The following is a 54,739-nucleotide window of genomic DNA, read 5'->3' as shown; positions in this document are numbered from 1 at the left end:
TTACAGCTGCTTTCGCCGACAGTCGAATTAGCGGTGACAGGTAAACCGTTCATCATGTTGTAGCCGGCAGCGACAAGGTCATGGGTGACACGGATGGCGGGCTGCCCCGCCCCCCCACGTTTCTGACCACCAATCCAGTTGTTGCCCGACGTGCCGGTGACTTTCCGCCCCGCCTCATCTGCACGAACCGCGTCAGTATCTCCGCTGTTCACAACAGACTTGTATTCATCCATCATGGCCTGCTGCGTCCAGTTACTGCTGTCGCTGAAGTCCATCATCTTTTTCGCCATGTTCTGGCAGTTAAGCTGCGCCTTGTCGAATGACACATTGGCCTGAAGAACGCCGTTGGTGAGCATGTCGTACAGACCGGGGTTGGCCCGCTGAATGACCATCGCCGGCAGACTGGCCACCGCGCCGGTGGCCCCCTTAATCACGTCGCCCATCAGGTTTTTAAAGCCGGATGTGACGCCGTTGAGCTGGTTGCCGACGGTGGTTTTCAGGTCAAAGTTGCCGCACATCAGGTCACTGCTCCAGCCGGTATTCAGCCCCAGCTTCTGCATATTGCCGCGCGTGGCCGGCTGGGAAATGACCGAGCCGCCGCCGAGGGTGTAGAAGAGCTTGTCCGACACGGCACCATCGACGGACTTGCCGTAACCGATGGCGCTGTTGTTCACCTGCGGCAGGGACATGCCCAGGATGGTATTGTCATCATCGGCCGCGTGCGCGGCCGGGAGAACGGTCAGCAGGGAGCCGGTCAGCAGCAGGCTTACGCGAACGGCTGAAAATGAAGGTGTTTTTTTCACGGTTTTCCTCATCAGATATCTCTGCTGCCCAGAAATTTCTGCCCGCGCTTTTTGCAGCAGCTGTAGGGCTGCCAGAGCGCAAAGGCTTCGTTGTTATCGCTCGCGGCGGTATAGCTCCCGTCCGGGAATACGGCACATGACTGTGTCATGTGGGGAGCCAGCCGCTGCCATTTGTGATTGCGCGTGCCGGTGTTTTCCGTGACCTCGCCCGGTGGCCAGTACCCGTCATGGCGGTTGGCCCGGAGCACCTGATAAACATGGGGCTGCCCGGCGCGGGTGATAATGTCTGCCACACGCTGCGCCACCACGGCAGAGGCTTTGTCATCATCGGTCTGGCTGATAAACCCCGAACGGGGATAGATGTTGCCCCACATGTTTGCTGCTGCCTGACTGCCGATTTCCCGCTGGCCGGGTACAAGCGCTTCCGGATACAGGGATTCCGGTACGCCCGTGCGCCAGGCCGCCGAATCCAGCGTACTCAGGAAGTAAGGCATTAACGGGGTGGCTGCGGTATCACAGGAATAGCCCGGAATACTGCCGCCAATCAGGGAGGTGGCCGGGTGGCCAATCGCATCGGCATACTTGAAACGCACGGCGGACTTGCGCTGGCCGGGATTTTTCATGTCGGCCGGATTGGCTCCTCCGGCAGAAACACCGGAAAGCCCGCTGGTCACGGCACTCTCCAGCCCGCCGGCGGTCTGGCTGACAAACGCCATTTCCTGCCACGGGTTACCGCCCGGCGCGACATAGGTCGAAACGACTGTCTGGGGAATGAAGTGAGTGACTTTGACCGACGTGCGCACTTTGCAGCCAAAGGGGGTGCAGAACAGCCAGTAACAGATGCCACTGACACGCCAGCTGATACAGTTTTGCGACACGGCGCTGGCAATAATCTGCGCCGTGTTAAGTGCTGCAACAGCAGCTGGCGCGGTTGCCGTACCCAGTAAAGTGGCAACCGCCAGCGAGCACACCGTGGTTCTGATGCGGGAAGGTGTTGTATTCACTGACCACCTCCCCGGTTACGCAGGGATGTGGCCACGGCCACATCCGTGGTGCCGTACACCACATCGCGGTCATCAAACACCACGGCCGGCACTTTTTTAATGCCCAGTTCCCAGGCCCGGACCACCTGGCGATAGGAATCGTTTAGTTGCAGCTGTTTTTGTTGCCAGGCAGGAGACGTCATAGCCTGCCTGACCTGTGCCTCGGCCTGCTGCGGGTCTGCAGGCAATTCCCCGAACATGTCGGCCTGCAGCCGGTCAGGACCATCAAGAAGAACCACCGGCACGTCCGGCGGCAGATTTGCCGGCAGATGCTGACTGTCGGTGAAGACGACCGTGCCGGCCAGTACGGATGCCGGCAGCAGAGCCGGCAGGAAAACAAGAGAGGTCAGTTTCATGAATCGGAACTCCGTCAGACTGAATCGTCTGACAGCGTGCCCGCAACGGCTCAAAAAGGCCGCAATAAATTGATAACGCAGTTCTAATAATTTAGAGGTTAGCTACAGCTAAGTTTTAGGAAGTTAGTTAAAGTTATTATTTCAAAGCGATGATTAATTAGGAAGTGGGTGTTTTTTAGCCCGCTTTAGATTCGAAAGGAGAAAAAGTTTGGAACTATACACAGCCAACTCTCTGAATGAACTAGAGAATATACTTTCCAAGCATGGTACTGATGTCTTATTCCGTGGTCAAAATACTAGATACGGAGATCTAGGGTTGCCTTCGGTCAAAACTTCTTTTGACCGACATGGATGTATACCTAGTGAAATGCTCAAGTGGAGTCGTTACGCAAAAAATGTTCTTAGCACGACTATCGGGCATCACGTTAACGACTTTAAATTTATACAGGCACTCCTTCAACATTATGGTTGGCGCTCTTTTTATATTGATTGCTCGTCGAACGCAGCTGTTGGGGCGTGGTTCGCCAGCCATCAGTATGATCAACAGCATACATTAGAAATGAGTGAAGACTTTGCAGAGCGACCCGTCTGGTTACGAAAGCTAAAGGCGCGATATACTCATAGCGAGGGTGTGGGTTATCTTTATATCCTAGATAAGAAAGCAGCCGAACAGGTTGGTTTAGTCGATTTAGCTTCTTTAAAGTTAGAGGGTTTCCATCCCAGGATGGAGGCTCAGGCGGCATGGTTAGTGGGACCTCTACAGCAAACTGATCTCCCTCAAAATTGTTTTCTCTCTGAAATTAAATGCAGTAGTGAGATTTTGCGTAAGTACTCTTCAAAGAATGGCTTTGATACAACAAGTGACCTTTTCCCTCCTATAACGGACGATCCTATTCTAAGGATGTTACTCGGATTACCTTGGAGAGAATTAGCTGACGTAAAAGATAAATCATTCCCCATCCCTGCGTTTCATAGGGCCCTTGAATTACCAGAGTATCATGAGAGCTATGTTAAGATTGCATGGCCTCAAGCTGCATTTTTTCGGGGTGCCAAAATATCACAAACCTTTAATTCAATTGATGGCGACCCTAACGGCTGTGTCATAATTAACGTACCTGAGGAGGCTCTATATGGTGAGTCTGATGAAAACGCTACATTACACTTTTCTAGAATTGAAGATCTGATAAATATTAAAGGTTCAGTTGCATTCGAGATAGACGATCTTATCCAACACGTAAATATGGGACACTTATCTCTTTATCAAAAAGGAATTGGTGTTATATCCCGTGGTGTCAATTTATTTGAGGTAAGCGAACTTATGGTTGAACATCCAGGTATGGATATGACCCGAGTTGGGTTTGTTAGAGGATGGTTTTACCGAAAGGATGAAAATGGTTTATGGGCAAGGGAACAGCATACAATGGAGTGTGGTTGTGGGGATTCAAGAGTCCACAAAGCGCACATCTCAGCACTTCAAATCATAGAAATTTACTTGCAAGAGCAAACTAACATTGTTGGTGAGCTGAAAATATAGCCAAGTTCAGATGCGAAAAACCCCAGCAGAGCCGGGGTCTTTCAATACTTTTGCCTAATGTGCTTTCACTAGAACCCATGAAACATGGGGGAAGATTCGACACTGGCTAACGTTGTGCTTATAGATTAGCTTATGATGACGGAGTCGTCAACTAGCTTGTGAAGCATGAAAAATGCCCAGTAATAATGGCTAAAGCATCAGGAGATACTATGCCTAAAAGCATACAGGATTATACGCCAATCCTTTCCTTGCTCTCAACAGCAAGGCTAGGGGCTGTTCAAGGTACTTTCAACGTCCAGCCCGGATTAGAAACGTATGGGTTTAGCCTCTGGCTACAGAATGCAGCAGCTTCCCTGTACCCCTTAATGCAACAACTTGAATTGGTTTTGAGAAACTCAATTGATAAAGCGGCCAGGCAGCGATTCCAAGATAAGTGGTGGGATAAGATTAAATATGACACTACAAAAGATAATCACAGCAAGTTTATAAACTGCATTAGAGAGGCGGAATCCACTCTCAAAAAAAGATGGAAAGAAAAAGAAGCTGCGCGTCTAGGACTGGCTAGCTCAAACTTGGTAACCACACAACCTCCGGCATTTGATCATGATGATATTATCGCCACAACAACATTCTCAACATGGGAGTCAGTCCTGTTAGAGGCACTTCATACAGATGATAATTCTGAAAAAAATGATTATCTTTGGCCCCTTTCTCTTTCAAAAGCCTTCAGGCGATTAAATTTAATCGATAACAAACCTATTGAAGCACGCCGCAAACTAATTAACATGCTAAAAGAAATTCGTGATTATAGAAACAGACTTTTTCATCATGATTGCATCTGGATAAAATCTAAAACAGTCGACGCTCAAACGGCCATCGAGTCAATAAGGGAAAAAATTAACCTTATTGAAAAAATAATAAGAGCGATAAGCCCGATAACTTGCAACGCGTTAAACGCATGGGGAATGTTTGAAAATGCCCGACGCATATGCTCAACGTCCGAATTAGCTATATATACGAATCTCGATTATGAAACTATTAAGGACGAAGATCTAAAGGTACTAAACAAGATATTTGAGCGGACAAATGGTGGAAGATCATCTGTACCGATGTACGTAGGTGATAACTCGTGTGTTTTCTATAAAATAAGATGATAAAAAAACCGGCCCCTGCGGCCGGTATCAAAAAAGCATTAAGTAATTTTTATTATCATGCCCCTGGTGAAGGCAAGTCTGGAGTTACACTTCAAGCCCGTTAATCCACAGCATCAGATACACCAAGTCGGCCGAATCCGGCACCGTGATATACCAGCGGGGATGCGCATACTCCTCTTCCTGCGGCCAGCTTGTCTGCCCCGTCACGGTGATAAGGATGTTCACCGCCTGCTTCAGCTTTCCCTCAAGATAGATGGCCACGCTGCTGCTGAGTCCCACCCGGTGCGGGTGACACGTCATTCTGACCGGCCCGGTCAGGCGCTGCCTGAGCATCGCCCGCAGCCTAACCAGGTGCTGATGTGTCGCCGGGAGCACGCCGGGCTCCCCCTGAGGCGACAGGGTGAATAGCGCACCGCCACTGTGCTCATGAATGGCGGGTTCAGGGTACTTCAGTGTCATCATACCGTGGCAGGCTCCTGTTGTTTCTCCGTCAGACCGCGCAGACGGTCCAGATTCTGCGCGACGCGTTTTGCCGCCTCCAGTTCGCTGCAGTGAAATTCATTCATCAGCGCCCGGCGTTCGGCTTTCTCTTCTTTTTCCGTCATGCCCAGTGCCAGGAAGAGACTGGGCGGCACGGCACGAAACAGCGCTTCGATCCGTTTCGCCAGCACCACGCCTTCCGTATAACAACCCGACAGTTTACTGGCGGAAAGCAGCACCGATTCCTGCTCCGGCGTGAGCGCGCGGAAACGGCTGATATCTTTGACCTCCTCCGGGGGCATGGTCAGACAAATCCACCATTCCGCCATGTTCAGCATTTTTTCGGCAATATCCGGGTAGTCTTTAAGGTTCTGGGTGGCCAGCCACAGCCAGGCACCGAGCTTACGCCACATCTTGACCACCTTCGTCATGTAGGGCGACAGCAGCGGGTTGACCGTCACGATATGCGCCTCATCCACCGTGAAGACAATATCCCGGCCCAGGAACTGGTCACGCTCCGCGATGTTGTTGATCATGTTGGTCATCGAGACCATGGTCAGGGCCATCTGCGCCTCGTAACCCTCACGCGCCAGATGCCCCAGGTCGACCAGCGTCACGTCCGCTTCCGGCCACAGCTCCCCTTCGCGGTTGAACAGCTCCGCTTCAAAGCTCCCGGCCTGAGTGAACATGCCCAGGGATTCCGCCATTTCCGCCGCTTTCGCCTTGCGCTGAGCATTGCGGACATTGATGACGCCCTCATCGTTGTCAGAGGCAATGTCGTACAGCGCCTTCTGCAGGTCAGACGGCAGCATCTGCCGCCCTTCTTTATACGTGGCATGTGCCGCCATCAGCAGCGCCTCACGTATCATCGCCCTGTCAGCACGCTTAAGGTCAGCCTCTTCTTTCGGGTCGCCGCCGGTAATCATCATGCGCGCGGAGATTTCCATTTCACCGAGAACGTCACGCTTGTCATCCTCGCCATCGTCGTCCGTGTCGATATCAGGCAGGTCGCTCTCATCCACGGCATGGGCGGCCAGGCCTTCTTCCACCAGTTTGTGAGCATCAGCAAACGGCGGCAGACTGACGCCGCTTCCGGGTTTGACGCTGATTTTATTCACCGTCAGCCCGAGGCTGTCAAAGAAGTCGGCCAGCAGGCCGAACGAGTTGCCGGCCTCCGCAATAAACAGCCGCGGACGATGGACGGCCATCAGCTGGGAGAGCGCGGCACACAGCGTGGCCGACTTGCCCGCCCCGGTCGGGCCGAACAACAGCAGATGCGCGTTCTGGGTGCGGTCGAGCTTGTTGAGCGGATCGAATGTCAGGGTATCCCCGCCGCGGTTGAAAAAGCTGAAGCCGGGATGCCCCGTGCCGGTTTCCCGCCCGGTTACCGGCAAAAGTCCTGCCAGGTGCTGAACCCATGTCAGACGGGTATACCAGTGTTTTTTGTCGCTGTCCGGGTTAAAGCACATCGGCAGCGCCCGCAGCCAGCTGTTCAGCGGACCTTCTTCAAACTCCGGCCGTACCGGCTGCAGACCGGCCCCTAGCAATACGGTGGACAGCTCCAGCCGCTTGCGCTTCAGGCTGGTCATGTCGTCGCCGCGCAGCAGGAAGGTGATCCCCGCCCGGTACAGCTTGTGCCGGTTGCCCAGATACTCTTTGACCGTCTTCACATCCTGGCGGACGCGGCCCGACTCGGTATTCTCACCGACCGCATTTTTCGACAGCCGGTTAAACTGCTCTTCAAGCCGGTCCTGGGGCTGTACCACCACGGTCATGCACACCATGGTCCCTTCCGGAAACATATCCATCAGGGCATTAATTTTCTTTTCACCCCGGCTTTTCTCGCCGGTCAGGGTGCCCGGCTCCGGCGGTGTACGCAGTTTTTCCACCGCCACCGCGCAGTGCGGCTTGTTGTCAATCCACCACACGCCGTTTTCCGGGTCTGAAACCGGCGGCGTGAACCACAGGGTTTCGGCAAAATCATTGCTGACCGGCACGGTGCCTTCAGGTGTCTCGCGCGGGTCTGCGTAAGCAGCCTGCCGATAGAGCGTGGTTTTCTCCACCCAGTCCGGTGACGGATTGAACAGCCGCAGCAGCCAGCCATGCACCTGCAGGCCGTTCTGCCGGGTGCAGCGGATCCCCGCCCCGCCCAGGGCATTAACGACCCGGTCGCACACCTGATTGAGCATCGCCACCGGCGGCATCGGATCCCGGCTTTTACCAAGCCAGCGATAAACAACCATCCGGGTGCGGCGCTGCTGCCCGCGCCACGGCTGGCCGGTAATCAGCGAGTCAGTAAAAAGTCCCTCAGGCCGGGAGATACTGCGGATATGGCGCTCCATTTCACCCAGCCAGGCGTCGGTAAACGCCGTGCGCTGTGCATGTGGTTTGACATACCCGCGCAGCCTGTCCAGGTACGCGTCAGTGTCGTCCTCGTCCTGGCAGAAGAACTGCACGACCCAGGGATTCACGTCATGTTCATCAAAGCTGTCCTGAAGTGCATCCTCAACCGAGTCCCGGATCTGCTCCAGGCGCTCTTCGGTTCGCCCTTCGGTCGCCACCGGTGTCACATCATAAACGGCCCCCACCGACACGCCGTCATCAAGCAGGAGACACTGCTCTTCATCGAGAAATTCTGCCCAGGGCAAAAAGTCAATGATGGACGGATTGGCGTGATAAACCTTCTCCTCATCCTGGCGCGTCATTTTCCCGGGGCGCTTCAGAGGTTGCCGGCCCTTCACGGCCGCGGTCAGGGTTTCATCTGCCTGAACGGACTGGCCGTCATCAACCGGCGTCTGCCGGTCGGTGGATTTATTACGCGTAAACAGTGAAAGCATTACAGGGCCTCCGTGCGCTCGCCAGGCATGGCATACTGCGTCTGGCTGTAGAACGGGAACACAGTGCTGTAACCCGGCACCGGCGTGTTACCGTCTGCCAGATGGGGATACAGGTACATCACCATGTCGGGGTTGGGCAGCCGGGGAAACTGCTGGGTGATTTCGCTTTCCTGAGTACGGCTGTAGCTGCGGTCGGCCTGCGCGTCCGCCTGCGTTTCGCTGCCCGTCAGCGGGCGTCGCAGCGTGTCGCGGGCCGCCGCAGACTGGCGGGAAGTACTGCCGCCACCGTCCGCCCCGTTCCACAGTTCAAGCATGGTGTTATCGCCCGCTGGCAGCATTTCCTCTTTGGAGGTTGAGCAGCCGCTGAGCATTACACAGCTCAGGGCCAGAATGAAAACCGTTCTGTACATTACCGGTATCTCCTTTGTGAGGCGGCCGGATCGTAACCGCCGCAGATAAAAACGAACGCACTGACATTCAGCAGGTGCCCCAGCTCCCGTAATGTCATACGCGGGCAGTAAAGCCGGCGCGGGATTTTCGGGCTGCGCCACGAAACGGCACACTCCCGGGCACTGAGCGGCAGGGAGAACCTGCCGATATCCAGTAAAAGCTGGCCATTGCGCCAGCGCAGTAAAGGTGCGCCGGCAGGCAACAGCGCTACGGGTCGCAGCAACAGAACCGCAGAAGACGCAGGGATCACGTCAATATGCCAGCCTGCCCCGTCGCTGAACGTCCAGCACACGGATGAAAGAGGGAAAAACGTTATCTGTCCCGCCATGGCCGTGTACTCAGTCCAGTCCGCCGTTGTCACTGACGCCACCCGGCAGGGTGAAGTCGTAGCGCACCTTACGGCCCTTATCTTCATAATCAATGGCCAGCTGACGGGTGATATGCACGGCGAGACGGGCACCGGGCGGCACATAAATGGCATCAAACGTCATCCCGTAACGCTGTTTGATCCAGTCGGTGGTTTCAGACATGCCGCCGGAAATGGCTTTCCCCAGCGCCGCCTGTCCGGCGTCGCCGGTCATGGTGGCGGAAATGCCATTCACGTTGTTCTGCGTCGTGTACTGCCCCTGGCTCATCGCTTCACCCGCCGCACCGGCAGCCGACAGGCCAAAGATGGTGGGCAGGTAAGTGGAGGCGTTGGACTTACGTTCGCCGCCAATGCACGGGATCCCGTTTTCATCCGAGATCCAGCCGATACCGCCACTGGTGCCGGTATCCTGTTTAGCCTGAGCGTTATTATTTTGCCCGCCAGCGTTGTTACTGGTGTCGGGTCTGGGGAGGGTGCGCACCGTACCGTCGGAAAAAACAAAGGTGACGCTGTTAACCTGCCCGCGCACGCAGGACAGCGTCCAGTCGCCGCTGGCCGTCCCCGAAACAATCGCCCCTTCGACGTCCGGTAACTCGATGCCGTTCGCCGTCAGGTTATCCTTACCGATAAGCACCTTGAACGGATAAGGATCGGTCACGGTGCCGTTGATGGGCACCCGGCCAAGCAGTGCCGTCATGGCGCGGCTGCCGACCAGCGTGGAATTTTCCGGCAGCGTGTAAACCGGCTCGGCGCTCTCTTCCGCCCCTTTTTCATTCGTCCGTCCCTTCACTTTCTCCTCATAGGCGGCTTTCTGGCGGGTCAGCTCATTTTCCCCCAGAAAAGAGGTCGGGAACTGAGGTGAGGCTTTGCCGCTGGCCGCATCCCGCGGATCCGTCTCTTTCTGGTCCGTCGGCGCGACCCACATCATGCCGTCGCTGCCCTGAGAAGCGCTCCCCCCGGTGCTGCTGCCCATGCCGTCCAGTCCCAGCCCCAGCGGGATATCGCTGTCCGCCGTTTTTTTCTCGCTGTCAGGCTTTTTGAGTTTGTCAGTCAGCTCCTGGATTTTCGCCGTCAGGCTCAGTTGTTCGTTCTGAAGCTGAGCCTGCCGCTTGTCGTACTGCTCGCGCAGGCCATTAACGGCCTCATTCACCTGTCCTGAAACGTCCTGATTGCGCCGGCGCAACCGTTCGTTTTCTTTCACCAAATCCGCGTTCTGCTTATCCAGCGTTTTCTGGCGGTCACGCACATCGTTCAGCCGGCCGATGAGGGTGCGCAGGGTGTCCTCCGGCGTGTCGCCTTCCACCCCCAGCGCCTTCAGTTCATCCGGCGAGAGGTTTTTCAGGGAGCCGCTTTGTTTTGCCTGAGGTTGTTCTGCCGGTTCGTTTTTGCAGCTTTTGAGCCCCACGGCCAGCCCGGCAATCACCACGGCCGGCACGATAAACTTCACCAGGGCATTAGATTTAATCTGCATGGCGGGCCTCCTGTTTTACCGTGCGGGTCGCTTTACGCAGTGCAGACGGCTCAGCAATGAATGCGCTCTCCGGACGACCGGCGGTCACCACATACACCGTGGTGGTGTCTTCAGGCGTGCCGGCCGGACCGACCCAGCGGTGCTGGAAGGTGGCGGACACAAACTGTCCCTGCAGCGAGCGTGGATCCAGAACGACCTTACGGCTGCCGGTGTTCGTGAGCCTGAGTGCCACCACGCTGCGGTTTGCCACACCCCAGCCAGCCAGCGGCGTGACCGTTAATGGTTCAGAGGGATACAGCGTGCTGACACGTCGGGGCAGATGAGGATTGACCGGATGAATACCCGGGACCGCCTCGACCGTACGTGCCGGAGCATAAAGGCTTTGAGCGGCATAGCGGGTCAGCAGCACCGGGATGGGGGCGCTGTAGCGGATTTTTTTACGCTTTGCCTGGGTGCCGTCATCGCTGCCGGTGGGAGCAGATGAGCCTGATCCGGAAGCAGTCCGATCTGCACCACCTGGCTGACCGGCCGCATCGCCGGCGTGACTCAGCGTGCTGACATCACCGCTGTAGACCAGACGGACCGGCTCAGTCGGCCCTTTTTCACCGGCGGCGATATCAAACAGCAGAACCTCGCCACTTTCCACATCCTGCAGCTGCACCCGCGTCTGCGGAAAGGCGCTGTCGGCCTTCAGGTAGACGGCTCCCCCGGTGCTCTGCACCCGAAGTTTACCGTTAAGCGCCGGCGGAAAACCAACGCGGACGTTTTTGTCCACAAAGACCACCCGCTCCTGCCCCACCCTCAGGGGGATCTGCAGCGGAATACGCTCCCATTTCATCAGCTCATCTGCGCCGGCAGGACGTGATACCAGCATTGCCAGGGGCAGCAGGGCGAAGGACAGCGCCATCAGCCCGGCGCGGTAGTGGGGGTTTTTACTCATCACTGAAACACTCCTGACTTCTCCGGTTTAGGTGCAGGCGGTGCCGCCTCCAGACGCTGGGGCACACCGGCATAACAGTCCAGCGCCAGACCGAACGGGTTGCGCTCCGCATCACCTTCCCAGCGCACCACTTTCAGCGGGTAACGCACCAGGGCGCGTTTGACCGGCTCGGCATGGAAATATTCATCGGCCACCACGTCCAGGCGGGCTATCCAGTGATCGCGATCCTGTACGGTCACGCTCTGTGACTGGTAACCGCGGCCGGGCACTTCATACACCACGCGCACGCGGTCAGTGAGCTCCCCGGCGTCACCGCGTTTCTTCGCATCCGCTTTCAGGAAATCCTGACAGGATGGCGTCAGATACGGCGACAGCGCATTGATTTTGGCGGAATAGTCCACCTCGCCATTTTTCGGCCAGGCATTGAGCTGCTGAAAAATGTAAAACGCAAAGGAGTAGACCGTCGGGGGCGGCACTTCCCACCAGGGACGCGTGCTGCCGGTACGTAAATCCGGCGGGTTATGCACGGTCAGCTTGCTGGGCGCCAGCATCCAGCCGGCACAGGTGAATAAAAGGAAAAAGGCGAGCACGGCGCAGGCGATGCGCAGCGTCTGAATATGCTGGTCGCGGTCTTTTACCGCATGGCGAAAACGGCTCATGAGGGTCTCCTGTTACGTTTCACTGACCAGCCCCGGGCATCCACTATCAGTTTCGGATTGCCCATCCCCAGCCGGCGTTTTTTCGTCTCCAGTCGCTGCCAGAGCCAGTTCTCAGGCTTACCGCGCTTGAGCCTGGCCATCCAGCGGCCGCCGAACCAGACGAGCAGCAGCGGCATGACCAGCAGGCCGGTGGGAACAACAACCCAGCCGGCAAGCGGGATAAACGGCAGTGACAGGAGCAGACCCGCACCCGCGCCGGCAAGGGCTGCCAGCCCCATCTCATGGGTGGTAAACCCGCGAAACACCACGGGCTCACTGTTGAGACGGTCAGGTAAAAAACGAATGGTCTGCATCGTCGCAGGCTCCTACAACAGAATGTCGGCAGACTTGCCGAGCAGCCAGATAACGGCAACCAGCAACACCACACCCACCACCACAATGGCCCCGAATTTGGTCCAGGTGGCTTTCTCATTGCGGACTTCGGTGAAGGTGTGCAGGGCGGCAATGGCAACGTTGATAAAGGCAACGGCCGCCACGACCAGCCCCCCGATAACAATGCCGTCCTGCAGGTAGCCCTTGATTTGTCCGGACAGCCCGCTTCCGCCTCCGGACTCAGGCGCTTCAACGCTTGGCAAGTCCGCAAAGGCCGGTTTGCAGGTGAGCCAGCCCAGCAGGGCAAGCGTACCGGCGCGGGTCAGCGTACGACTGGCGAGACGGCGCAGGCGGGCAACAACAGACTCAGAATGGTGCATGGAATTCATCTCCTGACTTAACGTTCATAATCGGTTAACTGGCAAACATCCAGATACACACAAGCAACAGCAGCACGGTGCGGACGGCAAAACGCCCCAGGGCCGCGTCCCGCACTTTGGTGTTACTCCAGCCGGTCCAGACATCCGACAGCGCCCACGCGGCCCATAAAAAAAGAAATGCCAGCAGTGCCCCGATGCAGAGCAGATGAAGGATGTTCACATCAAGACTGCCGGAGCCGGCTTTAAACGCGTTCGTTTGTTCGGATGTCATGGGCATCAGGGCCGCTCCCGCCGGTAATTACCGGCCACAAAAGACGGGTCACGCGGTTGCGCGCGGGAGGGCTCCAGATAGCGGTCAATGCCGCTGCGGATGATGTTGAGATCGGATGTGGCCTGACGGTAATCAAAGAAAAAGCGGCCACGGTCAGCCGGGTCGGCCTGTGCAGCCGCCACGCGGGCCCGTTCAAGCGACGCCTGAACCTGGTCCAGCTGACGCTGAACAGACGCAAGCTCGTCTTTCTCGGATGCCTGTGCAGCAGCTGATGCCAGAAAGGTCAGCAATACCAGGCCAGTGATGCCCGGGACACGACGGTTGCGCCGCATGGCCGGACGATTTGAGTTCATACGCACCTCCAGAAGGATTAAGGGGTGCGGACAGGATGCGGAAGAGGGAGCGTCGGGTCAGCGATAAACCCTAAACAGGAATTTCAAAATTAATTGCAGGTCTGTGCCGGTGGCAGGTTTAGCTGTAAATAAAGGTTCATTGTGATATTAAGAAAACTCAACGGTAAACAGAGGGAAAATGAAAATGATGAAGACTGTTCTGAAGGCCACGTTAATCACTGCACTGATTACCGGCCCTGTTCTTGCGGCCGACGGTACTGGCAAAGTCCAACTTTCAGACCTGCATTTCGCCACAGCAGCAAATGGTTTGCAGCAAATTGAAGGCACGGGAACAAACGTGTCAGGTGGGCCTGTGAAGACTGTAATTGTCAAATTCAACTTGCTTCAGAATGGGGCAGTAATAGGAAATACGGCAGCGATGGCTGAAAATCTGGAGCCGGGTCAGCAATGGAAGCTACAGGCCCCCTACGACAGCATAACCAACAAGCCAGACAGCTTCAAAGTGACAGAATTGACGGTATTTAATAACTGACACTGACGCGCCAGTAACGGTCGTTTCATGGCTTGTCTGCTGACGGAGGCGCGCAAAACAAGTTTTGCACGCCTCCGTCCAGCCCTGATTTAAAGATACTTCTTGAACGACGCAGTGGTCACCGTTACGGCGATCCCCAGCAGAACAGCCGCCGGCAACAACAGCAGATTGGGGTAGACTGCCGTGGGCCAGGAAAGGTACAGCATGGCGGGCACCACAGCTGCCGGTTTGACCAGCTTCTTGGCATGATGATAGACAAACGAACTTTCATACCCCGCGCCGTACCGCCGCAGATCACGCCGCCCCAGCCCCTCAACCAGCGCCACCACCACGACCAGCACAAACAACGGCACGGACAGCACCAGGATGGTGACGCGTACCAGGGTGATAATGCTGATCCATACCGTGGCCAGCAGGTATTCACGCAGGTAGCCGGCAAGCCAGCCGCTCCAGCTGTTGATTTCCCGGGTGACGGCATTGTCACTGTGCATCTGGTGTGCATACTGCTGCCGGACCCAGTCCAGGAAGCCACTGTCCACAAAGGCCCACTGATAGGCGGTGCTCACCCAGCGCACAACCGTCACCGATGGTTCAGACAGCAGCAGGCTGCGGGTGAACTCTGTGGACAGCCACCCCAGCTCGGTGTTCATGACCGCTTCACTGTGCGCCGCCCCGGCTTCCGGCCAGAAGAAGGCGATGCCGATATATTCAATCAGCAGGCTCAGCAGCAGCGAGGACAGCACCACGCCCACCAGGGCCCATGGCCAGCCCCAGAGCAGATTATACAGAATGCCGTGCTTGCGTTCCGGCAGCGTCTGCTGCTGTGGGGGACGTTTTACCTCAGCCATTCGCCCCTCCTGTGACCGGCACGTTCAGGGCCGGACCGTCCCGCCACCAGGATTCGCCGCTGTGATAGCTGCGCCGCATCTCCTCCGCTATTTTCTCAATACTTTCCGGCATCAGCACATCATCAGCATCCCCGGCAGGCAGCGGCATGCGGATTTTCCACAGCTGCCCGCCCTCCAGCAGGGCAAACGCCTGCCCTTTCGGCAGCGTCACGATATCGGCCGGCTCCAGCAGCGGGACTTTTACCGTCCCGACGCGGTCCTGGGTGCTTGAGGTGAAGTCCTGGTCAGCGTTGACATCTGCCGTGTCCTGGTGCCCGGAGACCAGCGTTTTGGTGTAAATTTCCACCTGCGGCAGCTGCGTGGTCAGCAGCTCGGCGGTGCGGTTTTCCCTGACGCGCAGCATAATCAGGTTGTTAAAGTTACCCTGTACCTGGGCCGTCTTGGCCGCATTCCCGATGCGGGCCTCAATATCAGAAGACGTCTGGGTATAGGCCGTCACCTGCATGCCGGCACCGCCACCTTTGTTGATGAGAGGGATAAACTCATCGCCCATCAGCTCGTTAAACTCATCGCAGTGCAGGTTAATCAGGGACTTCCCTTCTTTTCCGCCCGGCAGGCCCGAATTGATACCGTGTTTGTAGATATGGCCGGCCACGCTCACCAGATCGGCGAACATGGAATTGCCCACCGCGCTCGCTACCATACTGTCACTGAGCGCATCGAGCCCCACATACACCACGGCTTTTTTACGGATGATTTGCTCCCAGTCAAATATGGGCCGTGAGTCATCCATATCGAGATAGTCGGGAGCCAGCAGTTCAGCGGTTTTGCCGGTGGTCAGTTTTTCCAGCAGCGGCAGCAGCGACGCCACGATTTTGTCAAAGTAAGTGCGGTCATAACGCACCGCTGACCGCAGCCCGTCGAGAATGGGATCATAGAGCTTCTTACCTTCTTCTGAACTCAGCGCAACCTCGATGGCCCAGATGCGTAAGGCATCCGGCTGTCCCTGCATGTTACGGGGCACGTCGTCCTCGCCCAAAACCTGCTGATTATTCTCAATCTGCGTCTGCAGAGCCGGCAGCTGCGCCTGGATGATTTTTTCCGCATAGCGGATATAGAGATCGGCGATATTGTTCACGTAGCGCATGATCAGCGTGTAGTCAGGGCGCTCACCCAGGGCGACCAGCGCACGGGCGATGATGTTGACGAACCGCCAGGCAAATTCGCGGAATGCCGCGCTGTTCCCCTCACCCGACAGCTGACCGGCCACGCGGGACGCCACCTCTGACACGCGACCAAAACGCCCGACGGCATTATAACGGGCTGAAATTTCAGGCCAGCCGAGATGAAAGATATACAGCTCATCCCCGCGCCCGGCCCGGTGGGCCTCTGCCCAGACGCGTTTCATCAGATCTGCGTCGCCTTTCGGATCAAAAACGATGGTGACTTCACCCCGCCGGATATCCTGTGTGACCAGCAGCTCTGCCAGCCGGGTCTTCCCGACGCGCGTGGTGCCGTACACCACCGTATGGCCAACGCGCTCTCCCAGAGCCAGGGTGACGTCTTTTTCATCGGGCTCGATGCCGTGCAGCGCCGGATTCCCGCCCACTGGCGGTAACGGCCGCACCGGGTTCAGCGGCGTATCGGCACTCAGCAGCTTACCCAGCCAGGGCAGACGGTGCTCTGTCAACATTTCGAGCTGACGCGCCACCAGGTAAAAGCGGTTTGGTTGCAGGTAACGGGCCACTTCCGGGCGCAGCGTATCCTGCAGGCGCTGGGTGTGTTTCTGGGTCCAGCGGAAACCCCGGCCTAGAAACAGGCGACGATGGCTGACGGGGATCTGTTTAGTACTCATGACATAGCGCGGCAGGCGGCGGAGATTCCGGCGGTAGCGAATAATCTTCATCCCCTGATGCGTGCGGGTGACGGCCAGCGCCGCAAACCCGGCTGCGGTGACATAGCTGACAGACGGAGCCAGAGCGACAGCCCAGGGTGCCTGCACACAGACATATGCCGCCATGCCCGATACCACGGCGGTATTCAGCTCAACGGCCGGACGCAGCAGGGCCTCAATGACGTAACGGTTACTCATCGTCTGCCTCCTTTATAATTTTACCGTCGGCCATACGGATATACGTTCCCCTCCCGGCACCGGCTTCCCTGCAGGAAAGGGAGTGGTAACGCAGGGCATCCGCCAGTAAGCGCCAGAGCACATACAGAACATTCGACAGGATGAAAAAAATGATCCATACGGCCCGCAATGACAGCAGGTAATTGTTCGCCGCGGTTTCTGTGGAGACGGCAGTGACGGTACAGGCTGCCGGCTTTGCCTCAGGCGGAGCCGCATTATCAGGCACCGGGCATTCCTCCCACATGTAATGTCCGGGCGGCGCGGTGCGCCATGCCGTTGCCTCCTTCTGCAACTGGTCGTTCAGGTCACTGACCGGATGGCCGAAAACAAGCCAGGCGAGCAGGCAGACACCGCCGAAAGCGGCAGGCACGAAAACGGCATGACGGAATAAACAGAACACAAGCCACAAAGCGTAGCGCAGGCTGTTCAGGATGATGTGCATAAAAGATTCCTCAGAGAGTCTGCCGGACGTCCTGCCCGGCGAGAATGGCCAGCAGGCGTTGCCCGCTGATGATGCGCAGGCGCGGTGACGCCATATGAAGGGTGCGGCTCATTTTTCCGGTACGGCCCGTGTGGATAAAGAGCCCCCGGCGGCCGGAGTGCAGGAGAAGTCGGTCGAAGTCCTCAACATGTGCGGGGGAAACAGCACGACTGTACCGTTTGGCCTGGATAAGCCAGTGCTCGCCGTCGATGATGACCTGACCATCAAGGCCGCCGTCACCGCTGTAGGAGGCATTACGCACTACGGTCAGCCCCTGACGTTCAAAGGCAGACAGCAACAGCTCTTCAAAGACATAGGGGCTGATTTTGCGCAGATAAGTCAGGCGCTGCCCGTCTCCCGGCAGGCTGATCAGCTTATTCAGTACCCGCCCCGCCGTTGCCCGGTATCGCCGGTGACGGCGGGTGCTGGCTTTCTCCCGCCGGCGCAGGTTCAGAAAGGCCATCACCACCAGGAAAAGGACGATCAGTATGACCGCCCCGTAAGGGTGCGCCATCAGCAGATCGTTGATATCTGGCGCGCTCATTACGGCTTAACCTGCTGCGTCAGGCCGGTATCGGTGATAAGTACCGGATAATGCGCAATCTGCAGGCGACGGGCCAGCTCGCTGCCGGAAGCCGGGGCCAGGCTGACACCGGGTGCCAGTTCGCGCAGCTCGCGCACGGTATCCATGTCTGTGACGTTGACTATCATCCCGGCCGCATGCTGTTCAGCCAGGGCACCGGCATTGGCCGTCAGCCATTCACGGGACAGAGCATCATCCCCAATCAGAAACAACGCCCCGATGCCGGGCAACTGCAGCGTCCGATCGGGAACGCTGCCCGGGCGCAACTCCGGCGTGAATACCGGGAGCATGGCGGCCTCGCCCTGCAGCACGGGTGACGGGGGTGAAGATGTGGTGTCGTTTTCCGTGCTCATACCGGGCTGTTTATTAACGGCCTCAAAATACGGCGTAGCATCCTGACCGCCCAGGTCAGCAATGACGTTCAGTTCAGCATGGCCGGTCAGGGGAAGGAGGGTAAACAGCAGTAAGGACAGCGTTTTCATCAGAGTTATCTCCCGGGTTCAGTCCAGACGAAGCCTGGATCGGGGTTGAGCTCAGCAACCGAACGGGGCGCTTCAGCTGCCGGCGCAGAAATGCGGGGTGCAGGGCTGATTTTTGCCAGATGCCCTCTCACAATGGCGCGGTAACGTGCAGCAGGCTGACCACCTGCGGGATGGTGATAACACCCGGCGGCATCCAGCCAGCTGCCGGGCTTGCGCGCCCAGCACTCACGCAGAATGGTGGCGGCGGCGTTCAGGTTGGTGTAAGGGTCAAACGCATCCCACGTCGAGGCAAAATGATGACCGTTCCAGCCCAGATTGACCTGGGCAATACCGACATCGATGCGCTTAAGCGGGTGACGCTTCATAAAGACCTGCAGCGCCTGCCAGGCCTGCAGGCGCGTCTCATAGCGGTACCCTTTGCCTGCCACATTGATGGTCCATGGCCATGGCCGTACTCCGCGGGGAAGTTTGCGCGAAGACTCGCTCAGGGAGACCGAGTAAAGCGCTTCGGGAGGCACGCCGTGCGCCATGGCCACGCGGACGTAACCCTCCGGCACCGTCTGGTCAGCATGGCCGTCAGGGACGGCCGCCATCAGTAAGCCCAGCGCCAGTGCGCCGGTCAGAACGCTGCGATTGTCCATTTACCGTCTCCCGCCTGCTGCAGTAAAACCGGCATCAGGCCGTTACCAAAACGCATCCACCGGCCGCCGTCGTGGTTAAGCGTGATCTGGCGCTTGCGGACCTTTTCCACAGGAATGTGATGGTCCCGTGCCCAGCTGCGAAGCGCATCATCACTGCCCTGGCTGTCGACCAGATAGATGTCCACCGGCCGGTTGTCAGCCAGCACGGCAGACAGTTTTGCGTCGCAGGTGGCGCAGTCTTTTGACCTGACGAACAGCGCCAGCCGGCCACCACTGTCGTGCGCCACGCCGGAGGCGTTCCCCATATTGACCGGCAGTGTGCCCGGATACAGGCGCTGCCAGGCCGCGTTCACCTCACGCTGGAAATCAAGCTCCTTCTGGGTGCGGGCAAACTCTTCCTTCACCCACTTTTCAGCAAACTTACGGCGCTCTGCCGGCGTCTGCGCCTCAATACCCAGGGTGGAAAGCGGATCGAGACCCGGCGACTGGATACCCCGGGGCCCCTTCATCAGCTGCTGATAACGCTGATAATCGTCGGCACTGAGTCCCCACTGACCGGCCTGTTGCTGCAGGTTTTGCTGTGCGGAGTCAGCACGTTGTGTTGATTCCTGTCGGCTGACATCCGTCTGTCCTGATGTGGTCGCGGCCTGGGTCAGGGGACTCAGCAGCATGGCGGCTAAAAAGGTATGTTTCAGTTTCATCATTCGCTCCGTTACTCTGCTCTGAGCACGGTCAGGCGGCCGTTAACCCGAAACGTCGCCTCACCATAACCGGCACTGACCAGCGTCCAGCCGGCCACGGTTTCACCCTCTCCGACCAGGGCCACCTGCGACAGGCTGCTGTAGCCTCGGGGCGCGATGGCAGCCCAGGACTCTGCCCCCCGCTTCTCCACTCCCGTCAGCACAAAAGGCGCAGTGCGGGCCACGCGAAGGGACGGAGCAGCACGACGTGTGTCAGCGGGACGGGGCTTTTTTTCCGCAGGTTCAGTTTTTTTAACCGGTGCGGCGACAGGTGTGGCGGGTGCCGGCTGTGATTTCAGCGCTGTCAGCTGCTCAGTAAGCGCACTCAGGCGGGTTTCCAGCCCCTGCTGGGCATCCTGAAGGGCGCGTAATGACTGATGCACGGCGTCATCGCTGCCGGCCTGTTTCGCAGCAGCGCTGAGTCGCTGTTGGACCTCGCCGAGATTTTTCCGCGTATCCTGCAGACCGGCTTTGAGCGTGGTCACATCTGACTGCAGGGCCGCAACTGTCTCAATAGTGGCCGCTGTACTGCCCTGAGATTCAAGGCGTGCAAGACGCTCATCAAGGTTCGATATGCCCAGACTGAAGGCGGTGTAGCCCAGCGCCAGAATGCCGGCCAGCGCCACACCTGCGGCAGCGCCCCAGATAAGACGGCGGCGGGGACGCCAGCTGAATCTTTTACGGGCCGGCGCAGGCTCCGTATGGAAAGGTTGCTGTTCGCTCATTTTCTCAGAAACCCTCCGCTGACAGGTTTAACGGGTACTGACTGAGGTGTGCTGATGGCCGGTTGTGACATTGCTGACGGCGCAGGCGTGGACCAGGTGCTGACCGGCGGCGGAAGCTGGGTAACCGGCAGCTGGTAGCCGTCGCGCAGGCTGTGGCAGACCACCCGCTGCACATCGTCCACTTCCAGCTGCCAGGCCGGACCGGCCAGGACCTGCAGGGCAGTACGCAGGCGCATCGGGCCCAGCTGGTACTGGACTGCCGGCAATGCCTGGCGGTAAAGCACGCCGTTGGCGGAACCCGTCGCGCACAGGGAATAACCGGACTGGCGCAGGGCGTAACGCAGCGCATCCGCCACGGTAGGATGCAGGGATGACGGGATGCGAATATCAATAATCTGCGAGAGAGGGTCACGCTGGGCCGCCTGCGGATCGGTGCTGACCAGCAGATAACGATCGTAGCGCACCACTTCCGGCGTCCGCGCATACTCGTCGGGAGAGACCGGCTGAACGTTGCGGGTGACGGTGGTGCCGGGTGTCGGGTCCGCAGGCGCGCGTTGCTGCAACTTTTGCGGCTGGGAAACACAGCCCGCAAGGAGCATCAGGGGAAGAACAGTGGCAAGCCTGCCTGGTGAAAATACGTTGTGAGAGGTGTTACGTTTCATCCGGAATTTTCCTGTACAGTGATAAAACAGCCCTCACTGTGCGGAATCGGTCCGGTTTTACTCAATTAACAACTGATTTTCCGTGGATGAAAAAAAACGCCGGCAAAAGCCAGCGTTTTTCATTAACAGCGCTGTCAGGCTACTTTATGGGGACGATGGGTCACATCGCCGCGGCCTTCAAGCAAACCCGCAACAGAAATGTCTTCGTCCAGCGCGTCCCAGTGGATACCACGGGGACTCAGTTCATAGCTGTTAAGCTGTTCAGTTGAAGCATGCAACAGGCGTGGAAACCATGCCAGCGGCACACCGATGGTACGGGCGTCGTTGAGTTCAACCCACATCGTGGCCTCATCGAAGCTGACCCGTTTAGCTGAAATAGTCATTCCAGGCCTCCAGAAACAATGCTTGGTTATCTTCAACGATCCCCGTCAGTTCTTTTAATACCCGTGAATTAAACCCATCGTTACTGGCCAGTGCCACTGATGGCGTTAACCAGAATTTGGCTTCACTACCTGCTTTCATTACGTGAATGTGTGCAGGTTCGAGCGGGTTACCTTCATTAGAATAAAAAAAGAACCGGAAACCGTTGATCCTCAGTATAACAGGCATGTCAGTTATCCTTAAATGCTGACCGGATTATGTTTAAGTTCAGAGCAACTGCCATAAAGACTGTTCAGAGTGCATGGACTGCCGATTTTGGTACTCCATACCCGAATCCAATGAACGGTATATCGTCATCGAAGTCCATCGGTGGCGCACCGGCACTGCTGCCGGAAGCCTGGCCACTGTGAGTCGGTCCTGAAGGTTGCTGAGGCTGCCCCCAGTCATTCCGGGAAGACGTATTCTGACTGCTGCCAGATTGCCGGCCACCCAGCATCTGCATGGTGCCACCAATATTGACTACCACCTCTGTGGTGTATTTATCCTGGCCGGCCTGATCGGTCCATTTGCGTGTGCGCAGCTGGCCCTCGATGTAAACCTGGGAGCCTTTACGCAGATATTCACCCGCAATTTCTGCCAGCTTGCCGAAAATAACCACCCGATGCCATTCGGTCACTTCTTTCTGTTCACCGGACTGCTTATCGCGCCAGCTCTCAGACGTGGCCAGCGAAAGGGTGGTAACTGCGCTGCCGTTAGGAATATAACGAACTTCAGGATCCTGGCCGAGGTTTCCGACAAGAATAACCTTGTTAACGCCGCGTGAGGACATAATCATTTCTCCTGTAAGGAATAAAGAAACACCCCGCGAACGGGGTGTGTCAGGTGCGCATCAGAATGAGTTTTCTGCGTAGTTTTGTTGTGCGGCAGAGCCATTCTGCGGCGGCACGGAGTCAGATTTTTCAGTCTTGTAAACCATTTCCTGGCCTATTTTGATCCAGTCCACCTTTATCAGGCGGGCTTTCAGACTGACGCGCTGTTCGCCGGCATGGTCACCCTTGTTCAGCGTAAATATGTCCGTGGACGGGTTACTCAGGTTAAAGCCCAACAGGACTTTCTTGTCTTCATCGACGGCTTTCTGGCAGCGGGCGATAAGGCTGGTTGCCTCTTTACCTGCGACAGAAATGTCAAAACGGACGTAGGCCGGATTATCAGTCGGACCACTCAGTGCATTGATTACGCAGCTGAGGAACGAGCCATTCTGATGGTTAACCTGGCGAATGTTGCTGAGATACCCGATGCCTTTGATAGTCAGGTTGAAGTACTCAGATTTTGCAGATGCAGAAGTGTTGTTTGCAGACATGATGTTTTCTCCATGGAGGTAAAAATAGGTACGACGGAGAAACCATCTGCCCTGACGGGAGTGGTTTCCCGTCGGGGGTCAGGATCGGTTGAATCCTGAGAGTCTGGTATGTTGAAGGAACCTTCATCGCCGCGTCGTAATGCGCTTGTACAGGCGATATCTGCTTTCAAAGGTGCGCAGATGTACCAAAGTTTGCTCCCTTTCAGGTTATAGGAGCTTTCGCTGTAGCCACCCGAAGGCGATTCTCACAGGCTACGGAATCATTGGTGGTCGTATGAACGACGGTTTAGCACTTTTATAATTAAACCGTCCTCCCGGAATGTCAACGGTCAAAATGGAAAACGTGATCCGTAAAAATAAAAGGGCACCGTTTCCGGTGCCCTGGGGTCAGTGCCTTAACCTGCGGTCGTCTCATCTGTCTCCGGGGAATAATCCCGACGCGGTTTTCACGGAGTGCATGCGTCTTACAGGTCCGTTAGTGTGCAATAACTTCCTGCCAGGCCTGCTGCGGGTAAATCCCGTTAAAGTTTACCTTACAGCACCGTGGCCAGCGGGGCACCTATGCATCAAAGCCTGGCAACAATAGCAGAACCCGCCCCGGGGTTGTACAGTGAAATAGTTCAATACTGCGCGGATTATTCTGTTTTAGCCTTAACCGATGTTTTTTTACGCTTCGCTGCTTTCTTCTTACCTGTACTGATAATTCCCTCACAGTCCGGATAGCGTATGCACCCCCAAAAATCACCATTTTTACCTTTACGTTTACGCGTGGGTCCTTTGCATAACGGGCAGGGAGGCGTGACGGGAGCAGTAATTTTCACACTGTCCTGGCGGCCTTTTTCGACAAGGTGACGGGTCCACTGCAGCTGCTTTTGCATAAAGACCGCAAGCGACATTTTCCCCTGCGAAATATCATCCAGTGCCTGCTCCCATAATGCGGTCATGCCCGGGCTCGTCAGCGTTTCCGGCAGGGCCGCAATCAGCTCCCGGGCCATCTGCGTTGAGTGGATGTGCTTCCCTTTTTTCTCCAGATAGTGCCGTTTGAAGAGGGTTTCAAGCACAGCCGCACGCGTCGCCTCTGTGCCCAGACCGGCGTTATCACGCAGCACTTTCTTCAGCTTCGGGTCACTGACGAAACTGGCCGCGTTCTTCATGGCAGCAATCAGCGTCCCCTCCGTGAACGGTTTGGGCGGACTGGTTTTCATATCCTTAACCTCAGAACCGGTGACAGCGCAAATATCCCCTTTTGCCAGCGCCGGCAGCGCCATACTGTCACCGTCGACGTCCTCTTCATCGTCATCTTTTTCAGCCAGGAACAATGACTTCCAGCCCGTCACCACACCGACTTTCCCGCGTGTACGGAACAGCTGTCCACCGATATTGAAAGAGGCCTCCGTCACGTCAGATTCCTGCAGCGGAAGGAACTGGGCGAAATAATGCTGGCGAATCAGCTGGTAGACATTCAGCTCATCGGCACTGAGGCGTGACAAATCAAATGCCTGTCGGGTGGGAATGATGGCATGGTGCGCGGTGATTTTTTTGTCATTCCAGACACGCGAGACAAACTGCCTGTCCAGCTGATTCAGTACCGGGGCCACAGCTGGATCGGATTTCGCCACTGCCGCCAGCACGTCGGATATTTCCTGCTGCATGGAAGTTGGCAGAAAACCGCAGTCTGTACGGGGGTAGGTGGTCGCTTTGTGGGTTTCGTAAAGTGACTGAGCAATGGCGAGCACATCATTTGCGCCCATGCCGAATTTTCGGGAACAGACCTGCTGAAGGGTGCCCAGGTCAAAACAGAGGGGTGCCGCCGTTTTCTCCCGCTTCTGTGTCACCTCCAGTACCGCAGCCCTGCCCTGCTGCTGACACAGCTGTCCCACCGCCCGGGCAGCCTGAGGATTGATGCAACGCTTTTCCTCATCACAGTACTGCTCAACGGGCACCCAGCCAGCCCGGAACCGGACGCCCTCTTTTTCAATAAGCGCATGTACCTGCCACCAGGGCTTTGGCACGAAGGACGTAATTTCATTATCCCGGTTAACCACCATGGCAAGCGTCGGCGTCTGTACCCGCCCGACGGACAGCACTTCTGACACCCCTGAGTCACGGGCTTTGAGAGTATAAAGGCGGGTCAGGTTCATACCGATGAGCCAGTCAGCCTGGCTCCGGCCCTTGCCGGCATCGTACAGCAGGGCTGTTTTTTCTCCGGGAAGAATATTGCCCAGTGCTTCCTTCACACTGGCCTCATCCAGGGCTGACAACCAGAGCCGGCGTACCGCGCCACTGTAGCGGCAGTATTCCAGCAGCTCACGCGCGATCACCTCGCCCTCGCGGTCGGCATCGGTGGCGATGACCACCTCAGAGGCCTTTTTGAGCAGCTTACTGATAACAGTGAACTGCGATTTTGTCTGCTCCTTGACGACCATTTCCCAGGTCTCAGGCAGCACAGGCAGGACATCGGCACGCCATGGCCTGCCATACTGCTCACCATAGGCTTCAGGGCTGGCAGTTTCGAGTAAATGGCCGACCGCCCAGGTCACAACGATGTTACCGCCGCTGATAAATCCCTGCTCACGCTTGCTGATACCCAGCACGCGGGCAATATCCTTTGCCTGTGATGGTTTTTCACACAGAAAGAGTTGCATGTGTTGCCTCCCGCATCAGCGTTTTTCACCCGCCGCAACAGCGCGGACATCATTCATCAGCTTCGTGACGCCGGACCCGGCCAGACGCTGTGATGATGATGAGCGATAGACAACATAGAGCCTGCTGCCGGACCCGTTTTTCTCGATTTCGATATCCAGGTGATCACGTTCGTTCCAGTCGGAGCCCATTTTGTAGTAGCTGCCCGGCATGGCGTCCCAGACGGGATGCGCATCATCTTCAGCCGCCGCTTTCCAGTCCCCGTCATTTGCGGCCTGCCGCAGTGCCTCAAGCTCCTGCGTGGAGATAAATTTGTAATGGCGCTTCAGGCGGGCCGCCGCGGTATCCACATCGACCGGCACGGAGAACGTTTTATCGACGGACTTCATGGCCTGTTGCCCCGCCGGACTCATCAGCGGCATCCCGCCACTTTCTCCGCTGCTGTTGCCGCCCAACGTTTTTGTCAGGTTTGCGGCTGTGTCACTGACCTGTTTATTAATCGCAGCCCAGTCCGTTGTTGCGCATCCGCTCAGTAAAAAGAAGGAGGTGAGGAGGAACACAGGGCGAATCATATTATTCCTCCTCTGCCATGTTGTTTTTAAGCGGAGGTGAGAACGAAGAGCGTTTTTTACCGCTTAACACATCCGGATCAGGTTCGCCATTTCGCTCAATGGCAACAAGCCCTTGCGTGGTTTTTTCTGCAATATCACGGCGAGTCACTGCAAGTGTTCGGTAAGGCTGAATCACGCCATAGACCTGACGAACAGCATGGCCACCATTGTCCAGGATAGTGTCACGTTGCGAACGCGAAATCAGCCCGTAATGAAAAGCCTGGAAAGCTTTCATTGCTAACTGATCATATCCAACCAGAAGCCATACGCACCGGTATCCTAACGGTGAACGGCTGAAAACGCTGACATTTAACGGATCGGCTGATTCAACTTCCGAGAGCGTTACCCCTTTGGGTACGGCTGACAATATGGCATCCAGTGAACTGACGTTTTCATTAATTTTAAGTGTTGCTCGTTGCAGGGCTTCTTCGAGCCGTACCAGAGCCATATCGGCATAGGGATTATCTGCCGCTGAGTCTCGGGAAGCATTACCAGCTCGCGCAATGGCTTGCGGCATGCTGATTATTTCAGGCCTCTTTTTTTTCACCCCTGTCTCGTCCGGAGCATCACGTTTCCTGCCCTCCCAAAGCCGGATTGCATAATGTGTATGGAGCAGGATATTAACAGAGGACTGTAGGGCCCCCGCTCGTGAAGCGGTTGTTCCGCCCTTTGTTTTACCATCAGACATGTCTAACGCCTCTCTTTAGTGGGTAATGAGTTTTGACACGCTTGAGATAGTCCGGGCGAGAGGGGTATATGAACAACTTAAAACCAGATCGTCACCATTACAAATTTGCAGGACCTTCATCTCTTTTATGGCGAAGAAATATTGCCTGGCTTTTAACCACTGTTGCCACTGGCAACAGTGCTTACTTCTTAGTCAGTGTTGCCACTGGCAACAGCGCTCACTTTTTAGCCAGCATTTTTGCTGACAAAAGTGCAAGACTTCATGCGCCGCTGCCTGTAAAAATCTGCAATCTCATGAATTTATGATTTTTTCCCGAATTTTCTTCACCAGATCCCTGATATATTCCTCCGATACCGGGCGGGCAGAGGCGCGTGGTTCGGGTTTCCATTGTTGCTGTTCGGGACGCTGAACTGTTTTTTGCCCGATACTGTCAGATATATCGCCACCCTGACGGGGCGCGTATAACCTGCCCTCACGCGCCTTCTTCATCACGGCCAGCAACCAGCCTACCGGGTTGCTGAGCTGCTGGCGTGCCATCACCTTTTGCAGGCTGAGCAGCACAAGTTGTGCCTGCTCCTCAGGCAACGCCTGCAGCTGTGCGGTCAGCATGGCAATATCTTCTGCCGGAACAAGTTCATGCAGACTGTCGGGAAGCACAGGTTTACCCGGTACGTACGTATTTTTATTCACACTGTGTGTGATACTACGTACGTAATGGTTCGGTTTCCGAACCCGGCCATAACTGCCTGTTTTTACTGGCAGTACGGATTCCGAACTTAGTGAGTTGTTATGCCTTTCTGGACTGAGTTCGGTATCCGAACCCTGTTTTTTAGCGGCGATTCCTGGACGTTTATGACTGAGTTCGGTTTCCGAACCCGGTGCGGGACAGGGTATTCGGTGATGATGTTTCGCCATCTGGCTGGGCGTCTGTGGGCGGTCCAGACGCGATTCGATCAGCGCAAGATGGCTGCGATAATGGCGCATGGTGGGGTCGTTTTTTATATCGTCGAGCACTTCGCGGGCGGTCTGGCTGATAGTCCGGTTTTTACTCAGGCAGGCATCCGCCACCGTATCAAGGAAGCGGGGGTCGAGCATTTCCGCATCGCTGAACGTCAGGGGCTCATCGTGCTGAGCATAGATATTCCCCCGCACCCGCCCTTTATCATCCCGCACGCGTTTACAGAGGCTGAGCCAGCCGGTTATTCGCAGCATAAGCAGGACGCGGCTTACCGTTTCCCTTGAGGCTTTCCCCTTTCCGGGTGAGGCAAGCTGCAGCTGCAGTTCGTCATAGCTGGGGAAAACCGCCCCCTCATTATTTTGTGCATACAGCCGGATAATCATCCAGCCCATCTTGTCCAGTGGTGACAACCGCGTGTCGAGCAACAGCCGGCGGGGAATGGAATCATGCACATTTCCAGTAAACAGCAGGCCGTTACGTATCCTGCCATCATCCCGCCGGGGACTGGCCGCAAGGCGGGCATTCATTTTATCCAGCGTATAAGCAATCAGGCTTTCTGCAGGCAGACTCATTATTTTTCCTTTTCGGCCGCCATCACGGCCGTTCTGAACTGTCAGTATGCTTAGTACTGCACCCGCGTACGGGTGCAGGGTAAACAGGCTGTCATGCTGCTATTTCCGTATGGCGCTGTTATAGCGTTCGTGGCTGAGAAGAAGCCATGTCCGGCCTTCGTTGCGACTCAGCAGACGCCAGAACGGGCCGAGATCGATTTTGTAGTAACCGCAGCCTTTCTCATCGAGCCGGGTGTAATTACGCGCCCCCTGCCGGAAACGGCGAACCTGACGTAACGCCTTTTGACAGCATTGCGGCGGCGTACCATGGGGAGCCCGCAGGCCCGGCGCAACCATTCTGTATTTCATGCCGTCTTCCTTACCGGCGTTCGGGCCGGAGAAGGCTGCCGGGTCTTGTGCCAGCCGCGGACGGCATGCCAGACCGACGTCAGCGAGACGTTCATCTGTTCTGCAGCCAGCATCATTACGTCCAGCCCGTCAGCACTTTCCGCGTCTTCAACGCCGGACTTTTGCCACTGACGCCACAGGGCGGCGTTTTCCTCATCACCCAGTGCGTTACCGCGCCCCGGCCGGACATCGATACCGGCAATGCGACGGCGGGCCGCCACGTCCGTACTGGAGAGCCCGAAGTAATTGGCCATCAGTTCAATGGAGCCGCCCAGCGCCAGCGCCCGATCGATACGCTGGAGTCGTTTCTGTTCCGTCCGGGCCTGCTGTAGCATGCGCACCAGATTGCCGTGATTGATGCCCACACTGATGATCGACACCTCACTGCCGGAAAGGTAGTGAAGCTCTTCGAGCGAGAGCCCCTGCAGCATCTGCATTTCCTCGCGGTTCAGTCCCAGCGATTCGCAGCGGCGGAGATAGCCACTTCTGAGATCCATAACCAGCTGCATCAATAATCCGTTTGCAGCCTGAGATAAACTGTTCATCATTCCCCCTTAATCCTGACGGTAACCAATGGCTGCCGGACCCCGGCCGCTGACACCCTGATGAAGACGGGCATTTTGTCCGGCTTCATACCCCTGATAACGTGCTGTATCCGCCCCGCGGCAGGCTTTCAGTTCACGGGTTGTGACTGTTTTCATACTGCGGCTTTCCAGCCAGTGACTCATCACCTGCTGCTCCTCGCTGCTGATGTCAGTTGCCGATATCACCTCACGCACCCCACATACCCAGCCGTCACGGAACTGCTCCGCTCTCGCCCGGCGTGTGGCCAGTTTCAGCCGCTTACTCTGGGTTTTGAGATAAGAATTTGTGGCATCTTTCAGCTGGCGCGTCAGCACATCAAAGGCATAGGCTGCTATCTCAGATTTTTCACTGAATCCGTAAAAGGTTACCGAACGGCGATACCCGGCAGAGGTCTGACGCCATGAGTAATAAGCCTGGCAGCCAAAGGCATAACAGACGCCCCGGACAAGGGTCACCATCCATTCCGGAACTTTTTCAGCATCCGAAGGGGCCGTGCGGGAAGACGCTTCGCGCACGGATGTAAGGCCGGCATCAAGCTCGCTGATACCGTATCTGGCCATCAGCTTCTGGGCACGCTGCAGGGCCAGTCCTGCCTCATGGGCATTACTGTTGCTGCGGCCCAGCTTCAGCAGTTTCCTGACAAGATTCAGCAGTCGCAACTGTCGCTGTGAGTTATTCATCACTGTTATCCTCCCCGTACTTCAGACCGCGTTGCAGCTCCCGGAGACGGCGCATAACGCGCATCAGGCGGAGCAGTTTCAGAGCATCTTCATCTGTCAGGGCAGGTGCTTCCCCCTCACCCGGGCCGCCGGTGAAAAGCTCCGGCAGACTACACACCCCTGCCGCCGGATGCAGCACAGGCGCTTCGCCGGTCAGGCCCAGCAGAAATGCGGCGGCTTCAGAACACACCTCACCTGCCCCGACGTAACCGGCAGACATGTCCTTGTCGCGTTGAGGAAGAATTTCATCTTCGCAGCCAAGGACCTCACCCAGCTCCCATGCCAGACGAAAAGCGGTATTCTGCAGGTGTTCGATATCGTCCTGATGGGCCGGCACATGCCAGATGCTGTCATTACTCACCGGCGCGTCATCCTGCAGGACAACTTCAGGTTCTGGTGTTAAAAGAGAAAGCAGGCCATCCTCCCCATTGTCCTCTTCTCCACCATTCTCTTCTCCGTACCCATCGGAGAGGGTAACCAGCCCGCTAACATCCCCGCTCTCACCTGAAATAACCGGCGCGGCACCGTACATATCTGGCTGAACCTCATGCCGAGGGGGCTCATTAATCGGTGTTTCAGAAGGAGAAGACGCATTACCCGGAACGGGCGTTACAGCCCCTCCTGAGACCTCAGGACGTGAACTGGAGACAGGTAGCGGGACGCCTTCACTCTCATCTGAGCCTGTGGTATGCAGGGCGTGATCAGCATTAACAGGCTTGTTTGCGGCGGGAAAGGCAACCGTCTCCGGCTCGCCAAAGTGATGTCTGCGGTTGCGTTCTTTAGGATCGAGTTCCATCATCCAGCGGTCATAGTCCAGTTCCGGATGGGGTAGCGCCTGCAGTAAATCACCAATAAATTCATCGCGAAACATCTCCCGAGACCACAGTTCCGGGGAGTTGAAACGGCCACAACACTGGCCAAAAACGTCGCTGAAGGATTTGTCGCCTGTGTCTGAAATCAGGCAAAACTCATCCCACACGCGTTCCGCATCATGCCGGAGCGCCAGCAGTGACGTTATTTGTGGCCTGCCAAGCCCGGACTCAAGCAGGTCTGGGATCCACGGATAAAGATATTTCAGCGCATCTTCCATACGGCTGACTGTTGAGTAATGGACTGGCAAACCTTCACGGGTCAGTAGCTCTGACAACTGACGCAACGAAACCGTCTTTCCCATCTGCTCTTCATATATAGAGCGGGCTTTGTGGATCCCCTGCGCTTTTTCAATAAAACTCAGCTCCCCGCGCACTTCATTCTCTGCCAGATGGCCAATAACACACTGCAGCCGTCCCGGCCACGGCTTGAACAACACATGGACGCGGAAAAACCGGTCTTCTCCGGTTTCCTGCCACAGTTCTGACAGGATCTGATAACGTGTATTACCCCCGTCGCTGAAGATGTACATATCGGGCTCACCATCCGGGTCACGGGTGACTTTGGGCACGGTGTCCAGCCCGCGCGAACGGATGGAAGCCTTGATATCGTCATAACGCGGATTGCGTGATGTTCGCGGATTATCAGGATTCGGGCTTAACTGGTCGAGCGTCAGGACCATGGGCATTTCAGCCGCCGGCATGAAGCTGATATTGCCGGCCGCCTGCGACTGGCGTCCGGGCTGCAGCATGGCAGCCCCCACATTAGAACTTTTACGGCTCATGCCTGTTTCCTCCCGCTGCGGTAACCGAAGTAATAGCTGCCTTCCTGAAACTCCGAAAAGAGGGTGTAACGCCCGTCAAATTTGACTTTTACCGTGCCGGTTGGCCCCTGTCGCTGCTTGCCGACAATGATCTCAGCCACCCCGGCATCAGGGGTGCCGGGGTTATAAACCTCATCCCGGTAAATAAACATGATGAGGTCCGCATCCTGCTCCAGCGCACCGGAGTCACGCAGGTCACCATTATTGGGGCGTTTATCGGCCCGCTGCTCCACCAGGCGGTTGAGCTGGGAAAGCGCCAGTACCGGACAGCCCAGCTCTTTACCGAGCGCCTTAAGCGAGCGGGAAATTTCCGCTATTTCCTGCGTGCGGTTTTCCTGCTCGGGGGAGCGGACAAGCTGCAGATAGTCCAGCATGATGAGAGAGGGTCTGCCGTATTTGCGGACATAGCGACGGGCGCGGGCGCGCAGTGTGGCCGGGGTCTGGTAACTGGTATCATCAATGATCAGACGGTTTTTCCACTCAATAATGCGACCGGTTGCCTCGGACACGCGAGCCCAGTCTTCATCATCCATGTTGCCGCTGCGAAGCCGGGACAGTTCCACCCGGCCTTCCATCGCCAGCAGGCGCATCATCAGCTGCTCTGAGGGCATTTCAAGACTGAACACAAAGACGTGATCGTCAGGTTTTGCGCTCACGGCCGCTGTGCAGGCGGCCATGGCCAGCGACGTTTTCCCCATGGAAGGACGGGCGGCCAGCAGGGCCAGATCGCCGGGCTGGAGACCACAGGTCATCGCGTCCAGTTCACTGAACCCTGTCGGTGTCCCGGTGAGGCCGTCACTGGCGGACATGCTTTCCAGCTGCGTTAGCAGTTTATCCAGCGCCTCGTTAACACCGGTCTCACTGTTGAGCTGCATGGCTCCCTGTTCGGCAATGTTAAACAACTTACCTTCGGCCGACTCAAGAATGCCCGCCGAGCTGGCTTTCGGGGCCTGCACATCGGAAAGAAGACTGTTACCCACAGTCATCAGCTGCCGCAGGCGGCTTTTCTCCGCCACCACCCCGGCGTATGCCAGGATATTGGCTGCAGACGGCGTGTTTTTACTCATTTCAGCCAGATAAGCAAAGCCGCCACACTGTTCAAGGTCGCCTCTGTTCTCCAGCCGTTCCGTAATAGTGATGAGATCGAGCGGTAGCCCTTCTCCGGCCAGCTCGGCCATCACGCGAAAGACCATACGGTGCGGCCGGGAAAACAAATCTTCCGGGGAGATTTGCAGTATCACCTCATCCCACCGGTCGTTATCAAGCATCAGTCCGCCCAGTACGGCCTGCTCAGCCTCATAAGAGCAGGGCATCATCATCTCAGACATGACGCACCTCCCGGGTCAGAACGTCACTGAAATGGCTCTGCCACTCGGGGAACAGTTCAGACGCGAGGTCGTGCATGGTGACGGCTGCGGCCGGACCTTTGCGGCGTGTTTTGTATTCCAGACGATGCACGGGCTGCTGCTTGACGTGCCCCAGTTTGAAAATATCCAGCGCCTCGATACGGGTATCGAGTAAACGATAAACGTCACGGTTGCCCAGCGCAGAGGCGTCGTAATGTTTTTCGTTAATGATGGCGGCAAGACCGTCCATTGCTTCACGGTCAAGCAGAGTGTTTTCGATACAGTTGACGAGAATGGAAATATCAGGAAGGCGGATACCGTAATTTTCATAGGTTTTCAGGCGGGTAAGCATATGAAGGGAGCCGCGGATAAATTCACGGACATCCGGAAGGATGGGTTTAACAACGCCCATCACATTACCGGTAGAGGAAAGGAGGGAAAGCTCGGTCATGACGCCTGTTGCGCCTTTCGAATCCACAATAATGACGTCATAACGGTTAAAGAAAGGATGCTGAAGTATGTTACGCAGGCGCAGACGGCCGTCTGCAGCGTGGAGCATCGCGGTCGGCAACAGTTCGTCCGGGTCGTTAGAGTAGATGACATCGAGATTTTTTATGGCGGTCTGCGAAATGCATTGCGTATGGTCACTGACCATCTGCATCAGCAGTTCATAGAGACCGAAAGGGGATTCATGCTCCAGCGCGAAGATACTGCTGGCTGTGGGCTGGGAATAGTCTGCATCCACAAGAAGGGTGTTCAGGCCGGCATCGGCAAGAAAACCGGCAAGGTAAGCAGCAAACGTGGATTTGCCTTCTCCACCTTTGGGAGAGATAACGGGAAGTATTTTCATTTTGCACACTCTTTACAGTATGCAAATACGCCTGTTTACAAACTATTAACTTTGACTCAGGGATTGAAAATCCCCGTGTCCGTGGTTCGATTCCGCGTCCGGGCACCACTATTCAGAAAACCCAGCCTTATGGCTGGGTTTTTGCTTTTCTGCGCCGGCATATTGATTCGCTACATTGCCGTTCTTAGCGCTAAAAATTCGCAGCTGTATCGCTGCTATTTCTCTCTTTCCAGTCCCTCATTTGCGCGACGCGTCGCACACTTTTGCGATTGCGCCCAAACCTTTCCAGCGAATTGCGCCACCGGTCACGCCGCGTTGCGCGTGTCGATGTTAAAAAACTGTTAATCGTAATACCTGCCTGCCGTCGTGGCTTTTGTCCTTAACTCAGCGTCTGCTGCATCTCATCGTGCCGGACGTTTTTGATACACCGAATCGTGTCGCCAGAGGGAGTAATCGTGAACCTTCGTCGCCTTAAATATTTCATCAAAATCGTCGACGCGGGCAGCCTGACGCAGGCCGCTGAAAGTTTGCATATTGCGCAACCGGCGCTAAGCCAGCAGCTTGCCACGCTGGAGGGAGAAGTGAATCAGCAGTTACTGATCCGCACTAAACGCGGCGTAACGCCTACCGAAGCGGGGAAAATGCTTTACCATCATGCCTTCACTATTTTGCATCAGTGCGAACAGGCACAGCGCGCCATTGACCAGATCGCCGCAGCAACTGCAGAAGGCATGCGCAGCGGCTCCCAATAAAGCACGGATGCCGCCCCGCTGCTTCGCACTCCGGTTAAATTTCGTCAGCTAATTAGCACTCAACCCACACCGCACCGGCATCCGCCGATTTGACACACTGTTCCACCCAGCGTACCCCCATCAGCCCGGCGTGCACGTCCGGATACCAGAAGTCCTGCAGGAAGGCGTGATCGCCGCGGTCGGTGGCGTCCATCGCCAGCGCAAAACGGCGATAGAGATTCGACCAGGCTTCAAATAATCCTTCGGGATGGCCGCCACCAATACGGTCATCGGCCAGCGCGCTGGCGTGCAGATAACCCATGCCGCGCTCAAGAATCTGCACCGGCTCGCCCTGCACTTCATAGCGCAGCTGGTTTGGCTGTTCGTCCCACCACTCCAGACTGGCTCGGGCCCCCACCACGCGAATTTTCTGGCCGTGCATCGATCCGCAGTTCACCGCTGACGCCCACAGCGTACCGACCGCACCGTTGTCGTATTCCATCATCACGAAGGCGTTATCTTCCAGCGGCGCACGCGAGGCCACAAAGCTCTGGCGGCTGCACAGCAGACGTTTTATTTGCAACTGCGGCAACAGGGTTTCAGCGATAAACAGCGGATGGGTGGCCAGATCGCCCAGCACATAGCTCGGGCCGACAAAACGCGGATCGACGCGCCATTTGGTGCTGGCATTCTGTAATTCGACCGCTTCGTGATGAAAGCCGTGAGCAAACTGCATGTTCACAATGCGGATCTCACCCAGCAGCCCGTCAGCAATCATGGTGCGCGCCTGCTGAATCAGCTGATGACCGGCATAACCGTAGGTCACGCCGATGATCTTCTGCTGCGCTTTACACAGTTGCTGCAGTTCCTCAGCTTCAGCGGAGGTGAAACACAGCGGTTTTTCACACACCACGTGCAGCCCGGCGCTGAGCGCAGCGCGGCAGATAACAAAGTGCGTATTGTTCGGCGTGGCGATGGAGACGGCTTCAATGCCATCAGCACGCGCGGCTTCCGCTTTAAACAGGGTTTCGTAATCGCTATAGCAGCGCTCGGCCGCCACGCCCAGCGCGCGACCAAACGCTTGTCCGCGCTCCGCATCAATATCAAACGCACCCGCCACTAAGGTGAAGTTGCCGTCGCGTAAAGCAGCGGAACGGTGGATGTAACCGATCTGGCTGGTGCCGCCGCCGCCCACCATGCCCCAGCGCAGCGCGCGATCCAGTACTTTGCTCCCGTTAATCATGCTGTTCTCCTCAGAATCCGATGGAATGCAGGTAGTGCAGGCTGGCCGTGACGTCCTGCAGACTGGTGGCGGCATTGCGCGGATCGCGCTCCTGCTCGATGGTGATCCAGCCCTGATAGTGACGTTCAGCGAGAAACGCCCGCAGCGCCGGGTAATCAATCGCGCCCTGGCCAAGCGGGCACATCACGCCCTCGGCACAGGCAGTGAAAAAGTCGACGCCGCGCGCAATCACATCGCGCCAGACGGCCGCATTAATGTCTTTGAAATGCAGATAGTCGATGCGCGACCAGTAGCGTTGCAGCCAGGTCTGCGGATCCATGCCGGAATAAAAAAGATGGCCGGTATCGAGACACAGTCCGGCGACCTCGTGCGGGATGTCCTGCACCAGCTGCTCCAGTTCATCGGCAAACTCAATGCAGCCACCGGCATGAGGATGAATCACCGGTCGCACGCCGTAGTCGTGCCAGGCGATGTGACTGAGCTGAGTGATGTGCTGCATCATGCGCTGCCAGTCTGCGGGTGCCAGGCGCGGCGCTTTCTCTGTCTGGCCGGCAAATTGCGCCCGCTGCGGGTTGCCGAAATCGATAATCACCAGATAGGGCGCGGGTCGGTTATCACCGTGCGTGCGTGCCGCGCACGGCACCTGCGACAGGTTGCGGCAGATGTTGTGCGTCAGCTCAACCATCGCCGGGAAATTCGCCTCGCTGACCAAATCATCAAAAATGGTGCCGGCCACCAGCGACAGCTGATGCGCTTCCAGCTGCTGGCGCAGTTCGGCGGCATCGGTCGGCAGATAGCGCCACGGCCCGAGTTCAATGCTGCGGTAACCGGCCTGGGCCGCCTCACGCAGCACCGTTTGCCATGGCGGCAGGAAAGGATTGTCAGGATCGTCTACGCCCCAGCTGCAGGGCGCATTGGCAATGTGTAGGGTCATGATGGTTCCTTATGATGAGGGCTGGCGTCAGTATCAAATAGATATTTCACCAACCTCAATCATGGAACTTTCATTCTTTGATAGAGATCATAAATTTAATTATCAAATTTTTGATATTTTTTTATCAAATGCTGTCGTCATGCGCGCGGGCGCGGCTGTTGCCCGGTGAGCGATAACAAAGGGTGACGGCGCTACGCCTCAGACATTTTCCCGCATGACGATCTCAAACGGCAGGGTGACCTGAGAAAAATGGTCGCTGCGCTCAGCGTGGCGTTGCAGCACGGTTTGCGCCAGCTGTCGTGCCATGTCATCGATCTGGTGGCGCAGCATCACCGTGATGGTGCCATCTATCAGCGCCAGGTCGCCATCATTGACCGGGCCGTGACAAATCAGCGCCACCTTACGCTGCGGCTGCTCACGCAGCGCCTGAACGACCCCTTCAATGCCGCCGCACGGCGCGTAGATCAGCGCCAGATCGGCATGCTGCTCCAGCAGCTGGCGGGTCGCCTGATAACCACCGGCAATCGATTCGTGGGTTTTGAGCGGTTCCAGCACGCGGCGTGCACTGTCCTGCTCGCGCAGATACGAGCGAAAACCACTCTCGCAGTTCTCCTGACAGATAAAGCGGTGATCCCCCAGCAGCACGCCCGCCGGACCCAGCTGATGCAGCAGATGGCTGGCGATCCAGCCCGCGCTGCGCCCGGCTTTCTGATTATCCAGGCCGAAATAGCCAGCATGCCCACAGGGCGAGAAGTCAGAAAACAGCGCGTAGACGCGCACGCCCTGACGCGAAACGTGCGCTATCGCGTGGCGGATAAGCGGATGATCCAGCGCCACCACGCCGATAGCCTCCACCTGCTCAGCCAGCCGGTAGAGCGAATCCACCACCGCTGCCACCTCATCAATCTCGTGCCAGACAAACAGCGGCTCGCTGCCGGCCGGATGAAATGGCTGCGTCTGCTGGCGCAGCGCATCGGTTAGCGTTTGATAAAAAGAGTACGAAGCCGACAGCAGGATAAACCCCATGCGCAGCGTCACGCCGTCGCTCTGCGTGCTGAGCGGGGCGTGGCTGCTGCGGTAGCCCAGCCGGTGCGCCGCTGCCAGTACTTTCTGTTCGGTCTGCGCCCGCACCGGCGCGCGGCGATTGAGCACCCGATCCACGGTGGCGATTCCCACCCCGGCAGCGGCGGCAATCGCGCTCATGGTAATTTTGCTCATCGTTAAGCCCTTTAATGATAATAAACTATCAAAAATAATGCCTGACGTTATGCTTTCACGCCATATAAGCCGGTCGTTATCTCTTAATTAATGAGTAAATCCTCTCATTCTTTTGATCGCTGTCGCACAAACACCCTCATTCGTTTCATTTCTCACGCAAATAGAATAATTATTTGGCAAACGTTCGCCGCAGCGTGTCGCCGGCACTGATGGAAATGCATCAGCAAAGCATTAGAGCCGGTGCCGGGCTGTTTTTATAGTTGACGCGACACCAGCCGCCGATTGCGGTGGTGGGTAACGTAACGCGCAGGAGAACAACAATGAAAATCGCTTTTGATGTGGATGTTATCCGCGATCTCGGCATCACGCGTATGGTGCATCAGGTCGCGGAGTGGGGTTATAAATACATTGAACAGTCGCCGCATCCGCAAATCAATCCGTTCTATAAACACCCGAAAGCCAGCCGGGAGATCATGCGCGAGTACAAAAATGCGCTCAACGCTACCGGACTGGAAATCTCCTCGTTTATCACCGTCTATCGCTGGTCGGGACCGGATGAGCTGCGCCGGCAGGCGGCGGTGAAAAACTGGAAGCGAATGATTGAGATTGCCGTGGAGATGGGCGTGCAGGTGATCAATACAGAGCTCTCCGGTAACCCGAACGAGCCCGAAATCTGCGAAGAGATGTTCTATCGCTCAATGGACGAGCTGCTACCGATTTTCGAGCGAGAGGGGATTCGCGTGGAAATACAGGCGCATCCGTGGGATTTCTGCGAAGAGAGCAATGAAACGGCCGATATCGTCAAGTCGTTCCGCAGCGACAACGTCAAATACATCTACAGCGCACCGCATACGTTCTACTATGACAAGGGCAAAGGCGACGTGAAGAGTATGCTGCATTATGCTGGTGACGATCTGTCGCACATGCTGATTGCCGATACCATGAACCACACCAAACACTGTCGCTACATCGTTAACCCGCCGGGCGTCGATGCCACTATCCACCAGCACGTAGCCGTTGGCGAAGGTGAGGTGAATTTCGACGCGCTGTTCGAGGCGCTGCGCGAGATGGATTTCGCTAACCGCCACTATAAAGTGGGCGGCGAGTCGATTATCTCCGCCGCGCTGTTTGGCTATCCGGAGAAGATGAAGTATCAGGCGGTGGAAACCCGCGAGCTGATTGAGCGCGAGCTGCTGAATCTGTAAGTTGCATGCACAATCACCCCCTTTCCCGCCAGCGATAAGGGGGCGCACAATCAGCCCCCTCTCCCACTAAATAGAGATGGATGCACAATCAGCCCCCTCTCCCGCCTGCGGGAGAGGGTTGGGGTGGGGGCGAACGCCATCGCCCATTCCCCATCACACCGTCACCCACTCCACCTCCACAAACTCGCCGCGCGTCAGCGACAGCTGCGCCGCTTCCGCGATGGCCTGCGCGCGCAGCCCGTCAATCAGCCCCGGCAGACCGGCCACGTTCTCGCCGCCAAGATGGCGCACAAACGCATCGAGATGGCGGTAATAGGTCTCCTGTACCCGGCTGAACCAGTCCGCATACAGCCCCGGCTGGCGGATGTGCTGCCCCTGATACAGCGTTGCTCCGCGCACCGCCTGGCTTTCCGATGCCAGCATGCCCAGACTGCCCATCACGCTGATGCGCTCGTCATAACCGTAAGCGGTACGACGGGCATTATCGAGCTGCGCCAGCGCGCCCTGCTGCAGGCGCATAATCAGCACCGAGGTATCGACGTCAATGTCGCGGATCGCCGGCATCGCCAGCGCGGCACCGAGCGCGCCCACGGTGACCACTTCATCCTCAGTTAGCCAGCGCAGCAGATCGAAAAAGTGGATGGCCTGGTCGCGCATCTGTCCGCCGGACGCCTGCAGATAGCTCAGCGGCGGCAGTTCAGAGGCGCGGCACACCATCTGGATGAGCTCGCTACGCCCAATCACGCCCTGCTGCAGCTGGGCTTTCAGTTGTGCATGGCTGCGATCAAAACGCCGATTAAACCCTACCGTCACCGGCACCTGCAGCGGGGAGATGCTGGCTACTACTTCCCGGGCGCGCGACAGCGACAAATCGATCGGTTTTTCACAGTACACCGCTTTGCCCGCCAACACCGCCTGCTCCAGTAGCGGAGCGTGGGTCGGCGTCGCACTGGCAATCAGCACCGCATCAATGGCCTCACTGCTCAGCGCCTGCGGCACGCTGGCGGCCCGCGCCCCAAACTGCTCTGCCAGCGCAGCGGCGCGCGCGGCGTCGATATCGCACACCAGCGCCAGCTCAACGCCGGGATGGCGCGCCAGGTTTGCGGCATGCACCTGGCCAATAAATCCACAGCCAATCAAGGCAAAACGTTGCGCACTGCGCATGATAACGCTCCTGTTGCTCACACTTCGGCATCGTCGGTCTTGTCAAAATATCGCTTTCTGGCAGGCTGTCTGAACGCGGTTTTTGATGGAATTCACTCAGATGAAAACTATGACGCTGGCCGAACTGGCTAAGCGGGTGGGTGTGGGCGTCGCCACGGTGGATCGGGTGCTGAACGACCGGGGCGGCGTGTCGCCCGCGATGACGAAAAAGATTTTACTGGCGGCGCGCGAAGCGGGTTTGAAACGCATCCTGCCGGAGGAACACCGCCACGCGTGGCAGATCGAAGTGCTACTGAGCGGTAACGGTTCCTTCTTCTTTCAACAGCTGGCGCAGGATTTTGCCCGGCTGGCTGATGAGCTCGGCTATCGTCGCCTGCGGCTGCACCGCACGCTGATTCCGGAGCATGCGCCCGAAAAGCTGGCGGCGCATATCGAAGCCAGCAGCAAAAAGATGGACGGGCTGATTGTTTTCGCCCATGAAAATCCGCTGATTTACGCGGCGCTTGAGGCCTGTAAAGCGCGTGGCGTACCGGTCATCACGCTGGTGGCCGATCTGCCTGATGCGCCGCGCCTGTGCCATGTCGGTATTGACCAGCTGAAGGCGGGACGCACCGCCGCGCTGATGCTCGGCAGCATGCTGCCCGTGGCGGGTGACGTGGTGCTGGTTAGCGGTCGCGCCGATTACGCCGCGCACCGTCTGCGCATCGAAGGGTTTCAGGCGGTGCTGGCGGAGCGCTTCCCGCATCTGCGGCTGCGGGAGATCATCGCAGGCCAGGACGAGCGCGAGCGCATCAGCCGGCTGCTGGAGAAAACGCTGGCCGCATCGCAGCAGATTGTCGGCTTGTACAATACCGGCATGGGTAACACGCAGATTCACGAAGCGCTGGCGCGCCACCGGCTGTGCGGCAAGGTGGTGTATGTGACGCACGAACTTTACCAAACCACCCGTGAGCTGCTGGCCAAACGCGTGCTGACGCTGACGCTCGATCAAAACACCCTGCGTCACGCACAGCTGGCGCTGACGCTGCTGCTGCGACATCTGGAAGAGGGTGAGCAACCAGAGACCTATCAGCCCGGCAAAGTCGACTTTATGCTGTTTACGCAAGAGAATTTTGCCTGATTCGACTTTGTCTTTTATCGCCAGCGCGGTTAAATCGGCGTGATAGCGTGCTGCTACACTCAGTAGCAGCAAAAATCTTCTCACAACAAGGCGAACGCATTATGTCGGAAAATCAGTATCAGCCCGCGAAAGTCTGGACCTGGGACCCGGAAGCCAAAGGTAACGGGGCGAAGACTAACCGTCCAACCGCCGGGCCGACGCATGAGCAAACGCTGCCGGTCGGTAAGCATCCGCTGCAGCTCTATTCGCTGGGGACGCCAAACGGCCAGAAAGTGACCATCCTGCTGGAAGAGCTGCTGGCGCTCGGCGTGCAGGAAGCGGAGTATGACGCCTGGCTGATCCGCATCGGCGATGGCGATCAGTTCTCCAGCGGCTTCGTTGAGGTTAACCCCAACTCAAAAATTCCGGCGCTGCGCGACCACTCGATCACGCCGCCACAGCGCGTGTTTGAATCCGGCAATATCCTGCTCTATCTGGCAGATAAATTCGGCCACTTTATTCCCTCCGACGTAGCGGGCCGCACGGAAACCCTGAACTGGCTGTTCTGGCTGCAGGGATCCGCGCCCTACCTTGGCGGCGGTTTCGGCCACTTCTATCACTACGCCCCAGAGAAAATTGAATACGCCATTAACCGCTTCACGCTGGAAGCCAAACGTCAGCTTGATGTGCTGGATCGCCAGCTGGCGAACCACCGTTTCCTCGCCGGCGACGAATATACCATTGCCGATATCGCAACCTGGCCGTGGTACGGCAATCTGGTGCTGAATAACCAGTACGGCGGCGGCGAATTCCTCGATGTGCAGTCGTACAAAAATGTGGTGCGCTGGGCAAAAGAGATTGCCGACCGTCCGGCGGTGATCCGCGGGCGTAAAGTGAACCGGGCATTTGGCGCCGAGCCGCAGGATCAGCTGCTGGAACGGCACGATGCGAGCGATTTTGATACCAATACTGAAGACAAGCGTCAGGCGCGAGGCGAACAATAATGGCCGCATATGTCGTTATGATTAAAGACGAAACGCTGGATAAAGATGAGCTGGCCACCTATTCGCAGAAAGCCGGCGCGGCGCGTGGCGATCACCACATCACGCCACTGGCGTTTTACGGCGATCTGGAGGTACTGGAAGGGCGCGATGCTGAAGGCGTGGTGGTGCTGCAGTTTGAAGATGCCGAGGCCGCCAAAGCCTGGTACTTCAGCCCGGCCTACCAGGAAGCCAAAGCGCATCGCCTGAAAGGCGCCAACTACCGCGTACTGCTGGTGAACGGCGTGGCGTAATGGATGACGTAACCCGTGGCTAAGCACGGGTTATCCGCGGCGCGATCCCTCGCGCCGCGATTAAATCCAGCGCGGTTAATCCAGCGTAATCCGCACCACGCTATCCGGCCCTTGCGGCGAGCGCTCTTTATTGAGCCCCTGCTTCACCGTCACATACAGCGTCTGACCATCTGGCGACACCAGCAGGCTGTTAGGGTGGGTCGGCAGCGCCCAGCTATTTTTCACTGCGTAGGTCGTCGCGTCCAGCTGCAGCACTTTGCCGCCGAGTCGCTGGCTGATGTAAATCTCGTTGCGCTTCGCATTGAATTTGATGCCAAGCGAATCGCCGACATCCAGGCGCTTGATCACCTTACCGCTGCGCTCATCAAATACCAGCGTGGTTTTGCCCTTAGAATTGTCAGTGACGTACAGGCGGCCATTGGCGGCATCTTCCGCCAGATTTAACAGCAGATACTCTTTGCCATCGCCTGGCGTCCAGCGCTGCTCAATTTTGTGACTGCGCGGATTGATCACCAGCACTTCGCCACTGCCGTTCGCCGCGTAAATACGGTCGGTTGACGCCGAATAGAGCAACCCGGTCACCCACTTGCCGGCGTTTTTGATGGTGGTTTTCAGCCGCAGCGTATTCGCATCAACCACCCAAATCATCGCCGGATTCTCAATCGCACCGATGTACAGCAGGCCGTCATGCAGCAGGATTTCACGCGCGCCAACCGGATTGCCTTTGTCGTTTTTCAGGCCAAACAGCAGACGCTGCAGCACTTTACCGCTTCTGGCGTCTACTTTGGTCACGCCGCCGTCCAGCGTGTTGGTAATGTACAGTACGCTGCCGTCCGGTGAAGCCGTCATGCCAAAGTTTTTCAGATCGGTGTGGGTTTCGCCCAGCGTCGCCAGCGTGCGGGCATCCAGACGATACAGCACGCCACCGTTGACGGTTTTAAATGCCTGCGCGCTGGCCACATACAGCGCAGCCGGATCGCCCGGCACATAGGCCATTTCATACAGGCCGTCGCCCAGTTCACGCTGCTGTACCTTCTCCGCTGCCGCTGGCTTAGCCGCGGCGGCAGGCGCTACTGATTTTTTAGCCGGCGCCTGACAGGCGCTCAGGCTCATGGCTGCCAGCAGCGCCAGAGCCAGCGCGGTGGCGCGCGGGCGTAATGATGAAGTCATTGCTGTCTCCGGTAAGGACCGATGGGTTACCTGCGCGAGCAGGAAGCATAAAAAGGAATGAGAATCATACGCATTATTGTATCAGTCGTAAATGTGCCTGGTTCCATGCAGGCACTAGTACAGCGACGCGCCGCCGCAAATTACCAGCTCCTGTCCGGTAATGGCAGCGGCAGCCGGCGATAGCACAAAACCAGCCAGCGCGGCCACCTCTTCGGGATGGATATAGCGTCCGATAGGCGGCAGTTTCGGCGGCGAGCTGGCGCGGTCCGGCTGCAGCAGCATCGGCGTGGCGGTGGCACCGGGAGCAATCACATTGACCGTAATGCCCTGCGGAGCCAGTTCGGCGGCCCAGCTGCGCGCCATGCCCACCATCGCCGCCTTGGTGCTGACATACTGGCTGCGATTCGCCGCGCCGCGTGACGTGCGGCTGCCGAGCAGCAGAATACGATCGCCGTGGCCCATCTGCGGCAGCAAGGTGTTGGCCATGATTTGCGCCACCTGCACGTGCAGATACCACAGCCGCGCCCCCTGCTCTTCCTCCAGCTCACCCAGCGGCGCGGCCAGCATCATGCCTGCCGCGTGCACCAGCGCATCCACCTTCGCCAGCCCGGCCAAAGCCCGTTTCAGCTGACCGGCGTCAAACAGGTCGACGCTGACGGAGGTAAACGCCGGATGATCTTTCTCCACCGGCGTACGGCTAAAACCGGTGACCTGCCAGCCCTGCGTCAGTAGCTCATCGGCAATCGCCGCACCAATGCCGGAACTGACACCGGTCACCAGCGCATGGCGGCTCATGCTTTGTCCCTCACCCAGTTCTCCTCCACGCGCACGTACTTGATGGCCTGGCGAAAATAGGTGTAGGCAATGTGCAGTGCGCCGTCCGCGCTCTGCTTAATGCTGGGATAGGAGAACTCACGGTTCAGTTTCTGCTGTGAATTGTTGGTCATGCAGTAGCCGTCCCCCTCATCCAGATTACGCTGCCAAGGCCAGCTCACTCCGCCATCGGCAGAAATAGCCAGCGTCATCGGTGCGCGCGGAGCCCCCCAGAAGGCGGTACGTGCGCCCTGAACCACCGGCTGCGCCGCCACGGCCACCGCCGCGTCATCTTCATCTTCGTCTTCGATTTCGTCGTACAGTGACAGGCGACGCTCGCTGGCATCACGCGCGCTCATGGCGTTAAACACCAGCGCCAGATGGCCGTTGTGCAGCGTAGTCACCTGAATCGATGAGTTATTATTTGGCAGATCGGTCGCCTGCGGCGTGCTCCAGCTTTCACCGCCGTCGTCCGAACAACTCTGGTAGATATAATCAGCCCAGCGGCTGCGATACAGCGCCAGCAGGCTGCCATCCTGCAGCAGCGTAATGTTCATGTGCACGCAGCCGAGGCTGTCCGGCACCGCCACATCGCGCCAGCTCTGTCCTTTGTCGCTGGAGATTTTTACCGCACTGATGTCATCGTTGCCCACCCATTTCACTCCCGGCTGGGTGCGACAATAGAACACCGGCAGCAGCCAGTTGCCATTCGGCAGCACCACCAGCGGCTGGCGGATAAACGTGCCCGGCTGATCGAGCAGCGTATCGATGGCACTCCAGCTGTGACCCAAATCGTGTGACTGGCGATAGCGCACAATTGCCGTGTCCTGATTGCCGGACTTTTGCGCGGTCCACAACAGCCACAGCACGTTATCCGGATCGAGAAACAGCACCGGATTCTGTTCCGATCGCGCCGGATCGTCGGATAACTGTTGAGGATCGCTCCACTGCGCGCTGCCCTGCGCCAGCCGCGAGCACCACACCGAAATATCCGCGATGCCTTCCTGCGTGCCGCCAAACCACACGCACAGCAGGTCGCCGTTTGGTAACGGCAGCAGATTAGCGGCGTGGTTCTGCGGACAGACCGAAGGCAGCATCGCCGTGAGCTGCTGCGCGTCCTGCGCGTGCGGATGAAGCTTACCGTTACGTTCGACGGTAATGGTTGAGTCGGTCATGTCAGGCTCCACTGTTTTGCATTGATGAATCAGGTGCATTTTTGCGCTGCGGCTGGCGTGACGGGATCAGACGGTCAATCAGCATGATCACCGCCGGTGTGACCAGCGCGACGTACATATTGTTGATGCCGAACGGATCGCCCAGCAGATACCACAGCGAGGTCATGACGCAGGCACCAATCAGGCCGGCGTTCGCGCCGCGCGTACTTTTATAAAATGGCAGGTAGAAAGCGATGATCGCCACCACCGAAATCGACAGACGGATGGCGCGGGTAAAGAACGATAGCTTCAGCACTTCCGGTACAAACAGCACGAAGATCAGCGGCAGGAAACCGATCAGCAGTGACAGCCAGCGCGTCATGCGAAATTCGCGTTCCGGCGTCGGATTACGGTACGGCACATAAAAGTCCTTCACCACCAGCGAGGCGATGGCCAGCGCCACGGTGCTGACGCTGACAAAAATCGATGCCACCAGCGAAGTGGTGACAATCCCTGCCAGCCACGGGCTCATGTCCTGCAGGAACACCGGCAGCGCGTACAGGCTGTTAATCTCCGGATGCAGATACTTTGCCGCCACGCCAATCAGCGCAATGGCGATGGCAATCGGCATACAGAAGAAGAACGCGACCCAGGTGGCGCGCTTCGCAGACGCCGCACTTTTGGTCGAGGCGATAGCCTGAATCACAAACTGGGTGCAGAAGATCGACCCGATGGTGCCAATCATCCAGGCAAAAATGGTGCTGGCGCCCACGTTACCGTCCTAGGTCCAGTAAAAGTGCGGCATCTCTTTGATCATCGGGCTGACGCCGCCGGTCATGTGCAGCGCCACGCCGAGAATGACCAGAATACCGATATATTTCAGGCCGCTGTGCAGCAGCGTCACCCAGGCGATGCCTTTCATGCCGCCGAACATAAAATAGAAGGTGCTGACCAGCGCGGTGATCACCGCCGCCGTGGTGAGATCAAGGTTCAGTACCGTAGAGATCGCCGCCGCACCGCTGACATAGTTACCGACGTTCACCAGCAGCAGCGCGTAGATCATGATGATAGAAATAATATTTTTGGTGGAGTTGCCATAGCGCTCGGCAATCGCGCCGGAAATGGTAATTTTGCCGGTATTGTAGATGCGTTTGACCAGCAAAAAACCAAACAGCGGAAAGCCGATAGCGGCACCGATCACCGACCAGGACGCGGCAAAGCCATCCTCAAAAGCCGCTTGCGCCGTACCGATGGTTGACTTGGCGCCAATGTATTCAGACATCAGCATCACGCCGACCACAAACGCTGGCATCACGTTTGAACCCGCCATAAAGTCGCCGCTGTTTTTACTGCGCAACCGCCAGGTCAGCCAGGTAGTGAACAGGATGTAGGCAATGACAATCCCGACAATAATCACCATCCCTTCTGCAGAGAACTGTTTCATGTTCGCCTCATTGATAACGTAGGGTCGTGGTGCGTGCCGGGCTTCACACGCACCGTTAATGAGGCGGCCATGATTATTGTTGTTGCGTCGCTGCGCTGGCTACCCCGCACCGTGCAAAATGATTTACTTCACTCAAAAATGAATAAATTTACGCACAGGCAGGGCAATTTATAGATTAACTGGCGCTTAATTAGTTTGATCATGCTCACAAACAGTCAAATGTGATTAATAATAATCAAACCTGGCTGTGTGAGACAGCGAGGCAGACTGCGTACCTGGCCACGGCCACCGCGCCGGGCAGCCGCGAACGTCAGGCGAGACTGTCGTTTTCCAGTTTCTGCCGTTTGCGCAGATGAGGGAACAGCGCCATCCACAGCGCCACGACCACCAGAGTGCCGATACCGCCAATCGCCGCTGCCGGCACCGCACCGAACCATGCGGCCAACAGGCCGGATTCGAACTCCCCCAGCTGGTTAGAGGTATTAATGAAGATGGCGTTGACCGCGTTGACGCGCCCGCGCATCTCATCCGGCGTGTCCAGCTGCACCAGCGCGCCACGAATCACCATGCTCACCATATCGAAGCCGCCAAGTGCCGCCAGCGCCAGCAGCGAGAGCCACAGCTGCGTCGATAGCGCAAATACCAGCGTAGCCAGGCCAAAACCGGCTACCGAGCCAAACATGATCATGCCCACGTGCTTTTCCAGCTTGTGACGGCTGAGCCACACCCCGACCAGCAGCGCCCCGACCGACGGGGCACCGCGCAGCATGCCCAGCCCCCACGGACCGGTATGCAGAATATCCTGGGCGAAGATCGGCAGCAGCGCCGTGGCGCCGCCCAGCAGCACGGCAAACAGATCGAGCGAGATCACCCCAAGCACATCTTTGCGCTCGCGGATGAAGCGGACACCGGCAAACATGGTGCTGAGGCTGGCCGGAATACGTGCCTGCGGCGGTCGTTCGTAGCGCAAACGGCTGACCAGCACAATCGACAACAGATAGAACAGCGCCGAAACACCGTACACCACCTCCGGCCCGGCCACGTACAGTAAGCCGCCCAGCGTCGGACCGACAATCACCGCCGCCTGACCGCCCACCGAGCTGGCCGCCATGGCGCGCGCAAGGATGGGCGGCGGTACCAACGCTGGCAGCATTGAGGTGATTGCCGGCCACTCCAGCGCTTTGGCCAGCGAAATCAGGAATACCAGTCCCCAGATTTCAATCCGGCCCGCCCAGTGCAGCAGCGTCAGCGCCACCAGCCCGAGCAGCGCCAGCCACTCAATCAGCTGCCCCAGCAGCACGATGCGGCGACGGTCATACTGATCCGCAAGGTGACCCGCCGGCAGCGCCAGCAATACCGAAGGTAAAAATTGCATCAGACCGATCATGCCCAGCGCCATAGCACTGTGGGTAAGCGCATAGATTTGCCAGCTGACGGCCACGGAGAACATCTGAAAACCAAACGATGAACAGGTACGCGCCAGCCAGAAGGCGACGAACGACCTGTGTCGCAGCAGCGAATCTTCCGCTGCGGTGACCGGTGAACCCATAGTTTTATCCCATCCTGAAGCAGAACCGGCCGGCGTCATGGCACCGGCCTGGTGAAAAGCCACCATCGGCTTTCCTTATGTTTTTCACGCCATAGAGTGCGATAACTGACCGGGGCAGGCAATGGCTGGATGTGCGCTGTAAAAACAGGTGTTTATCCGGATTGACAGTTAAACATGGCGTTCTGAATATTAGCAGACTGATTGTTTTACTTTGAAAATAGCCGAATCATTCCAGATAATTCAGTAAAGCGTTAATTAATGCCTGGCGAATCCTTTTTATCTCTTTATCAGAAACAGCTAAAAAAGGTGATCTTTGCCGGCGAATCGATCTATATTGCCCCCTGTGATAATCACAGCAGTCTTCCCGTCCTTATAATAATTAAGACGCTATCGTTCATTAATTTATTCATAGAGATAAATGGAAAACAATTCATACCATCCTTATGTCACTGAGCGTGTCTGTCGCTTCGACGGCACACCTATCGGCGCGTGTTATTCAGCGTCCTTAATGCATTGCGTGCCGGAACGTGATGCATTACTTCATGAAGGCGAGATAATTACCCAACATTATCAGTCAGCGGATGCTGCGGGATTAATAATTATTCCACTGGCGGGAAATAGTGTGATGTCCTTTTTGCATGACGTGGATAATTATTCCAGCCTGCAACGTGAGAATGTAAGGCTGGCGATCAACTATGCCACTTTATGTCAGGCAGGATCCGCCTTACGCGCTGTGGCGTCTCGTTTTTCCTTCTGGCTTTACGATCTCGCGCCGCCGGGAACCGAGTGGAAAAATATTACCGATTTTCCCTTCAGCGGTATTGTTCTGAGCGATGACTTCTTCCGCGAAAATTATCTCAAGTTCAGCTTTCCTTTTCTGCTCGCTTCGCTGCGGGAAACACAAGCAGAGGTAATATTACGTACGCCTCAGCTCCAATTACCGGCCGAAGATTACCTGCATTTACAGCTAAGCGGCTGGCAAACGCAGCGGAGCTGTCATCCGCTCTTCCCAGGGTAAACGTTTACACAAAATTCTGCGTGTCGGCGTTATCGCCCGATGACGCCGGACAGGATGGCGCAATATCCTCATAAAATGTCGTGTCACTGCCTGATAAAAAGAGCAAAGCGCTAAAAAAATCAAACCTGTTAACGTTTTTAAGATAAAATTTAACGCAAAGGGATCATCCTGCTTAACGGAAAAGCACTGACAGAACACCTTAAGTCACTTCGTACTCTATGTCGGGATACAGCCTAATCGGTTGTTTCCTTTGATTTTATGGCAAAGAAAGAGGTCAATATTATGGGGAAAGCTTCCTCATCTTTTGGCGTAATTCGCTTCCTGACGGTGCTGTTTGCACTGCTGACGGGCGCATTTATGCTGATTGGCGGCGTTTGGTTAGCCGCCATTGGAGGTTCCTGGTACTACGTTATTGGCGGTGTGATTATGCTGATCACCGCTGTTCTGCTGTGGCGCCGTAGCGGTTCCGCACTGCTGCTGTATGCCCTGTTGCTGCTGGCAACGCTGGTGTGGGGCGTATGGGAAGTCGGCTTCGACTTCTGGGCGCTGGCCCCACGTACCGACGTGCTGGTGATCTTCGGTATCTGGCTGATTCTGCCGTTTGTGTATCGCGGCCTGAATCATGCGGGTAAAGGTGCGCTGGGTGCGATGGCCGTTGCGCTGGTAGCCAGCGTACTGGTGCTGGCGTGGGCAGTATTCCACGATCCGCAGGAGCTGAATGGCAATCTGCCGGAAGCCGCTAACGTTCCGCAGGCCCAGCCGCTGAGTAACATCAACGATGCTGACTGGCCAGCCTACGCGCGTGACCAGCAGGGCACCCGCTTCTCGCCGCTGAAGCAGATCAACACCAGCAACGTGAAAGAGTTGCAGGTTGCCTGGCAGTTCCAGACCGGCGATCTCAAAACCGCCAACGATCCGGGTGAAATCACTGATGAAGTGACGCCGATTAAAATCCGCGACACGCTGTACCTTTGCTCGCCACACCAGATTCTGTTTGCGCTGGATGCGACGACCGGTAAGCAGAAGTGGAAATTCGATCCGGGCCTGAAGCCGAATCCTACCTTCCAGCACGTGACCTGCCGCGGTGTTTCATACCATGAAGTGCCTGCCGCTGCCGATGCCGCCAACAGCCAGCCTGCGCTGTGCTCACGCCGCATCTACCTGCCAGTGAACGACGGTCGTCTGTTCGCGCTGGATGCCGATACCGGTGCCCGTTGCCCATCCTTTGGTAACAACGGTGAGCTGGATCTGCAGCACAAGCAGCCGGTACAGACGCCAGGCCAGTATGAGCCTACGTCACCGCCGGTTATCACTGACACCACCATCGTCATTGCTGGTGCGGTCACCGATAACTACTCTACCCGTGAGCCGTCTGGTGCCATCCGTGGCTTCGACGTCAACACCGGTAAACTGCTGTGGGTGTTCGACCCGGGCGCGAAAGATCCTAACGCGATTCCGGCCGATGAACACACCTTCACCATGAACTCGCCGAACTCGTGGGCGCCGGCGGTATACGATCCAAAACTGGATACCGTTTACCTGCCAATGGGCGTTTCCACCCCGGATATCTGGGGCGGTAACCGCACACCAGAGCAGGAGCGCTACGCGAGCAGCGTTCTGGCGCTGAACGCCACCACCGGTAAGCTGGTGTGGTCGTATCAGACCGTGCACCACGATCTGTGGGATATGGACCTGCCGTCACAGCCGACGCTGGCCGATATCACGGACAAAGATGGCAACACCGTACCGGTGATTTATGCCCCGGCGAAAACCGGTAACATCTTTGTGCTGGATCGTCGTACCGGTAAGCCGGTCGTGCCTGCACCGGAGACGCCGGTACCGCAGGGCGCGGCGAAAGGTGACCACGTGGCACCGACCCAGCCGTACTCCGAACTGACCTTCCGTCCGAAGCAGAACCTGACGGACAAGGACATGTGGGGCGCGACGATGTATGACCAGCTGGTGTGCCGCGTGATCTTCAAGCGTCTGCGCTACGAAGGTCCGTTCACGCCGCCATCTGAGCAGGGTACGCTGGTGTTCCCGGGCAACCTCGGTATGTTCGAGTGGGGCGGCATCGCGGTTGATCCCCATCGTCAGATCGCGATTGCTAACCCAATGGCGCTGCCGTTTGTGTCTAAGCTGATTCCGCGCGGTCCGGGCAACCCGATTGAACCACCGCAGGGCGCAGAAGGTGGTTCCGGTACTGAAACCGGCATTCAGCCGCAGTACGGTGTGCCGTTTGGCGTCGAGCTGAACCCGTTCCTGTCGCCGTTTGGTCTGCCGTGTAAACAGCCGGCCTGGGGTTACGTTTCAGCGATCGACCTGAAGACCAACGAAACCGTTTGGAAGAAACGTATCGGTACCGTTCGCGATAGCGCACCGGTTCCGCTGCCGTTCAAAATGGGTATGCCAATGCTGGGTGGCCCAATCACCACCGCCGGTAACGTGTTCTTCATCGGCGCGACCGCAGATAACTACCTGCGTGCGTTCGATACCAACACCGGTGAGATGCTGTGGCAGGCGCGTCTGCCAGCGGGTGGCCAGGCGACGCCAATGACCTATGAAGTGAATGGCAAGCAGTACGTTGTCATCGCGGCCGGTGGCCACGGTTCGTTCGGTACCAAGCTGGGCGATTACGTGATTGCCTATGCGCTGCCAGATGCGAAGTAATTTTTCGCACTGAAGTAAAAAAGCGGGCAATGCCCGCTTTTTTTTATATGCCGGTCGGCATTACGGTCGATCTGGAGGTCAGGGTTTACGCAGCACCCGCGCATTCAATAGCGCGCACAGCGCCATAATCACGCAGGTGGCGAGAAACACCGGGCGCATACCAAACGCGCCGCCGATAAAGCCACCGAACAGCGGGCCGCTCACCTGGCCGACATACTGGGCTGAGGTCGCATAGCCCAGCATTTTCCCAACCTGCCGCTGCGGCACATTATGACGAATCAACGCCGTCACGCAGGGCATCAGGCCGCCCAGCGCCATCCCCATCAGGAAACGCAGCACCACCAGCTGCCACGCCGCGCTAATAAACGCCTGCGGAATCAGCAGCAGCGCGCAGACCAGCAGGCCATAAATCAGCACGCGCGCATGTCCGATGCGGTCGGCCAGCCGGCCAAGGCGCGGCGCGGAGAGAATGCTGCCCAGCGCGGCGGCCGCCATCACCAGCCCGGCCGTCACCGTCACCGCGTGATCGCCGTGCACAAACTGCGCGATATACAGCGTGATAATCGGCTCAATCGACATATTGGCAAAAATCAGCAGCATGCCCGACAGCCACATCAGCCGTACCACTGGCCGGTTGATCGACGCCTCCGGCTCATCACCCTCCCCGGCTGCGGCTTTCTTCGCCGCACGTGGCGCTTCTTTCAGCAGAAAAGTGGTGGCGAGAAACGCAAGAAAAATCACCGCGCCGGTGAGCCAGAAAGTGTGGCGGATACCGATCAGCGGTGGCAGCACGCCGCCCAGCAGCGGGCCGACCACATTACCGGCCATGATGCCGGAGGACAGCACGCCCAGCGCCCAGCCGGTCTGCGCTTTCGGCGTTTGCGCCGCCACCAGAATGGTGGAGCCCGACGCATAGCCGCCGAGCAGACCGGCCAGCAGGCGCAGCGCTACCAGCTGCCACGGCGCGGTGGCCATACCAATCAGCGACATGGCGACGGCCATTCCGAGGCTGGCGCGGATCAGCATCAGCTTGCGGCCATAGCGATCCGCCAGTTTGCCCCACAGCGGTGCCGTCAGCGCCGCGCTGAGAAAGGTGGCACCGTAGGCGGTGCCTGACCAGCGCGCAATCGCGGCCGGTTCCTGCACGCCCAGCTGCTGCACATAAAGGGGCAGAAAGGGCAGCAGCAGGGTCATGGCGACGATAGTGCTGAACGAGCCCAGCACGCAAACCCACAAATTTCGCCGCCAGTGTTGCTGCTCAGGCGCTAACGCGATAGAAGAATGCGACATAGTGATATCCCTGTTTTTGGCTTTTTTAGCAGGCTATCAGCGGTAGCACACAGAAAACAGGGAGAAGCGGATATTTGCCAGCCAGCGCGTTATTGTTGCCAGAAAACAACAATCACGGCGCACCCAGCGTAGTGATCAGCGCGTCGCAGAGCAAGGTGACCGGTGACGAGGGCTGCGGCTGCTCTTTCAGCAGCAGGTAACTGTGCAGGCGATCCATCTGCCATTCCGGCAGCACCTGCTGAATCTCGCCGCGCGCCAGCGCCTCCTGCGTCATATAGGCCGGCAGATACGCCACGCCGGTTCCGGCCAGGGCCGCATTGAGCAGCGCCATGCTGTTATTCGCGCGAAAGCGGCTGTGCACATCCAGCGCCAGGCGCTGCTTATCACGGCGAAACGGCAACGCCGCCGTGTGTGCCGGGCCGTGAAACAGCAGCAGATCATGGCGCATCAGACGTTCAGGATGATCGATGGTCGGATGCGCGGCCAGATACGCTGGCGACGCATACAGTCCCCAGTCAATGCTGCTCAGCTCGCGGTAGTTCGCCACCTCCGGCGCACGTGCGCGGATCACAATCGCCACGTCCGCACTGGGCTGCGGATCGTCGCTGGTGGTCAGTTCGAGATCGACGTTGATGTGAATATGACGGCGGATAAA

58 protein-coding genes and 2 pseudogenes (2 of these 60 running past the window's edge) are annotated in these 54,739 nt (G+C 57.3%); 12 read left to right on the top strand and 48 right to left on the bottom strand.

The window, feature by feature from the left end; genetic code table 11:
* The 3 genes in view from H7K56_RS17400 to H7K56_RS17390 are tightly spaced (each overlapping or abutting the next) and all read right to left on the bottom strand, a layout consistent with a single transcriptional unit that may run on beyond the window.
* On the bottom strand, positions 1–815 hold the 5' portion of the coding sequence (locus tag H7K56_RS17400; RefSeq protein WP_150360448.1) for an integrating conjugative element protein. Its footprint begins 661 nt before the window's first position; the window shows 815 of its 1,476 coding nt (coding positions 1–815); the start codon lies at positions 813–815; the stop codon falls past the left edge of the window.
* Positions 815–1,807: a TIGR03756 family integrating conjugative element protein gene (locus H7K56_RS17395; RefSeq protein ID WP_150360449.1), complete on the bottom strand. Its 993-nt coding sequence runs from the start codon at positions 1,805–1,807 to the stop codon at positions 815–817. The genes H7K56_RS17400 and H7K56_RS17395 overlap by 1 nt, the downstream gene beginning before the upstream one ends.
* Entirely contained in the window at positions 1,804–2,202 is a 399-nt protein-coding gene (locus H7K56_RS17390) for a TIGR03757 family integrating conjugative element protein (protein ID WP_054176394.1), read from the bottom strand. The genes H7K56_RS17395 and H7K56_RS17390 overlap by 4 nt, the downstream gene beginning before the upstream one ends.
* Before the next feature lie 208 nt (positions 2,203–2,410).
* Here H7K56_RS17390 and H7K56_RS17385 point away from each other — a divergent pair, with 208 nt between their 5' ends.
* Positions 2,411–3,736 (top strand): FRG domain-containing protein, encoded by a 1,326-nt coding sequence (locus H7K56_RS17385; RefSeq protein WP_150360450.1) that lies wholly within the window; start codon positions 2,411–2,413, stop codon positions 3,734–3,736.
* A gap of 209 nt (positions 3,737–3,945) precedes the next feature.
* Positions 3,946–4,890, top strand: a complete 945-nt coding sequence (locus H7K56_RS17380) for an Abi family protein (RefSeq protein WP_032608300.1) — start codon at positions 3,946–3,948, stop codon at positions 4,888–4,890.
* 84 nt (positions 4,891–4,974) lie between these two features.
* On the opposite strand, the gene H7K56_RS17375 is transcribed toward H7K56_RS17380, so the two are convergent.
* Genes H7K56_RS17375 through H7K56_RS17325 form a run of 11 tightly spaced genes read right to left on the bottom strand, consistent with a single transcriptional unit; the run spans position 4,975 to position 13,470 of the window.
* Positions 4,975–5,352, bottom strand: a complete 378-nt coding sequence (locus H7K56_RS17375; protein WP_119640205.1) for an acetyltransferase — start codon at positions 5,350–5,352, stop codon at positions 4,975–4,977.
* Entirely contained in the window at positions 5,349–8,207 is a 2,859-nt protein-coding gene (locus tag H7K56_RS17370) for a conjugative transfer ATPase (RefSeq protein ID WP_150360451.1), read from the bottom strand. Before H7K56_RS17370 ends, H7K56_RS17375 begins: the two co-directional genes overlap by 4 nt.
* Positions 8,207–8,617: a TIGR03751 family conjugal transfer lipoprotein gene (locus tag H7K56_RS17365; RefSeq protein WP_006785978.1), complete on the bottom strand. Its 411-nt coding sequence runs from the start codon at positions 8,615–8,617 to the stop codon at positions 8,207–8,209. The genes H7K56_RS17370 and H7K56_RS17365 overlap by 1 nt, the downstream gene beginning before the upstream one ends.
* Complete coding sequence (locus H7K56_RS17360; protein ID WP_249042710.1) at positions 8,617–9,018, bottom strand: hypothetical protein; 402 nt, start codon at positions 9,016–9,018, stop codon at positions 8,617–8,619. The genes H7K56_RS17365 and H7K56_RS17360 overlap by 1 nt, the downstream gene beginning before the upstream one ends.
* Entirely contained in the window at positions 8,996–10,495 is a 1,500-nt protein-coding gene (locus H7K56_RS17355) for a TIGR03752 family integrating conjugative element protein (protein WP_039187759.1), read from the bottom strand. The genes H7K56_RS17360 and H7K56_RS17355 overlap by 23 nt, the downstream gene beginning before the upstream one ends.
* Positions 10,485–11,435 (bottom strand): TIGR03749 family integrating conjugative element protein, encoded by a 951-nt coding sequence (locus H7K56_RS17350; protein ID WP_150360452.1) that lies wholly within the window; start codon positions 11,433–11,435, stop codon positions 10,485–10,487. Before H7K56_RS17350 ends, H7K56_RS17355 begins: the two co-directional genes overlap by 11 nt.
* Positions 11,435–12,094 (bottom strand): PFL_4703 family integrating conjugative element protein, encoded by a 660-nt coding sequence (locus H7K56_RS17345; RefSeq protein WP_004115533.1) that lies wholly within the window; start codon positions 12,092–12,094, stop codon positions 11,435–11,437. Before H7K56_RS17345 ends, H7K56_RS17350 begins: the two co-directional genes overlap by 1 nt.
* The gene (locus H7K56_RS17340) at positions 12,091–12,447 is read right to left on the bottom strand and encodes a TIGR03750 family conjugal transfer protein (RefSeq protein WP_150360453.1); all 357 of its coding nucleotides are present in this window, start codon (positions 12,445–12,447) and stop codon (positions 12,091–12,093) included. The genes H7K56_RS17345 and H7K56_RS17340 overlap by 4 nt, the downstream gene beginning before the upstream one ends.
* A gap of 12 nt (positions 12,448–12,459) precedes the next feature.
* Positions 12,460–12,846, bottom strand: coding sequence for a TIGR03745 family integrating conjugative element membrane protein (locus H7K56_RS17335; protein ID WP_006785968.1), 387 nt, complete (start codon positions 12,844–12,846; stop codon positions 12,460–12,462).
* A gap of 34 nt (positions 12,847–12,880) precedes the next feature.
* Positions 12,881–13,123 (bottom strand): TIGR03758 family integrating conjugative element protein, encoded by a 243-nt coding sequence (locus tag H7K56_RS17330; protein WP_003029734.1) that lies wholly within the window; start codon positions 13,121–13,123, stop codon positions 12,881–12,883.
* The gene (locus H7K56_RS17325; RefSeq protein WP_150360454.1) at positions 13,123–13,470 is read right to left on the bottom strand and encodes an integrative conjugative element protein, RAQPRD family; all 348 of its coding nucleotides are present in this window, start codon (positions 13,468–13,470) and stop codon (positions 13,123–13,125) included. Before H7K56_RS17325 ends, H7K56_RS17330 begins: the two co-directional genes overlap by 1 nt.
* A 184-nt stretch (positions 13,471–13,654) precedes the next feature.
* Here H7K56_RS17325 and H7K56_RS17320 point away from each other — a divergent pair, with 184 nt between their 5' ends.
* Positions 13,655–14,002: an FxLYD domain-containing protein gene (locus H7K56_RS17320; RefSeq protein ID WP_016808262.1), complete on the top strand. Its 348-nt coding sequence runs from the start codon at positions 13,655–13,657 to the stop codon at positions 14,000–14,002.
* An 89-nt stretch (positions 14,003–14,091) separates the two neighbouring features.
* On the opposite strand, the gene H7K56_RS17315 is transcribed toward H7K56_RS17320, so the two are convergent.
* The 16 genes from H7K56_RS17315 to H7K56_RS17240 form a co-directional block, all read right to left on the bottom strand.
* On the bottom strand, positions 14,092–14,850 hold the full coding sequence (locus H7K56_RS17315; RefSeq protein WP_006785966.1) for a TIGR03747 family integrating conjugative element membrane protein: 759 nt from the start codon (positions 14,848–14,850) through the stop codon (positions 14,092–14,094).
* Positions 14,843–16,942, bottom strand: coding sequence for a type IV conjugative transfer system coupling protein TraD (gene traD / locus H7K56_RS17310; RefSeq protein WP_150360455.1), 2,100 nt, complete (start codon positions 16,940–16,942; stop codon positions 14,843–14,845). The genes H7K56_RS17315 and traD overlap by 8 nt, the downstream gene beginning before the upstream one ends.
* Complete coding sequence (locus H7K56_RS17305) at positions 16,935–17,423, bottom strand: hypothetical protein (protein WP_016808264.1); 489 nt, start codon at positions 17,421–17,423, stop codon at positions 16,935–16,937. The genes traD and H7K56_RS17305 overlap by 8 nt, the downstream gene beginning before the upstream one ends.
* Positions 17,424–17,433: 10 nt before the next feature.
* Positions 17,434–18,006: a restriction endonuclease gene (locus H7K56_RS17300; protein ID WP_150360456.1), complete on the bottom strand. Its 573-nt coding sequence runs from the start codon at positions 18,004–18,006 to the stop codon at positions 17,434–17,436.
* On the bottom strand, positions 18,006–18,527 hold the full coding sequence (locus H7K56_RS17295; RefSeq protein ID WP_150360457.1) for an integrating conjugative element protein: 522 nt from the start codon (positions 18,525–18,527) through the stop codon (positions 18,006–18,008). The genes H7K56_RS17300 and H7K56_RS17295 overlap by 1 nt, the downstream gene beginning before the upstream one ends.
* A gap of 5 nt (positions 18,528–18,532) precedes the next feature.
* On the bottom strand, positions 18,533–19,168 hold the full coding sequence (locus H7K56_RS17290) for a lysozyme family protein (RefSeq protein ID WP_150360458.1): 636 nt from the start codon (positions 19,166–19,168) through the stop codon (positions 18,533–18,535).
* Entirely contained in the window at positions 19,147–19,869 is a 723-nt protein-coding gene (locus H7K56_RS17285) for a TIGR03759 family integrating conjugative element protein (protein WP_150360518.1), read from the bottom strand. Before H7K56_RS17285 ends, H7K56_RS17290 begins: the two co-directional genes overlap by 22 nt.
* Before the next feature lie 11 nt (positions 19,870–19,880).
* Positions 19,881–20,633: a hypothetical protein gene (locus tag H7K56_RS17280; protein ID WP_150360459.1), complete on the bottom strand. Its 753-nt coding sequence runs from the start codon at positions 20,631–20,633 to the stop codon at positions 19,881–19,883.
* Entirely contained in the window at positions 20,630–21,295 is a 666-nt protein-coding gene (pilL2, locus tag H7K56_RS17275) for a PFGI-1 class ICE element type IV pilus protein PilL2 (protein ID WP_150360460.1), read from the bottom strand. Before pilL2 ends, H7K56_RS17280 begins: the two co-directional genes overlap by 4 nt.
* A gap of 134 nt (positions 21,296–21,429) precedes the next feature.
* Complete coding sequence (locus tag H7K56_RS17270; RefSeq protein WP_029593099.1) at positions 21,430–21,678, bottom strand: DUF2442 domain-containing protein; 249 nt, start codon at positions 21,676–21,678, stop codon at positions 21,430–21,432.
* Positions 21,662–21,904, bottom strand: a complete 243-nt coding sequence (locus H7K56_RS17265) for a DUF4160 domain-containing protein (protein WP_016807972.1) — start codon at positions 21,902–21,904, stop codon at positions 21,662–21,664. The genes H7K56_RS17270 and H7K56_RS17265 overlap by 17 nt, the downstream gene beginning before the upstream one ends.
* Positions 21,905–21,968: 64 nt before the next feature.
* On the bottom strand, positions 21,969–22,505 hold the full coding sequence (locus H7K56_RS17260) for a single-stranded DNA-binding protein (protein WP_150360461.1): 537 nt from the start codon (positions 22,503–22,505) through the stop codon (positions 21,969–21,971).
* Positions 22,506–22,565: 60 nt separating this feature from the next.
* Positions 22,566–23,036: an STY4534 family ICE replication protein gene (locus H7K56_RS17255; RefSeq protein ID WP_006785950.1), complete on the bottom strand. Its 471-nt coding sequence runs from the start codon at positions 23,034–23,036 to the stop codon at positions 22,566–22,568.
* 635 nt (positions 23,037–23,671) lie between these two features.
* Positions 23,672–25,681, bottom strand: coding sequence for a DNA topoisomerase III (locus tag H7K56_RS17250; RefSeq protein ID WP_150360462.1), 2,010 nt, complete (start codon positions 25,679–25,681; stop codon positions 23,672–23,674).
* Positions 25,682–25,696: 15 nt separating this feature from the next.
* Positions 25,697–26,251 carry a hypothetical protein gene (locus H7K56_RS17245; protein ID WP_032608279.1) on the bottom strand — a complete coding sequence of 185 codons (555 nt, stop codon included), beginning with the start codon at positions 26,249–26,251 and terminating at the stop codon, positions 25,697–25,699.
* A gap of 1 nt (position 26,252) precedes the next feature.
* The gene (locus H7K56_RS17240; protein WP_150360463.1) at positions 26,253–26,978 is read right to left on the bottom strand and encodes a PFL_4669 family integrating conjugative element protein; all 726 of its coding nucleotides are present in this window, start codon (positions 26,976–26,978) and stop codon (positions 26,253–26,255) included.
* 68 nt (positions 26,979–27,046) lie between these two features.
* Here H7K56_RS17240 and H7K56_RS17235 point away from each other — a divergent pair, with 68 nt between their 5' ends.
* Positions 27,047–27,283, top strand: coding sequence for a hypothetical protein (locus tag H7K56_RS17235; RefSeq protein ID WP_050148964.1), 237 nt, complete (start codon positions 27,047–27,049; stop codon positions 27,281–27,283).
* On the opposite strand, the gene H7K56_RS17230 is transcribed toward H7K56_RS17235, so the two are convergent.
* The 7 genes from H7K56_RS17230 to H7K56_RS17200 form a co-directional block, all read right to left on the bottom strand.
* Entirely contained in the window at positions 27,270–28,508 is a 1,239-nt protein-coding gene (locus H7K56_RS17230; protein ID WP_150360464.1) for an STY4528 family pathogenicity island replication protein, read from the bottom strand. The two genes, H7K56_RS17235 and H7K56_RS17230, sit on opposite strands and share 14 nt — an antisense overlap.
* A gap of 99 nt (positions 28,509–28,607) precedes the next feature.
* Positions 28,608–28,856 (bottom strand): ParE family toxin-like protein, encoded by a 249-nt coding sequence (locus tag H7K56_RS17225; RefSeq protein WP_004115572.1) that lies wholly within the window; start codon positions 28,854–28,856, stop codon positions 28,608–28,610.
* The gene (locus H7K56_RS17220) at positions 28,853–29,443 is read right to left on the bottom strand and encodes a DUF2857 domain-containing protein (RefSeq protein WP_006777722.1); all 591 of its coding nucleotides are present in this window, start codon (positions 29,441–29,443) and stop codon (positions 28,853–28,855) included. Before H7K56_RS17220 ends, H7K56_RS17225 begins: the two co-directional genes overlap by 4 nt.
* Positions 29,444–29,449: 6 nt before the next feature.
* On the bottom strand, positions 29,450–30,160 hold the full coding sequence (locus H7K56_RS17215; protein ID WP_150360465.1) for a DUF2786 domain-containing protein: 711 nt from the start codon (positions 30,158–30,160) through the stop codon (positions 29,450–29,452).
* Positions 30,153–31,853, bottom strand: coding sequence for a ParB family protein (locus H7K56_RS17210; RefSeq protein WP_150360466.1), 1,701 nt, complete (start codon positions 31,851–31,853; stop codon positions 30,153–30,155). The genes H7K56_RS17215 and H7K56_RS17210 overlap by 8 nt, the downstream gene beginning before the upstream one ends.
* Complete coding sequence (gene dnaB-PI, locus H7K56_RS17205) at positions 31,850–33,220, bottom strand: SPI-7-type island replicative DNA helicase (RefSeq protein WP_050148959.1); 1,371 nt, start codon at positions 33,218–33,220, stop codon at positions 31,850–31,852. The genes H7K56_RS17210 and dnaB-PI overlap by 4 nt, the downstream gene beginning before the upstream one ends.
* Entirely contained in the window at positions 33,213–34,088 is an 876-nt protein-coding gene (locus H7K56_RS17200; RefSeq protein WP_016807981.1) for a ParA family protein, read from the bottom strand. Before H7K56_RS17200 ends, dnaB-PI begins: the two co-directional genes overlap by 8 nt.
* A gap of 455 nt (positions 34,089–34,543) precedes the next feature.
* Between H7K56_RS17200 and H7K56_RS17195 the strand changes: the two are divergent.
* A pseudogene (locus H7K56_RS17195) lies at positions 34,544–34,798 on the top strand (LysR family transcriptional regulator); the annotation flags it as partial.
* 94 nt (positions 34,799–34,892) lie between these two features.
* Here H7K56_RS17195 and H7K56_RS17190 read toward each other — a convergent pair.
* Together H7K56_RS17190 and H7K56_RS17185 are read right to left on the bottom strand one after the other, a co-directional pair.
* The gene (locus tag H7K56_RS17190) at positions 34,893–36,062 is read right to left on the bottom strand and encodes a Gfo/Idh/MocA family protein (RefSeq protein WP_104093944.1); all 1,170 of its coding nucleotides are present in this window, start codon (positions 36,060–36,062) and stop codon (positions 34,893–34,895) included.
* A gap of 10 nt (positions 36,063–36,072) precedes the next feature.
* On the bottom strand, positions 36,073–36,996 hold the full coding sequence (locus H7K56_RS17185; protein ID WP_021507774.1) for a TIM barrel protein: 924 nt from the start codon (positions 36,994–36,996) through the stop codon (positions 36,073–36,075).
* Here H7K56_RS17185 and H7K56_RS17180 point away from each other — a divergent pair.
* On the top strand, positions 36,995–37,165 hold the full coding sequence (locus H7K56_RS17180) for a hypothetical protein (protein WP_170264746.1): 171 nt from the start codon (positions 36,995–36,997) through the stop codon (positions 37,163–37,165). The two genes, H7K56_RS17185 and H7K56_RS17180, sit on opposite strands and share 2 nt — an antisense overlap.
* 29 nt (positions 37,166–37,194) lie before the next feature.
* Here the strand turns inward: H7K56_RS17180 and H7K56_RS17175 are convergent, their stop codons facing one another.
* The gene (locus tag H7K56_RS17175) at positions 37,195–38,214 is read right to left on the bottom strand and encodes a LacI family DNA-binding transcriptional regulator (RefSeq protein ID WP_150360467.1); all 1,020 of its coding nucleotides are present in this window, start codon (positions 38,212–38,214) and stop codon (positions 37,195–37,197) included.
* Between the two features lie 320 nt (positions 38,215–38,534).
* Between H7K56_RS17175 and H7K56_RS17170 the strand changes: the two genes are divergently transcribed.
* Entirely contained in the window at positions 38,535–39,419 is an 885-nt protein-coding gene (locus H7K56_RS17170; RefSeq protein ID WP_021507777.1) for a sugar phosphate isomerase/epimerase family protein, read from the top strand.
* A 153-nt stretch (positions 39,420–39,572) separates the two neighbouring features.
* Here the strand turns inward: H7K56_RS17170 and H7K56_RS17165 are convergent, their stop codons facing one another.
* Positions 39,573–40,583: a Gfo/Idh/MocA family oxidoreductase gene (locus H7K56_RS17165; protein ID WP_150360468.1), complete on the bottom strand. Its 1,011-nt coding sequence runs from the start codon at positions 40,581–40,583 to the stop codon at positions 39,573–39,575.
* 100 nt (positions 40,584–40,683) lie between these two features.
* Between H7K56_RS17165 and H7K56_RS17160 the strand changes: the two genes are divergently transcribed.
* The 3 genes from H7K56_RS17160 to H7K56_RS17150 all read left to right on the top strand — a co-directional run bounded on the left by H7K56_RS17160 (position 40,684) and on the right by H7K56_RS17150 (position 42,976).
* Complete coding sequence (locus H7K56_RS17160) at positions 40,684–41,703, top strand: LacI family DNA-binding transcriptional regulator (protein ID WP_021507779.1); 1,020 nt, start codon at positions 40,684–40,686, stop codon at positions 41,701–41,703.
* Positions 41,704–41,804: 101 nt separating this feature from the next.
* On the top strand, positions 41,805–42,686 hold the full coding sequence (yghU, locus tag H7K56_RS17155; protein WP_150360469.1) for a glutathione-dependent disulfide-bond oxidoreductase: 882 nt from the start codon (positions 41,805–41,807) through the stop codon (positions 42,684–42,686).
* Positions 42,686–42,976 (top strand): DUF1330 domain-containing protein, encoded by a 291-nt coding sequence (locus H7K56_RS17150; RefSeq protein ID WP_021507781.1) that lies wholly within the window; start codon positions 42,686–42,688, stop codon positions 42,974–42,976. Before yghU ends, H7K56_RS17150 begins: the two co-directional genes overlap by 1 nt.
* Before the next feature lie 75 nt (positions 42,977–43,051).
* Here the strand turns inward: H7K56_RS17150 and H7K56_RS17145 are convergent, their stop codons facing one another.
* From H7K56_RS17145 to H7K56_RS17125, 5 genes and pseudogenes are all read right to left on the bottom strand, one after another.
* A complete protein-coding gene (locus H7K56_RS17145) occupies positions 43,052–44,146 on the bottom strand; it encodes a YncE family protein (RefSeq protein ID WP_150360470.1) in 1,095 nt (364 codons plus the stop codon).
* A gap of 114 nt (positions 44,147–44,260) precedes the next feature.
* Complete coding sequence (locus H7K56_RS17140) at positions 44,261–44,941, bottom strand: SDR family NAD(P)-dependent oxidoreductase (protein ID WP_150360471.1); 681 nt, start codon at positions 44,939–44,941, stop codon at positions 44,261–44,263.
* A complete protein-coding gene (locus H7K56_RS17135; RefSeq protein WP_150360472.1) occupies positions 44,938–46,134 on the bottom strand; it encodes a sialidase family protein in 1,197 nt (398 codons plus the stop codon). Before H7K56_RS17135 ends, H7K56_RS17140 begins: the two co-directional genes overlap by 4 nt.
* A gap of 1 nt (position 46,135) precedes the next feature.
* A pseudogene (locus H7K56_RS17130) lies at positions 46,136–47,557 on the bottom strand (sodium:solute symporter family protein).
* Positions 47,558–47,867: 310 nt separating this feature from the next.
* Positions 47,868–49,106 carry an MFS transporter gene (locus H7K56_RS17125; protein ID WP_127834732.1) on the bottom strand — a complete coding sequence of 413 codons (1,239 nt, stop codon included), beginning with the start codon at positions 49,104–49,106 and terminating at the stop codon, positions 47,868–47,870.
* Positions 49,107–49,524: 418 nt separating this feature from the next.
* Between H7K56_RS17125 and H7K56_RS17120 the strand changes: the two genes are divergently transcribed.
* The gene (locus tag H7K56_RS17120; protein WP_150360473.1) at positions 49,525–50,124 is read left to right on the top strand and encodes a hypothetical protein; all 600 of its coding nucleotides are present in this window, start codon (positions 49,525–49,527) and stop codon (positions 50,122–50,124) included.
* A 282-nt stretch (positions 50,125–50,406) separates the two neighbouring features.
* Positions 50,407–52,794 carry a glucose/quinate/shikimate family membrane-bound PQQ-dependent dehydrogenase gene (locus H7K56_RS17115; RefSeq protein WP_058770114.1) on the top strand — a complete coding sequence of 796 codons (2,388 nt, stop codon included), beginning with the start codon at positions 50,407–50,409 and terminating at the stop codon, positions 52,792–52,794.
* Between the two features lie 78 nt (positions 52,795–52,872).
* On the opposite strand, the gene H7K56_RS17110 is transcribed toward H7K56_RS17115, so the two are convergent.
* A complete protein-coding gene (locus tag H7K56_RS17110) occupies positions 52,873–54,084 on the bottom strand; it encodes an MFS transporter (RefSeq protein ID WP_150360474.1) in 1,212 nt (403 codons plus the stop codon).
* A 112-nt stretch (positions 54,085–54,196) separates the two neighbouring features.
* A protein-coding gene (locus tag H7K56_RS17105; RefSeq protein WP_132465794.1) for a LysR family transcriptional regulator crosses the window boundary here: on the bottom strand, positions 54,197–54,739 show its 3' portion. The gene runs 348 nt beyond the window's last position; only the last 543 of its 891 coding nucleotides appear in the window; its start codon lies beyond the right edge, outside the window — the gene reads right to left on this strand; it ends in the stop codon at positions 54,197–54,199.

The sequence above is a fragment of the Pantoea dispersa genome (assembly GCF_014155765.1).
GTDB lineage: Bacteria > Pseudomonadota > Gammaproteobacteria > Enterobacterales > Enterobacteriaceae > Pantoea > Pantoea dispersa.
Note: the sequence above shows the minus strand (reverse complement) of the source record. Positions and strands in the feature narration are given on the sequence as shown.

What these genes read in the sequence shown, in the direction of transcription:
- H7K56_RS17250 (WP_150360462.1), bottom strand. Translation starts at nt 25,681, where the DNA reads ATGCAACTCTTTCTGTGTGAAAAACCATCACAGGCAAAGGATATTGCC.
- H7K56_RS17220 (WP_006777722.1), bottom strand. Translation starts at nt 29,443, where the DNA reads ATGATGAACAGTTTATCTCAGGCTGCAAACGGATTATTGATGCAGCTG.
- H7K56_RS17210 (WP_150360466.1), bottom strand. Translation starts at nt 31,853, where the DNA reads ATGAGCCGTAAAAGTTCTAATGTGGGGGCTGCCATGCTGCAGCCCGGA.
- H7K56_RS17355 (WP_039187759.1), bottom strand. Translation starts at nt 10,495, where the DNA reads ATGCAGATTAAATCTAATGCCCTGGTGAAGTTTATCGTGCCGGCCGTG.
- H7K56_RS17190 (WP_104093944.1), bottom strand. Translation starts at nt 36,062, where the DNA reads ATGATTAACGGGAGCAAAGTACTGGATCGCGCGCTGCGCTGGGGCATG.
- H7K56_RS17135 (WP_150360472.1), bottom strand. Translation starts at nt 46,134, where the DNA reads ATGACCGACTCAACCATTACCGTCGAACGTAACGGTAAGCTTCATCCG.
- yghU (WP_150360469.1), top strand. Translation starts at nt 41,805, where the DNA reads ATGTCGGAAAATCAGTATCAGCCCGCGAAAGTCTGGACCTGGGACCCG.
- H7K56_RS17290 (WP_150360458.1), bottom strand. Translation starts at nt 19,168, where the DNA reads ATGGACAATCGCAGCGTTCTGACCGGCGCACTGGCGCTGGGCTTACTG.
- H7K56_RS17240 (WP_150360463.1), bottom strand. Translation starts at nt 26,978, where the DNA reads ATGTCTGATGGTAAAACAAAGGGCGGAACAACCGCTTCACGAGCGGGG.
- H7K56_RS17120 (WP_150360473.1), top strand. Translation starts at nt 49,525, where the DNA reads ATGGAAAACAATTCATACCATCCTTATGTCACTGAGCGTGTCTGTCGC.
- H7K56_RS17335 (WP_006785968.1), bottom strand. Translation starts at nt 12,846, where the DNA reads ATGCACCATTCTGAGTCTGTTGTTGCCCGCCTGCGCCGTCTCGCCAGT.
- H7K56_RS17365 (WP_006785978.1), bottom strand. Translation starts at nt 8,617, where the DNA reads ATGTACAGAACGGTTTTCATTCTGGCCCTGAGCTGTGTAATGCTCAGC.
- H7K56_RS17280 (WP_150360459.1), bottom strand. Translation starts at nt 20,633, where the DNA reads ATGAGCGAACAGCAACCTTTCCATACGGAGCCTGCGCCGGCCCGTAAA.
- H7K56_RS17245 (WP_032608279.1), bottom strand. Translation starts at nt 26,251, where the DNA reads ATGATTCGCCCTGTGTTCCTCCTCACCTCCTTCTTTTTACTGAGCGGA.
- H7K56_RS17170 (WP_021507777.1), top strand. Translation starts at nt 38,535, where the DNA reads ATGAAAATCGCTTTTGATGTGGATGTTATCCGCGATCTCGGCATCACG.
- H7K56_RS17150 (WP_021507781.1), top strand. Translation starts at nt 42,686, where the DNA reads ATGGCCGCATATGTCGTTATGATTAAAGACGAAACGCTGGATAAAGAT.
- H7K56_RS17325 (WP_150360454.1), bottom strand. Translation starts at nt 13,470, where the DNA reads ATGAACTCAAATCGTCCGGCCATGCGGCGCAACCGTCGTGTCCCGGGC.
- H7K56_RS17165 (WP_150360468.1), bottom strand. Translation starts at nt 40,583, where the DNA reads ATGCGCAGTGCGCAACGTTTTGCCTTGATTGGCTGTGGATTTATTGGC.
- H7K56_RS17380 (WP_032608300.1), top strand. Translation starts at nt 3,946, where the DNA reads ATGCCTAAAAGCATACAGGATTATACGCCAATCCTTTCCTTGCTCTCA.
- dnaB-PI (WP_050148959.1), bottom strand. Translation starts at nt 33,220, where the DNA reads ATGTCTGAGATGATGATGCCCTGCTCTTATGAGGCTGAGCAGGCCGTA.
- H7K56_RS17315 (WP_006785966.1), bottom strand. Translation starts at nt 14,850, where the DNA reads ATGGCTGAGGTAAAACGTCCCCCACAGCAGCAGACGCTGCCGGAACGC.
- H7K56_RS17330 (WP_003029734.1), bottom strand. Translation starts at nt 13,123, where the DNA reads ATGCCCATGACATCCGAACAAACGAACGCGTTTAAAGCCGGCTCCGGC.
- H7K56_RS17145 (WP_150360470.1), bottom strand. Translation starts at nt 44,146, where the DNA reads ATGACTTCATCATTACGCCCGCGCGCCACCGCGCTGGCTCTGGCGCTG.
- H7K56_RS17110 (WP_150360474.1), bottom strand. Translation starts at nt 54,084, where the DNA reads ATGTCGCATTCTTCTATCGCGTTAGCGCCTGAGCAGCAACACTGGCGG.
- H7K56_RS17225 (WP_004115572.1), bottom strand. Translation starts at nt 28,856, where the DNA reads ATGAAATACAGAATGGTTGCGCCGGGCCTGCGGGCTCCCCATGGTACG.
- H7K56_RS17255 (WP_006785950.1), bottom strand. Translation starts at nt 23,036, where the DNA reads ATGTCTGCAAACAACACTTCTGCATCTGCAAAATCTGAGTACTTCAAC.
- H7K56_RS17260 (WP_150360461.1), bottom strand. Translation starts at nt 22,505, where the DNA reads ATGTCCTCACGCGGCGTTAACAAGGTTATTCTTGTCGGAAACCTCGGC.
- H7K56_RS17235 (WP_050148964.1), top strand. Translation starts at nt 27,047, where the DNA reads ATGAACAACTTAAAACCAGATCGTCACCATTACAAATTTGCAGGACCT.
- H7K56_RS17300 (WP_150360456.1), bottom strand. Translation starts at nt 18,006, where the DNA reads ATGAGCGCGCCAGATATCAACGATCTGCTGATGGCGCACCCTTACGGG.
- H7K56_RS17390 (WP_054176394.1), bottom strand. Translation starts at nt 2,202, where the DNA reads ATGAAACTGACCTCTCTTGTTTTCCTGCCGGCTCTGCTGCCGGCATCC.
- traD (WP_150360455.1), bottom strand. Translation starts at nt 16,942, where the DNA reads ATGAGTAACCGTTACGTCATTGAGGCCCTGCTGCGTCCGGCCGTTGAG.
- H7K56_RS17375 (WP_119640205.1), bottom strand. Translation starts at nt 5,352, where the DNA reads ATGATGACACTGAAGTACCCTGAACCCGCCATTCATGAGCACAGTGGC.
- H7K56_RS17285 (WP_150360518.1), bottom strand. Translation starts at nt 19,869, where the DNA reads ATGAAACTGAAACATACCTTTTTAGCCGCCATGCTGCTGAGTCCCCTG.
- H7K56_RS17370 (WP_150360451.1), bottom strand. Translation starts at nt 8,207, where the DNA reads ATGCTTTCACTGTTTACGCGTAATAAATCCACCGACCGGCAGACGCCG.
- H7K56_RS17270 (WP_029593099.1), bottom strand. Translation starts at nt 21,678, where the DNA reads ATGACTATTTCAGCTAAACGGGTCAGCTTCGATGAGGCCACGATGTGG.
- H7K56_RS17340 (WP_150360453.1), bottom strand. Translation starts at nt 12,447, where the DNA reads ATGCAGACCATTCGTTTTTTACCTGACCGTCTCAACAGTGAGCCCGTG.
- H7K56_RS17305 (WP_016808264.1), bottom strand. Translation starts at nt 17,423, where the DNA reads ATGCACATCATCCTGAACAGCCTGCGCTACGCTTTGTGGCTTGTGTTC.
- H7K56_RS17200 (WP_016807981.1), bottom strand. Translation starts at nt 34,088, where the DNA reads ATGAAAATACTTCCCGTTATCTCTCCCAAAGGTGGAGAAGGCAAATCC.
- H7K56_RS17320 (WP_016808262.1), top strand. Translation starts at nt 13,655, where the DNA reads ATGATGAAGACTGTTCTGAAGGCCACGTTAATCACTGCACTGATTACC.
- H7K56_RS17180 (WP_170264746.1), top strand. Translation starts at nt 36,995, where the DNA reads ATGATGGTTCCTTATGATGAGGGCTGGCGTCAGTATCAAATAGATATT.
- H7K56_RS17215 (WP_150360465.1), bottom strand. Translation starts at nt 30,160, where the DNA reads ATGAATAACTCACAGCGACAGTTGCGACTGCTGAATCTTGTCAGGAAA.
- H7K56_RS17230 (WP_150360464.1), bottom strand. Translation starts at nt 28,508, where the DNA reads ATGAGTCTGCCTGCAGAAAGCCTGATTGCTTATACGCTGGATAAAATG.
- H7K56_RS17160 (WP_021507779.1), top strand. Translation starts at nt 40,684, where the DNA reads ATGAAAACTATGACGCTGGCCGAACTGGCTAAGCGGGTGGGTGTGGGC.
- H7K56_RS17345 (WP_004115533.1), bottom strand. Translation starts at nt 12,094, where the DNA reads ATGAGCCGTTTTCGCCATGCGGTAAAAGACCGCGACCAGCATATTCAG.
- H7K56_RS17265 (WP_016807972.1), bottom strand. Translation starts at nt 21,904, where the DNA reads ATGCCTGTTATACTGAGGATCAACGGTTTCCGGTTCTTTTTTTATTCT.
- H7K56_RS17185 (WP_021507774.1), bottom strand. Translation starts at nt 36,996, where the DNA reads ATGACCCTACACATTGCCAATGCGCCCTGCAGCTGGGGCGTAGACGAT.
- pilL2 (WP_150360460.1), bottom strand. Translation starts at nt 21,295, where the DNA reads ATGAAACGTAACACCTCTCACAACGTATTTTCACCAGGCAGGCTTGCC.
- H7K56_RS17350 (WP_150360452.1), bottom strand. Translation starts at nt 11,435, where the DNA reads ATGAGTAAAAACCCCCACTACCGCGCCGGGCTGATGGCGCTGTCCTTC.
- H7K56_RS17125 (WP_127834732.1), bottom strand. Translation starts at nt 49,106, where the DNA reads ATGGGTTCACCGGTCACCGCAGCGGAAGATTCGCTGCTGCGACACAGG.
- H7K56_RS17115 (WP_058770114.1), top strand. Translation starts at nt 50,407, where the DNA reads ATGGGGAAAGCTTCCTCATCTTTTGGCGTAATTCGCTTCCTGACGGTG.
- H7K56_RS17175 (WP_150360467.1), bottom strand. Translation starts at nt 38,214, where the DNA reads ATGAGCAAAATTACCATGAGCGCGATTGCCGCCGCTGCCGGGGTGGGA.
- H7K56_RS17140 (WP_150360471.1), bottom strand. Translation starts at nt 44,941, where the DNA reads ATGAGCCGCCATGCGCTGGTGACCGGTGTCAGTTCCGGCATTGGTGCG.
- H7K56_RS17295 (WP_150360457.1), bottom strand. Translation starts at nt 18,527, where the DNA reads ATGAAAACGCTGTCCTTACTGCTGTTTACCCTCCTTCCCCTGACCGGC.